At 67.7% G+C, this 56236-nt stretch carries 55 protein-coding genes, 2 tRNA genes and 1 pseudogene (1 of these 58 cut by a window edge); 31 read left to right on the top strand and 27 right to left on the bottom strand.

The features are described from left to right. The 3 genes from ACFYWM_RS33460 to ACFYWM_RS33450 form a co-directional block, all read right to left on the bottom strand. Positions 1–29: the 5' portion of an aldehyde dehydrogenase family protein gene (locus tag ACFYWM_RS33460; protein WP_389922071.1), read on the bottom strand. 1399 nt of this gene lie to the left of the window's left edge; 29 of the gene's 1428 nt are visible here — the first part of the coding sequence; the start codon lies at positions 27–29; its stop codon lies off the left edge, out of view. Positions 30–38: 9 nt separating this feature from the next. Next, positions 39–977: a deoxyribose-phosphate aldolase gene (deoC, locus tag ACFYWM_RS33455; RefSeq protein ID WP_389922067.1), complete on the bottom strand. Its 939-nt coding sequence runs from the start codon at positions 975–977 to the stop codon at positions 39–41. A 159-nt stretch (positions 978–1136) separates the two neighbouring features. Then, the gene (locus ACFYWM_RS33450) at positions 1137–1439 is read right to left on the bottom strand and encodes a hypothetical protein (protein WP_389922065.1); all 303 of its coding nucleotides are present in this window, start codon (positions 1437–1439) and stop codon (positions 1137–1139) included. A 786-nt stretch (positions 1440–2225) separates the two neighbouring features. On the opposite strand from ACFYWM_RS33450, the gene ACFYWM_RS33445 reads away from it, so the two are divergent. The 3 genes from ACFYWM_RS33445 (at position 2226) to ACFYWM_RS33435 (ending at position 6282) form a co-directional block, all read left to right on the top strand. Next, positions 2226–2387 (top strand): hypothetical protein, encoded by a 162-nt coding sequence (locus ACFYWM_RS33445; RefSeq protein WP_389922063.1) that lies wholly within the window; start codon positions 2226–2228, stop codon positions 2385–2387. Positions 2388–2510: 123 nt separating this feature from the next. Beyond that, positions 2511–5459: an AAA family ATPase gene (locus ACFYWM_RS33440; protein ID WP_389922060.1), complete on the top strand. Its 2949-nt coding sequence runs from the start codon at positions 2511–2513 to the stop codon at positions 5457–5459. A 196-nt stretch (positions 5460–5655) separates the two neighbouring features. Continuing rightward, a complete protein-coding gene (locus tag ACFYWM_RS33435) occupies positions 5656–6282 on the top strand; it encodes a hypothetical protein (RefSeq protein ID WP_389922057.1) in 627 nt (208 codons plus the stop codon). Between the two features lie 128 nt (positions 6283–6410). Here ACFYWM_RS33435 and ACFYWM_RS33430 read toward each other — a convergent pair whose 3' ends face one another. From ACFYWM_RS33430 to ACFYWM_RS33395, 8 genes are all read right to left on the bottom strand, one after another. Continuing rightward, positions 6411–6980 (bottom strand): TMEM165/GDT1 family protein, encoded by a 570-nt coding sequence (locus tag ACFYWM_RS33430; RefSeq protein WP_389922054.1) that lies wholly within the window; start codon positions 6978–6980, stop codon positions 6411–6413. 273 nt (positions 6981–7253) lie between these two features. Further along, positions 7254–8300, bottom strand: coding sequence for a UDP-N-acetylmuramate dehydrogenase (locus ACFYWM_RS33425; RefSeq protein ID WP_389922051.1), 1047 nt, complete (start codon positions 8298–8300; stop codon positions 7254–7256). Positions 8301–8340: 40 nt separating this feature from the next. Further along, a complete protein-coding gene (locus tag ACFYWM_RS33420) occupies positions 8341–9618 on the bottom strand; it encodes a hypothetical protein (protein WP_389922048.1) in 1278 nt (425 codons plus the stop codon). 125 nt (positions 9619–9743) lie between these two features. Then, positions 9744–10172 carry a MaoC family dehydratase gene (locus ACFYWM_RS33415; RefSeq protein ID WP_389922319.1) on the bottom strand — a complete coding sequence of 143 codons (429 nt, stop codon included), beginning with the start codon at positions 10170–10172 and terminating at the stop codon, positions 9744–9746. A 1-nt stretch (position 10173) separates the two neighbouring features. Then, positions 10174–10620, bottom strand: coding sequence for a MaoC family dehydratase N-terminal domain-containing protein (locus ACFYWM_RS33410; RefSeq protein WP_389922045.1), 447 nt, complete (start codon positions 10618–10620; stop codon positions 10174–10176). Positions 10621–11022: 402 nt separating this feature from the next. Then, a complete protein-coding gene (rpmG, locus tag ACFYWM_RS33405; protein WP_030921771.1) occupies positions 11023–11187 on the bottom strand; it encodes a 50S ribosomal protein L33 in 165 nt (54 codons plus the stop codon). Between the two features lie 80 nt (positions 11188–11267). Then, a tRNA-Met gene (locus ACFYWM_RS33400) sits at positions 11268–11341 on the bottom strand. Positions 11342–11553: 212 nt separating this feature from the next. Next, positions 11554–11626 (bottom strand) — tRNA-Thr (locus tag ACFYWM_RS33395). Positions 11627–12200: 574 nt separating this feature from the next. On the opposite strand from ACFYWM_RS33395, the gene ACFYWM_RS33390 reads away from it, so the two are divergent. The 5 genes from ACFYWM_RS33390 (at position 12201) to ACFYWM_RS33370 (ending at position 16646) form a co-directional block, all read left to right on the top strand. After that, positions 12201–12512, top strand: coding sequence for a hypothetical protein (locus ACFYWM_RS33390; RefSeq protein ID WP_389922041.1), 312 nt, complete (start codon positions 12201–12203; stop codon positions 12510–12512). A gap of 381 nt (positions 12513–12893) precedes the next feature. Beyond that, the gene (locus ACFYWM_RS33385) at positions 12894–13142 is read left to right on the top strand and encodes a hypothetical protein (protein WP_389922038.1); all 249 of its coding nucleotides are present in this window, start codon (positions 12894–12896) and stop codon (positions 13140–13142) included. A gap of 299 nt (positions 13143–13441) precedes the next feature. Further along, positions 13442–14734, top strand: a complete 1293-nt coding sequence (locus tag ACFYWM_RS33380; protein WP_389922036.1) for a PP2C family protein-serine/threonine phosphatase — start codon at positions 13442–13444, stop codon at positions 14732–14734. A gap of 110 nt (positions 14735–14844) precedes the next feature. Continuing rightward, complete coding sequence (locus ACFYWM_RS33375; protein ID WP_389922033.1) at positions 14845–15249, top strand: YciI family protein; 405 nt, start codon at positions 14845–14847, stop codon at positions 15247–15249. 83 nt (positions 15250–15332) lie between these two features. Continuing rightward, entirely contained in the window at positions 15333–16646 is a 1314-nt protein-coding gene (locus tag ACFYWM_RS33370) for an RNA polymerase sigma factor (protein ID WP_389922031.1), read from the top strand. A gap of 177 nt (positions 16647–16823) precedes the next feature. Here the strand turns inward: ACFYWM_RS33370 and ACFYWM_RS33365 are convergent, their stop codons facing one another. From ACFYWM_RS33365 to ACFYWM_RS33355, 3 genes are all read right to left on the bottom strand, one after another. Continuing rightward, a complete protein-coding gene (locus ACFYWM_RS33365) occupies positions 16824–17879 on the bottom strand; it encodes an LLM class flavin-dependent oxidoreductase (RefSeq protein ID WP_389922028.1) in 1056 nt (351 codons plus the stop codon). Between the two features lie 326 nt (positions 17880–18205). Further along, positions 18206–19315, bottom strand: coding sequence for a hypothetical protein (locus ACFYWM_RS33360; RefSeq protein WP_389922025.1), 1110 nt, complete (start codon positions 19313–19315; stop codon positions 18206–18208). Beyond that, on the bottom strand, positions 19312–19830 hold the full coding sequence (locus ACFYWM_RS33355; RefSeq protein WP_389922023.1) for a SigE family RNA polymerase sigma factor: 519 nt from the start codon (positions 19828–19830) through the stop codon (positions 19312–19314). The genes ACFYWM_RS33360 and ACFYWM_RS33355 overlap by 4 nt, the downstream gene beginning before the upstream one ends. Before the next feature lie 789 nt (positions 19831–20619). Here ACFYWM_RS33355 and ACFYWM_RS33350 point away from each other — a divergent pair. The 5 genes from ACFYWM_RS33350 to ACFYWM_RS33330 are packed head-to-tail and all read left to right on the top strand — an operon-like array spanning position 20620 to position 28790. Then, the gene (locus tag ACFYWM_RS33350; RefSeq protein ID WP_389922019.1) at positions 20620–21882 is read left to right on the top strand and encodes a glycosyltransferase family 2 protein; all 1263 of its coding nucleotides are present in this window, start codon (positions 20620–20622) and stop codon (positions 21880–21882) included. 1 nt (position 21883) lies between these two features. Continuing rightward, positions 21884–24232, top strand: a complete 2349-nt coding sequence (locus ACFYWM_RS33345) for a right-handed parallel beta-helix repeat-containing protein (RefSeq protein WP_389922016.1) — start codon at positions 21884–21886, stop codon at positions 24230–24232. Continuing rightward, a complete protein-coding gene (locus ACFYWM_RS33340; RefSeq protein WP_389922013.1) occupies positions 24229–26214 on the top strand; it encodes a right-handed parallel beta-helix repeat-containing protein in 1986 nt (661 codons plus the stop codon). The genes ACFYWM_RS33345 and ACFYWM_RS33340 overlap by 4 nt, the downstream gene beginning before the upstream one ends. 3 nt (positions 26215–26217) lie before the next feature. After that, complete coding sequence (locus tag ACFYWM_RS33335; RefSeq protein ID WP_389922010.1) at positions 26218–27423, top strand: right-handed parallel beta-helix repeat-containing protein; 1206 nt, start codon at positions 26218–26220, stop codon at positions 27421–27423. Between the two features lie 35 nt (positions 27424–27458). Continuing rightward, positions 27459–28790 carry a UDP-glucose dehydrogenase family protein gene (locus tag ACFYWM_RS33330; protein ID WP_389922007.1) on the top strand — a complete coding sequence of 444 codons (1332 nt, stop codon included), beginning with the start codon at positions 27459–27461 and terminating at the stop codon, positions 28788–28790. Between the two features lie 422 nt (positions 28791–29212). On the opposite strand, the gene ACFYWM_RS33325 is transcribed toward ACFYWM_RS33330, so the two are convergent. Then, the gene (locus ACFYWM_RS33325; RefSeq protein WP_389922004.1) at positions 29213–30472 is read right to left on the bottom strand and encodes an NAD(P)/FAD-dependent oxidoreductase; all 1260 of its coding nucleotides are present in this window, start codon (positions 30470–30472) and stop codon (positions 29213–29215) included. A gap of 255 nt (positions 30473–30727) precedes the next feature. Between ACFYWM_RS33325 and ACFYWM_RS33320 the strand changes: the two genes are divergently transcribed. Continuing rightward, complete coding sequence (locus ACFYWM_RS33320; RefSeq protein ID WP_389922001.1) at positions 30728–31195, top strand: RrF2 family transcriptional regulator; 468 nt, start codon at positions 30728–30730, stop codon at positions 31193–31195. Between the two features lie 219 nt (positions 31196–31414). On the opposite strand, the gene ACFYWM_RS33315 is transcribed toward ACFYWM_RS33320, so the two are convergent. The 3 genes from ACFYWM_RS33315 to ACFYWM_RS33305 all read right to left on the bottom strand — a co-directional run bounded on the left by ACFYWM_RS33315 (position 31415) and on the right by ACFYWM_RS33305 (position 33454). Continuing rightward, the gene (locus ACFYWM_RS33315) at positions 31415–32044 is read right to left on the bottom strand and encodes a pyridoxamine 5'-phosphate oxidase family protein (RefSeq protein ID WP_389921998.1); all 630 of its coding nucleotides are present in this window, start codon (positions 32042–32044) and stop codon (positions 31415–31417) included. A 149-nt stretch (positions 32045–32193) separates the two neighbouring features. After that, the gene (locus ACFYWM_RS33310) at positions 32194–32481 is read right to left on the bottom strand and encodes a hypothetical protein (protein ID WP_389921996.1); all 288 of its coding nucleotides are present in this window, start codon (positions 32479–32481) and stop codon (positions 32194–32196) included. Positions 32482–32557: 76 nt separating this feature from the next. Beyond that, a complete protein-coding gene (locus tag ACFYWM_RS33305; RefSeq protein WP_389921993.1) occupies positions 32558–33454 on the bottom strand; it encodes a hypothetical protein in 897 nt (298 codons plus the stop codon). Between the two features lie 308 nt (positions 33455–33762). Between ACFYWM_RS33305 and ACFYWM_RS33300 the strand changes: the two genes are divergently transcribed. The 4 genes from ACFYWM_RS33300 (at position 33763) to ACFYWM_RS33285 (ending at position 38178) form a co-directional block, all read left to right on the top strand. Continuing rightward, the gene (locus ACFYWM_RS33300; protein WP_389921990.1) at positions 33763–34149 is read left to right on the top strand and encodes a hypothetical protein; all 387 of its coding nucleotides are present in this window, start codon (positions 33763–33765) and stop codon (positions 34147–34149) included. A 147-nt stretch (positions 34150–34296) separates the two neighbouring features. After that, a complete protein-coding gene (locus ACFYWM_RS33295; protein WP_389921987.1) occupies positions 34297–34602 on the top strand; it encodes a hypothetical protein in 306 nt (101 codons plus the stop codon). Between the two features lie 82 nt (positions 34603–34684). Beyond that, positions 34685–37792, top strand: a complete 3108-nt coding sequence (locus tag ACFYWM_RS33290) for a CARDB domain-containing protein (RefSeq protein WP_389921984.1) — start codon at positions 34685–34687, stop codon at positions 37790–37792. 53 nt (positions 37793–37845) lie between these two features. Then, positions 37846–38178 (top strand): transposase, encoded by a 333-nt coding sequence (locus ACFYWM_RS33285; RefSeq protein WP_389921981.1) that lies wholly within the window; start codon positions 37846–37848, stop codon positions 38176–38178. 241 nt (positions 38179–38419) lie between these two features. Here ACFYWM_RS33285 and ACFYWM_RS33280 read toward each other — a convergent pair whose 3' ends face one another. Together ACFYWM_RS33280 and ACFYWM_RS33275 are read right to left on the bottom strand one after the other, a co-directional pair. Further along, positions 38420–38932, bottom strand: a complete 513-nt coding sequence (locus ACFYWM_RS33280) for a DUF4265 domain-containing protein (protein WP_389921979.1) — start codon at positions 38930–38932, stop codon at positions 38420–38422. Between the two features lie 121 nt (positions 38933–39053). Then, positions 39054–39560 (bottom strand): hypothetical protein, encoded by a 507-nt coding sequence (locus ACFYWM_RS33275; protein WP_389921976.1) that lies wholly within the window; start codon positions 39558–39560, stop codon positions 39054–39056. Positions 39561–39710: 150 nt separating this feature from the next. Between ACFYWM_RS33275 and ACFYWM_RS33270 the strand changes: the two genes are divergently transcribed. Continuing rightward, on the top strand, positions 39711–39929 hold the full coding sequence (locus ACFYWM_RS33270) for a hypothetical protein (protein WP_389921974.1): 219 nt from the start codon (positions 39711–39713) through the stop codon (positions 39927–39929). A gap of 233 nt (positions 39930–40162) precedes the next feature. Here ACFYWM_RS33270 and ACFYWM_RS33265 read toward each other — a convergent pair whose 3' ends face one another. Both ACFYWM_RS33265 and ACFYWM_RS33260 read right to left on the bottom strand, forming a co-directional pair. Then, positions 40163–40642, bottom strand: coding sequence for a hypothetical protein (locus tag ACFYWM_RS33265; protein WP_389921971.1), 480 nt, complete (start codon positions 40640–40642; stop codon positions 40163–40165). Positions 40643–40658: 16 nt separating this feature from the next. Then, complete coding sequence (locus ACFYWM_RS33260; protein WP_389921968.1) at positions 40659–41174, bottom strand: hypothetical protein; 516 nt, start codon at positions 41172–41174, stop codon at positions 40659–40661. A 401-nt stretch (positions 41175–41575) separates the two neighbouring features. Here ACFYWM_RS33260 and ACFYWM_RS33255 point away from each other — a divergent pair, with 401 nt between their 5' ends. Next, positions 41576–42625: a Shedu anti-phage system protein SduA domain-containing protein gene (locus ACFYWM_RS33255; RefSeq protein WP_389921965.1), complete on the top strand. Its 1050-nt coding sequence runs from the start codon at positions 41576–41578 to the stop codon at positions 42623–42625. Between the two features lie 85 nt (positions 42626–42710). Here the strand turns inward: ACFYWM_RS33255 and ACFYWM_RS33250 are convergent, their stop codons facing one another. Continuing rightward, complete coding sequence (locus tag ACFYWM_RS33250; RefSeq protein WP_389921963.1) at positions 42711–43844, bottom strand: helix-turn-helix domain-containing protein; 1134 nt, start codon at positions 43842–43844, stop codon at positions 42711–42713. 109 nt (positions 43845–43953) lie between these two features. Continuing rightward, positions 43954–44886 carry a TIGR02391 family protein gene (locus tag ACFYWM_RS33245; protein WP_389921961.1) on the bottom strand — a complete coding sequence of 311 codons (933 nt, stop codon included), beginning with the start codon at positions 44884–44886 and terminating at the stop codon, positions 43954–43956. Positions 44887–45885: 999 nt separating this feature from the next. Here ACFYWM_RS33245 and ACFYWM_RS33240 point away from each other — a divergent pair. Continuing rightward, positions 45886–46446, top strand: a complete 561-nt coding sequence (locus tag ACFYWM_RS33240) for an NUDIX hydrolase (RefSeq protein ID WP_362515015.1) — start codon at positions 45886–45888, stop codon at positions 46444–46446. On the opposite strand, the gene ACFYWM_RS33235 is transcribed toward ACFYWM_RS33240, so the two are convergent. Continuing rightward, positions 46427–47644, bottom strand: coding sequence for an XRE family transcriptional regulator (locus ACFYWM_RS33235; protein ID WP_389921958.1), 1218 nt, complete (start codon positions 47642–47644; stop codon positions 46427–46429). The two genes, ACFYWM_RS33240 and ACFYWM_RS33235, sit on opposite strands and share 20 nt — an antisense overlap. 120 nt (positions 47645–47764) lie before the next feature. On the opposite strand from ACFYWM_RS33235, the gene ACFYWM_RS33230 reads away from it, so the two are divergent. Both ACFYWM_RS33230 and ACFYWM_RS33225 read left to right on the top strand, forming a co-directional pair. Continuing rightward, complete coding sequence (locus ACFYWM_RS33230; RefSeq protein WP_389921956.1) at positions 47765–48172, top strand: hypothetical protein; 408 nt, start codon at positions 47765–47767, stop codon at positions 48170–48172. Positions 48173–48561: 389 nt separating this feature from the next. After that, complete coding sequence (locus ACFYWM_RS33225; RefSeq protein WP_389921954.1) at positions 48562–49278, top strand: GntR family transcriptional regulator; 717 nt, start codon at positions 48562–48564, stop codon at positions 49276–49278. Here the strand turns inward: ACFYWM_RS33225 and ACFYWM_RS33220 are convergent, their stop codons facing one another. Next, complete coding sequence (locus tag ACFYWM_RS33220) at positions 49279–49782, bottom strand: DUF4265 domain-containing protein (protein ID WP_389921951.1); 504 nt, start codon at positions 49780–49782, stop codon at positions 49279–49281. A 196-nt stretch (positions 49783–49978) separates the two neighbouring features. Between ACFYWM_RS33220 and ACFYWM_RS33215 the strand changes: the two genes are divergently transcribed. From ACFYWM_RS33215 to ACFYWM_RS33180, 8 genes are all read left to right on the top strand, one after another. Then, positions 49979–50428, top strand: a complete 450-nt coding sequence (locus ACFYWM_RS33215) for a plasmid replication, integration and excision activator (RefSeq protein WP_389921949.1) — start codon at positions 49979–49981, stop codon at positions 50426–50428. After that, positions 50425–50751 (top strand): hypothetical protein, encoded by a 327-nt coding sequence (locus ACFYWM_RS33210; protein WP_389921946.1) that lies wholly within the window; start codon positions 50425–50427, stop codon positions 50749–50751. Before ACFYWM_RS33215 ends, ACFYWM_RS33210 begins: the two co-directional genes overlap by 4 nt. 87 nt (positions 50752–50838) lie before the next feature. Then, positions 50839–52251: an FtsK/SpoIIIE domain-containing protein gene (locus ACFYWM_RS33205; RefSeq protein ID WP_389921944.1), complete on the top strand. Its 1413-nt coding sequence runs from the start codon at positions 50839–50841 to the stop codon at positions 52249–52251. Then, positions 52248–52451: a hypothetical protein gene (locus ACFYWM_RS33200; protein WP_389921941.1), complete on the top strand. Its 204-nt coding sequence runs from the start codon at positions 52248–52250 to the stop codon at positions 52449–52451. Before ACFYWM_RS33205 ends, ACFYWM_RS33200 begins: the two co-directional genes overlap by 4 nt. Then, positions 52444–52596 carry a hypothetical protein gene (locus ACFYWM_RS33195; protein WP_389921938.1) on the top strand — a complete coding sequence of 51 codons (153 nt, stop codon included), beginning with the start codon at positions 52444–52446 and terminating at the stop codon, positions 52594–52596. Before ACFYWM_RS33200 ends, ACFYWM_RS33195 begins: the two co-directional genes overlap by 8 nt. After that, positions 52593–54248: a replication initiator gene (locus ACFYWM_RS33190; protein WP_389921936.1), complete on the top strand. Its 1656-nt coding sequence runs from the start codon at positions 52593–52595 to the stop codon at positions 54246–54248. The genes ACFYWM_RS33195 and ACFYWM_RS33190 overlap by 4 nt, the downstream gene beginning before the upstream one ends. Then, positions 54245–54445, top strand: coding sequence for a helix-turn-helix transcriptional regulator (locus tag ACFYWM_RS33185; protein ID WP_389921933.1), 201 nt, complete (start codon positions 54245–54247; stop codon positions 54443–54445). Before ACFYWM_RS33190 ends, ACFYWM_RS33185 begins: the two co-directional genes overlap by 4 nt. Continuing rightward, positions 54442–55806: a tyrosine-type recombinase/integrase gene (locus ACFYWM_RS33180; RefSeq protein WP_389921930.1), complete on the top strand. Its 1365-nt coding sequence runs from the start codon at positions 54442–54444 to the stop codon at positions 55804–55806. The genes ACFYWM_RS33185 and ACFYWM_RS33180 overlap by 4 nt, the downstream gene beginning before the upstream one ends. A 67-nt stretch (positions 55807–55873) precedes the next feature. Here the strand turns inward: ACFYWM_RS33180 and ACFYWM_RS33175 are convergent. Beyond that, positions 55874–56131: pseudogene (locus tag ACFYWM_RS33175) on the bottom strand (GNAT family N-acetyltransferase); the annotation flags it as partial. Positions 56132–56236 lie beyond the last annotated feature (105 nt).

Genomic DNA, 56236 nt, shown 5'->3' with positions numbered 1-56236 from the left:
GACTCGGGCGCCGGTGCGTACTCAAACATGTGAACGCCTTAGTCGAGGGTGAAGTAGTCGGGACCCGCGTACCTGCCGGTGGCCATCTTCTGGCGCTGCATCAGCAGGTCGTTGAGGACGCTGGAGGCGCCGAGCCGGAACCAGTCGGGGTCGAGCCAGCCGTCTCCGACGGTCTCGTTGACCAGGACGAGCATCTTGATCGCGTCCTTGGTGGTCTTGATGCCGCCCGCGGGCTTCACGCCGACCTTGCGGCCGGTAGCGGCGAGGAAGTCGCGGACCGCCTCCAGCATGACCAGCGTCACCGGGAGGGTCGCGGCGGGCTGCACCTTCCCTGTGGAGGTCTTGATGAAGTCGCCCCCGGCCAGCATCGCCAGCCAGGACGCGCGGCGCACGTTGTCGTACGTGGCCAGCTCGCCGGTCTCCAGGATCACCTTCAGGTGGGCGTCCCCGCACGCGGCCTTGATCGCGACGATCTCCTCGTAGACCTTGAGGTAGTCGCCCGAGAGGAACGCGCCCCGGTCGATGACCATGTCGATCTCGTCGGCCCCGGCCGCCACCGCGAAGGTGGTGTCGGCGATCTTGACGTCGAGCGAGGAGCGCCCGCTGGGGAAGGCGGTGGCGACGCTGGCCACCTTGACGCCGGAACCCTTCAGGGCCGCCACGGCCCCGGCGACCATGTCGGGGTAGACGCACACCGCGGCCACCTTGGGCACGGAGGGGTCGGCCGGGTCGGGGTGGACGGCCTTGGCGCACATCGCGCGGACCTTGCCCGGGGTGTCGGCCCCTTCGAGGGTCGTCAGGTCCACCATGCCGATGGCGAGGTCGATGGCCCGGGCCTTGGCGGTCGTCTTGATGGATCGGGTGCCGAGCATCGCGGCGCGCTGGTCGGCGCCGACGCGGTCGACACCTGGCAGGCCGTGCAGGAAGCTTCGCAGCGTGACGTTGGACGTTGCCACGTCGGTGAGCGAGGTCGTCATAGTTGACACCTCTCCAGCATGCCTACTGGTGTGATTACTTCCAAACTGGACCCTGCACAGCAGCCTTGCCGGTTTTCGTCAACATCCGCCGACTTCTCCGCACCGGACCCTCGTGTCACACGAGGACCCGGTGGCAACGGCGTCAACACGAAGGCATCGTCAGACGAGACAGCCGAGAATCCGGGTCACCGGCACACCGGTGAGGGTGGCGATGAGGTTCAGGGCCGTGCTGAGGGGCATCAGCTCCGCTCCCACCAGGGAGAGGAGCGGTCCGGCGATGGTCTTGACGGTCTGACACAGGTCGGGCGGCTGGACTGCCGGAGCGGGAGCCGCGGCAGCGCTGGAGACGGCCGGGGTGGGAGCCGCGACGGCGGCGTCGGAGACGGCCGGAGTGCCGAGCACGGCCAGGCCGAGAGCGGCACCCGCGGCGGTACGGGCGGCGACTTTCCGAAGACGCGTCATGAGAGTTCCCTTTCAACGAGCTTTCAACGAGGCGGGCACCTTTGGGCGTCCGCACTGGTTGCGCTCATCACGTTGCCGAGGAAACGAGCCCGAAGCAATGAATTGGAGTTATTTTATCCGGACGCTCCAATATTTCGGGCCAAACATATAGATGTCGACCTGGCCCACAAGACCTCCGCGACACTAAAACGCGCCCGATATCTGGCCGCAGGGCACCTTTCACACAGAAACCTGCAGCTCAGAGCCATGATTCTAGAGACGGACAGGGGCAGGACAACATCAATCCCACACGCCAGACCAAGGAAAAAGCGAACAACGAAATTCCGAGGGGACCCCTTGATCCGCCACGTCAACCCGGACTGCCATGTCACGAAATAACCGTCACGTGAATACGCGGTCGGCGATTATCGAAAATCAACGAAAGCAATCCCGCCGAAGCCCTGCGCCTTTCGGTTTTCCGCCCGGATGAGCCGTTCTCCGCCGCCCGGGAAAACACGCCCTCGAAGCCGCCGGAGGACCCGCCCAGGTAGAGGCGCGCCCGGAGCAGGGACGTGACCGGGACAGAGGCACGGCCGGGGCGGAGCCCCTCGCGGAACCCGGCCCGGCCGGGGCGGGTCGGCGCCGTCTAGGTAGTGCCGGGACGCCCTAGGCGTGATCTAGGTAATGCCCGGCCGAGAAGTGTCCGGGAGATAGGACATCCTCCCGATGTGGGACCGGGGGCCTTAGGACGAATCTTGAGTGTGTAAGGAAAGCGCACCGCGAGGTGCCACACCAGGGAGGAACCCCATGGGTCCCGAGCTTCACCTTCAGATGATCGCCCATCGCACCTCCGAGCTCCGCCAGGAGGCCGACAGCTACCGGCGCGCCCTCGAGGCGCAGGAGGACAGGAAGGTCCACTCGCCCGAGAAGCGCCGCCGCGGCCTCTTCAGCAAGATCATCCCGGCATGACCCCGCCCCGAGAGCCCGGCCGCTCCCACAGGCCCGGCCGGGCCTCCCTACCCCCCTGAACCACCGGCTCCACCGAGCGAAAATAAGGGGATCACACCTTTAAGGCATGACATGCTGGCAGACATGGTGGGTCGGGCGGTAAGCCCCGTCTTCGTGGGGCGGGAGAGGGAGCTCGCGGACCTGACCGAGGCGTTCGAGCAGGCCCGGAAGGACACGGCGGTGACCGTGCTGCTCGGCGGCGAGGCGGGCGTCGGCAAGTCGCGCCTGATCGGGTGCTTCGCGGAGCGGGCCACGGCCGACGGCGCCCACGTGCTCAACGGGGGCTGCGTGGAGCTGTCGACCGAGGGGCTCGCCTACGCGCCGTTCACCGCGGCGATCCGCCAGCTCGTACGCGAGTGCGGAGCCGAGGAGGTCGCGGCCCTGCTCCCCGAGGGAGGGGCCCGTGACCTGGCCCGGCTGCTCCCCGAGTTCGGCGAGCCGAGCGGCGACACGGAGAGCGACACCGCCCGCGCCCGGCTCTTCGAGCAGATCCTCACCCTGCTGGAACGGCTCGCGGAGCGCCACCCGGTGATCCTCCTCATCGAGGACGTCCACTGGGCCGACAGCTCCAGCCGCGATCTGATCGCCTTCCTCAGCCGGAACCTCCGCACCGCTCCCGTGCTGATGGTCCTCACCTACCGCTCCGACGAGCTCCACCGCCAGCACCCGCTACGGCCGGTGCTCGCCGAGCTCGGCCGGCTGGACGGGGTCCTGCGGATGGACCTGCCCCGGCTCACCCAGTCCGAGGTGGCGGCCCAGATGGCCGGCATCCTCGGCACCACGCCCGAGTTCGCCCGGGTCGACAGGGTCTTCCGGCGCAGCGAGGGCATCCCGCTGTTCGTCGAGGCGCTGATGGAGTGCGGCGGCGAGTGCTCCTTCCCCGATTCCCTTCACGACCTGATCATCGGCTCCGTGGAACGGCTCCCCGAGGAGACGCAACGGGTGCTGCGCATCGCCGCGGCCGGCGGCATCCGGGTGAGCCACGCCCTGCTCGTCGCGGTCAGCGAGCTGTCGGACGTCGAGCTCGACGACGCGCTGCGCACCGCGATCGCGGCCAACGTGCTGCAGGTCGCCGACGGCCGCGCCTACGTCTTCCGGCACGCGCTGATCCGCGAGGCCGTGCACGACGAGCTCCTGCCCGGCGAGCACGCACGGCTGCACGCCCGCTTCGCCGAGGAGATCGGCAGGGACCGCACGCTGGTGCCTCCCGGCCGGGCCGCCATCGAGATCGCCCACCACTGGCACTCCGCCCGCGACGACCTGTGGGCCCTCGTCTCCGCCTGGGAGGCGGCGGGCAAGGCCGCCAAAACCTTCGCCCACCGGGAGATGATGCAGCTGCTGGAGCGGGTGCTCACACTGTGGAGCAAGGTCCCCGACGCCGCCGAACGCATCGGCGTGGACCACACCACCGTCCTGGAGCAGGCCGCCGAGGCCGCGAGCGCGTGCGGGGAGGTCGACCGGGGCAGCAAGTTCGTCAAGGCCGCGCTGCACGAGCTCGACGAACGGACCGAGCCCGCCCGGGTGGCGAACCTGCTCGTGTGGAGATCGCAGTTCAAGAAGGCCAAGCGGCGGCCGGGGGTCCTCGACGATCTCCGCTACGCCGAGCGTCTGGTCCCCGAACCAGGGCTGGAGCGCGCCGCGGTGCTGTCCAAACTGGGCTCGTACCTGATATTCAGCGGCGAGCTGGCGGAGGGGACGGCGCACACCGAGGAGGCACTGCGGATCGCGCGCGAGCACGGCGAGGAGACCCTGGAGGCGGAGCTGCTGCTCAACCTCGCGCTGGGCCACTCGATCGCGGGACGCATCGAGACCACGATCGAGCTCAACGAGACCGCGCAGGCGATCGGCGAGCGGGTCGAGTCGGGCCGCAGCGTCCTGCGCGCCATCGCCAACAACGTGGACGCGCTGAACAACATGGGCCGCTCCACCGAGGCGATCGAGCTCGCGCTCGAAGGGGAGCGGCGGGCGAGGCAGTACGGCCGCTACCGGGACCAGGGCACGTTCATCGCCAACAACCGGGCCGAGGCGCTGGAGGCGCTGGGCAGGTTCGACGAGGCGGCCCGGCTGGTCGAGCACATCCTCGCCACGGACCCCACCGTGCGCACCCGCCATCACCTGCGGCGGATCCGCGGGGACGTGGCGGTCGCCCGCGGCGAGACGGACGTGCTCAGATCCGTCCTGGACGAGGTGACCGCGTTCGGCACCGTCCCCGAGGAGTTCATGCAGGAGCTGACCACCGACGCCCGGCTCGTGATCGGCCTGCACATGCTCGGCGGGGAGCCGCTGGCCGCGCTGGAGGTCGCCGAGCGGGTCGCCCTGGAGGCGCAGATCACGAGCAAGCCCATGCTGGGCTGGCGGACGCTCGGCCTGCTCGGCGGCATCTGCGAGACGGTCGAGGAGCTCGCGCCCGAACGGGTGGCGGCGCTGCGCGCCCACGTCGGGAAGGCAGCGGCGGCGATGACCGTCGACAGCCCCGTCGCCGAGGCATACCGGCTCGATCTCACCCGCGACCACGACGCCGCGGCCGCCGCCTGGGAGCGGCTGGGCCGCCCCTTCCCCCAGGCGAAGTCGCTGCTGCACGGGGGACGGACAGCGGCCGGCGCAGGCGACCGCGACGGTGCCGCGCCCCGGCTGCGCGCGGCCCACCCGATCGCCGTGGCGCTCCGCGCCCGGCCGCTGGCCACCGAGATCGAGGCACTCGCCCGCCGGATCGGGATCTCCCTCACCGAACGGGCCGGAACCACCGGACGGACCGGAGCCGCCAGGCAGGCCGGGACCGCCGGACGGGCCGGGACCACCGGGCAGGCGGGAGCCACCGGGCAGGCCGGGGGCGGGGAGTCGCCGCTGACCCCGCGCGAGCTGGAGGTGCTGCGGCTGGTCGCCCAGGGACGCTCCAACCGCGAGGTCGCCGCCGAGCTGTTCATCTCGGCCAAGACCGTGAGCGTCCACGTCTCCAACATCCTCGGCAAGCTGGGCGTCTCCACCCGGGGCGAGGCGGCCGCCGCCGCCCGCCGCCTCGCCCTGATCGGCTGACCCTCGTTCCCCCTCCCCGGAGCGATCACCGGCCGGCGGACGGCGCGGCGGAACGGATCCGGTGGCCTTTTCGATCCTGTCGTCAGGATCCTGTCTTCAAAACAGATAAAAAGCCTTATAAGCCATTATAAGCATACAAAAACACTCGTATCTCGATATATACGCACAGAATTGGGTGGTTGCGTATCTTGACCCCATGGACTTCTTCACCGCGCCACCGGCCCGTGACCGGGAACCGGAAGAGGAGAAGGCACATCCTCCCTGGATGGGCCCCCCGGACGCCGTGCTCGGCCGCACCGTCGACATCGGCCGGACGCTGTTCCGCAGTGAGGCGCTGGTCGTCGTGCTCACCAGTGCCGTCGCCTTTCCCGAGGGAGCGAAACTCCACCTCCGGATAGCGGCCCGTCCCGTCGAGGGCATGAACAAGGACACGTGGTGGGAGCGGCGTGACCTGATGTTCGAAAGGAGCCACTCCAGATTCCGTCCGGGAAAGGCGCTGGAAGACGAGATCCTCCGCTTCGGCGTCCGCTTCTCCGACGGCGGCAAGGCCACGACCGTCGACGGCAGGCCACACCATGACGGCGAGTGGCCCCCGCCGCCTCCCGACGGCCCGGTCCTCCAGCAGCACGGTGGAGGAGGTGGAAGCGGTAGTGACCGTCTCATCTCCCTCAGCTGGAACCTGTGGCTGTGGCCGCTGCCTCCCGCGGAGCCGTTCGAGGTCGCGGTCGAGTGGCCCGCCTTCGACGTGCCGCTGACGTTCACCGAGATCGACGGCGCGGCGATCGCCGCCGCCGCCGAGCACGCGCGGCCGTACTGGCCCTGAGCCGTACCGGCCCTACCCCATACCGGCCCTACCCCATACCGGCCCTGCGCCGTGTCGGCCCTAACCCATACCTGCCATGACCTGCACCGGCCATGACCTGCACCAGCCCCGACCCGTACCGGCTCTGATCAGACGAACAGCGGTTCGAGCAGCAGGATCACGCCGAAGACGGCGAAGGCCGCGGCGGCGCCGTAGCGGATGACCTTCTCCGGAAGGTGCTTGCCGAGCATCCGTCCGACCGCGATGGCCAGGGCGTCGGCGGCGACCATGCCCACCGTCGAGCCGATCCAGGTGCCGAACCAGCCGTACTGGGTGGCGAGCGTGATGGTCGCGAGCATCGTCTTGTCACCCAGTTCGGCGAGGAAGAAGGCGACGGTCACGGCGATGATCGCCGAACGGGTGGTGCGCTGCGCCTTCCGCGACTCCTCCTCGGTCAGCTCGTCCCCGCGCAGCGTCCACAGCGCGAAGCCCAGGAAGGCGATGCCGGCGATGATCGTGATCGCCGTGGTGGGGAGGAAGTCACCGACCAGCCCGCCCAGTCCGACGCTGAACAGGTGGACCACCGCGGTGGCCAGGGTGATCCCGGCGAGGACCGGCCACGGCTTGAACCGGGTGGCGAACGTCATCGCCATGAGCTGGCTCTTGTCGCCGAGCTCGGCGACGAAGATCACGACGAGACTGATCCAGAACGCTTCCAACGAAGGTGCCCTTCCGCGCGCGCAGCCGGGCGGAAGGTGGATACCCGGGGAGTCTCGGGCACGTCTTCGGCCCGGCGGCATCCATCAATGCCTGCCAGGCCGAAGGTCTCGTCCGCCACGGAACCGGGCGGAAACGGCCGGATCCGGGGCCCGCGCGACCGGGCGCCTCGGGCGCCAGCATGTCGATCACGCGATTGGGACTACTCCCCTTCGGGTTTTGCTATCAGACCATAGCAGTAGAAAACGGATGGCCATTACCCACCCCCGGGCACCTCAGAGGCGGGTGCCGACCATCACGGGCTCGTTGACGAGGGTGACGCCGAACTTCTCCAGGACGCCGTCCCTGACCTCGCGGGCGAGGTCGAGGAGCTCCTCCGTCGACGCCGCCAGCTCCGGATTCGTCATGGCGAGGGTGTGCTTGGTGGAGATGCGGGCCGGTCCACGCCGGTAGCCCTTCGGGAACCCGGCGTTCTCGATCAGCCACGCCGCCGGGACCTTGACGGCCCCCTCCGGCATGTCCCAGCGGGGGAACCCCGGCGCCCGCAGCTCCAGCTCGGCGGCCCGCCCGGCGGTGAGGACCGGGTTGGTGAAGAACGACCCCGCGCTGCGGGTGTCGGGGTCGGCCGCGTCCAGGACCATGCCCTTGCCCGCGCGCAGCTCCAGCACCGCCGCCCGGGCGTCCGCGAGCGGCACCCGGTCTCCCAGCGCGACGCCCAGCCGGGAGGCCAGCTCGCGGTAGGCGACCGGGCCGGACAGCGCGACGCCCAGCCGGGAGGCCAGCTCGTAGGTGACCGCGAGCACGACGTACCGCCCCAGGTCGTCCTTGAACGCGCTGTGCCGGTAGGCGAACCCGCACTCCCGCGCGTCGAGATCCCGCACCTCGCCGGTCCGGCGGTCGTAGGCCCGGACGGCGGTGATCGTCTGGGAGACGTCCTGCCCGTATGCGCCGACGTTCTGGATCGGCGTGGACCCGACCAGCCCGGGGATGCCGGACAGGCACTCCACGCCCGACCGGCCCTCGTCCACCGCGCGCTCGACCAGGGCGTCCCAGTCCTCGCCCGCCTGCGCGGTGACCAGATCCCCCGCGATCTCGACGCCCCGGGAGGCGACGCGCACGACCAGGCCGTCGAAACCCTCGTCGGAGACGACCAGGTTGCTGCCGCCGCCCAGCACGAGCACCGGCTCGCCCGCCCGGTCGGCCGCCGCCACCAGCTCGACGATCTCCTCGGACGACCCCGCCTCCACGAACGCCGCGGCCGGTCCTCCCAGCCCCAGCGTCGTGTACGGCGCCAGCCGCACCCCCGCCACCCGCTCCGTCATGCGCTTCCCCACCCGCCACCGGCCGAAATCCGCGACCAGCCTACGGGGAGCGCAGCAGCTTCAGCACCCGGTCGTGGTTTCGCCGGGACTCCTCGTCGCGGTATCCGGGGTCCACGCCGTCGTCGCGGCGCCGCCGTTCCTGGCGGACCGGGAGATCCTTGCCCAGTGCGACGAGCGTGCCGGGCAGCCCTAGCGAGAACTCCAGGTCGGCGTTGCGGTAGTAGCCGGCCTCGGCGGGGAAGCCGCCCGCGGCGAGCGCGACGTCGCGCCTGACCGCGAACAGGTGGCCGAGCAGCGCCCGGACCTCGCCCGGCTCGGCCTCCAGCCACCCCTGCCCGCCCTCGCGGGGGTCGACGCCCTTCCACCCGGCCGCGGTCACGTCGTCGTCCAGCGCCTTGACCAGCGGGGTGACGGCGTCGCCGTCCAGGATCACCGAGGTGTCCATGACGACGTGCACGTCCGAGGTGTCGAGGCGCAGCAGCTTGTCGCGACTCTCGCCCCACCCCGCCGAACCACCCCTCCAGTGCGGCGTCTCGGCCACGTGCCAGGCCTCCACCCGGCGGGGGAACTCCTCCGCCAGCTCCTGCAGCACCGCTCCCGCGCCGTCCACGTCTCCCAGGTCGAGGGCGAGGACCCTGGCCTCCGTACGGGCGACCAGGGCGCGTACGCACTCGCGTAGCTCGTCGGGGTGGCCGTCGACCAGGAGCGCGACGGTCACCGTCGGCCGCGCGGCCGTCGGCTCCTCGGCCCCGGCCGGGGGGACGATGGTCTCGTCGAGCCGGGAGACCGACAGGCTGGCGTCCCACAGCAGCTGGGAGGAGACCATCCGCTCGGGATGGCCGTCGAGATCGTCGGACCGGCCGACCAGCTCCGAGCCCTCGGGCGTCTGCTGGGGGGCCGCCTCGGTCTCGGCGACCCGCTCCGCGTCCAGATCTCCGAGCCGCCCCGGGTGACGTCCCGGATCGGCGGCCTCGGCGACCCGCTCAGGGTCGGCCGAGTCGTCCCTTCCGGTGGACACGTCCCCGGCGTCCCCGCCCGCCGGGCCCACCCGCCCGGGGGCCGTTGAGGCGCCCGGCTCACCGCCCGCCCCCTCGCGCCCCGCCTCCGGGGAACCGCCCTCGGGCAGGGAACTCACCGTGGGCCACACGTGGAAGGAGGGAGAGGGGATGAGCTCGAAACCGTCCGCGGTGTCCCGGACGAGCCAACCCTCGGTTCTGATCTCGTCACGGAGCGCGTCGGCGGCGGCATGATCGTGCTCGTCTCGCGCCTTGGCCCGCCGCTCGGCCAGGCCGGTCACGTTAGGAGGTACTTCGCTCATGCTGGGGAGCTACCCCTGGACGGGGAGATGATTCGACCCCGTTCCACGAGCGTGCCGCGAACCACACTCAGGCCGACAAACCACCCCCGAACCGACTCAACCGGACAGGCGGGCCGGTTGGGCGCCTACGCCAGCTGGACCACCGCGCGGGCCTTGGACAGGACCCGGGAGTCGTTGGACCTGGCGGTCAGCGCGACCACCACGCGATTGTCCTCGAGCTTCTCCTCGACGATCCCGCTCACGGTGATGACGGCGCCCTGGTCGTCGTCGGGGACGACGACCATGGAGGAGAACCGCACCCCGTAGTCGACGACCGCGCCGGGGTCGCCCACCCAGTCGGTGACGAACCGGCCACCCTGCGCCATGGTGAACATGCCGTGCGCGATGACGTCGGGAAGCCCGACGGTCTTGGCGAAGCGCTCGTTCCAGTGGATGGGGTTGAAGTCACCCGAGGCCCCGGCGTACATCACCAGGTTGGCGCGGCGCACGGTGTATTCGGCGGGCGGGATCTCCTGGCCCGTCTCGACCTCGTCGTACTTGACCGTCGCGGCCATCTCAGCCCGCCCCTCCACGCTCGACGATGGTGTTGTAGGTCGTGCACACGAACTCGCCGTCGACGGTGCTGACGTCGCTCTTGACGGTGATCAGCTCGTTGCGGCCGACGCTGCGGATGTCGGTCACGGTGGAGACGCTGACCAGCTCGTCCCCCGCGTGGATCGGCCGGCGGTACTCGAAGCGCTGCTCGCCGTGGACCACCATGGCGAGGTTCAGGCCGAGCTCTGGGTCGGTCAGGATCGACCCTCCGGCCAGGCTGAACACGATGGGGAAGGTCGGCGGCGCGATCACGTCGGGATGCCCCGCGGCCCGGGCGGCCTCCCTGTCCCGGTAGATCGGGTTGTTGTCGCCGATCGCCGTCGCGAACTCTTTGATCTTCACGCGACTGACCTCGTACGGCGAGGAGGGCGCGGACGCCCGCCCGACGAAGTCACGGTTCAGAGCCATCGTGCTCCTTTGCGGATATCGAACCGGTGAGGCCGACACCGGCGGATCGGACGAGACATTAACAGAACAAGATTCCAGCAGGCGCCCTCGGGTGGGCAACCGGGGAACGAACCACCGGAAAGCGATTCACCCGCCGGAGGGACTCCCTTGGCCGGTGGACCCAGTAGACCCGGTGGACGCCACCGGGGGACGAACCGCCGGAAAGCAGTTCATCGACCGGCGAACCCCTGGAAAACCGTAACCCGGTCCGCTCCCGCGCCGGCTCTCTTCCGCGCTCAACGCTCGTGCGAAAAAACTGTATGGATACGACAAACCGGCGCCTCGTCTGAGGACGCCGGTTTCCGTGGAGTATGTGCGTGCCGAAGCACTCATCTCCCGCCGCGGCGGAAGGCTTCGCGCAGACTAGCGAGTCTCGCGGTGCGCCTGGTGCGTCTTGCAGTTGGGGCAGTACTTCTTCAGCTCAAGCCGATCCGGGTCATTGCGCCGGTTCTTCCGCGTGATGTAGTTGCGGTGCTTGCACTCCTGGCAGGCCAGCGTGATCTTCGGCCTAACGTCGGTGGCAGCCACTTGGGAGTGCCTTTCTACGTTCGGGACAGTGGACAACCCACGACAGGACTTCCCCGATGAGAGAAGCCCCTGGTGGGTAGTAGCGGAGGCCGGACTTGAACCGGCGACACAACGATTATGAGCCGTTTGCTCTGCCTGGCTGAGCTACTCCGCCTTGAGGCCGACGAAATCGACCGACCCCGCAAGGATACCCGACCCGCAGAGTGCCTGCGTACTTGTGCAGGTCAGGGCGATCTCTTCTGGGTTGCCCCAGTATGCCCGCTCACGCGTCAGGAACCTTGAGTATTTTCTGGCCTGCCTTTACCTGCCTTCAAGGCCAACCAAGCCGAAAGCCCCAACCGGGAGGTTGGGGCCTTTAGGCTGTTGAGCCCCTTTACGGAATCGAACCGTAGACCTTCTCCTTACCATGGAGACGCTCTGCCGACTGAGCTAAAGGGGCCTGTCCGTGTCGCTCTCGCTTGCGGACAGGTGTAACCATACACGGCTCCGCAGCAGGATGCGAAATCAATTGAGGTCCCCCCGGATCACCACACGTCCCCCCTCGGAGCACCCACCCCGTCCTCCCGAGGAACCCCTTCCGGGGCCCGGCCCGCCCCCTCGGCTCCCGCCCGGGAACCCCGGAGGACACCGGCGCTACAGGCACCGGCCCCGGCCCGGCGGGCGGGGGTGGCGGGCCCGGCCCGGCGGCGGGGACGGTGAGCCCGCGTCCACTCCGGAGCCGAGCACCCGCCACCGGTCGGAGGCGTGGCCCCGGACGGCGGTCGCCCACGTCGCCGGTCATCGATGAAACGATCGGGGACGACCGCGGGCCCGCCCGCCGGGGCCCGCCGCCGGGAGGCGCCCGGGTTCGCCGTACGACCGTTGATCTTCAGCTAGGACGGACCACACAACAAAAGCGCGGTATGCCCACTTGGGCGCCTTTTGCTGAATATCTAGCCTTTCGGGAAACATCAGGCCGGACGGACACCCGGCCCGGTGAACGCCCGGCCTTTCGCGGAACATCGAGGAGCACGATGCTGCAGGACCGTCGCAGGGAAACGATCCGGGCGCTCGACGAGAGCGACCGGCCGCACCTGTACTGGCACGGGGTCGACGGCGACGGCCACGTGTGGCTGTTCGAGACCGTCATCGACAGCGGCGGGGAGTACTGGCCCGTGCGGCACGCCGAACTGGGTTCCGACGGCGTCGCCCGCACGTACTCCTGGCGCCACATCGAGGACGAGCACGGCTTCCTCGCCGAGGGCCCGATCTATCCCGGCGACTTCGGCCTGAACGCCCTGACCTCCGAGGAGTTCGACACCCTGTGGGCCGCGCTCGGCGGGTGACGGCACCCCTCGGACGCCTCCCGAGCACCCCTCGGACGCCTCCCGGCCACTCCGCGGACGCCTCCCGGCCACCCCCCGGACGCCTCCACCGGCATCGCTCGGATTCCTCCGCCCTCCACCCTCCCGGCCCGCGAACCTCCAGGCGCGATCTCGGGCGGCACCACGGCCTCACGGCCCCGTGCCGGACCGGCCCCGAACGGGGACGTCCGTCGATCACACGTGGGTCCGGCGGGTGGCGAATGGCATTCACCACCCCTTTCCATCGATTTTCGACTGTTTTCGACCACCGGTCGGCCGCCGTTCCGGCCGCGCCATAAGTTCGCTGAATCGGCATGACAAAGTGGGTTATTTCGCATATATGCATGGGGGTAAGTTGCTCGCATGAGCGGAACGCCCGGCCTGAGGATGGCAGCTTCGGACATGACCGCGCTGAGCCTGTGGACCGCCGACGCGGTGGTGCTGTTCGACTGGCTCCTGAGCGTGGATCTCGACCAGCTTCCCGTCCGGCACCTGGCACAGAAACAGGCCCTGATGGATCTTCTCCAGCAGCTTGACCGGAGCATCCCCGGCTACACCTCCGAGGACATCGAACAGGCGCACCTGCTGCTGACCCAGGAGATGGGCCTCTAGCCACGCCCCCCCCGCGCGGGACCGTACGATCCGTGCCGCGACCGTGAGGGGCCGTACCGTGACCGCGTGTCCCGGCCCGTGACGGGATCGCGTGGCTCGGGGCAGGAGGAGCATCGCCGTCCCGGGAACCCTGGCCTAGAGTTTGGTCCGTAGGGGTTCGTTCCGCTCTCCGTGAGACCCGGTGAGGCCCGGCCGCCTGCCCTCGGGCCGGCTCCGGAGGTTTCCGGCGTGAGCGGCGCGGTCGTGGATGACGTACCCGGAGGCGTGAACGACGTACCCGGAAGAAGGCAGTCGCGTACATGGGCGTTGAGATCCCGGCGGCGGTGTTCGATCCCAAGCGCCTGTCGGCGGTGCGGGCCACCGGCCTGCTCGACAGCGAGCCCGAGCCGTCGTTCGACGATCTCGCACGCCTGGCCGCGCGGGTGACCGGGACGCGACGGGCGTTCGTGACCCTGGTCGACGATCGGCGGGCGTTCTGGAAGAGCGCGATCGGGATGGGCGAGCTCTCCGCGTCCGAGCGGCAGAACGCGGTGTCCGACAGCCCCTGCCACATCCTGGTCGCGACGAACGAGCCGCTGCTCGTGGACGACGCCGCCACCGACCCGCGCGTACGCGACCTGCCGGCGGTGGAGCTGCTGGGGATCGGCGCGTGGGCCGGGTATCCCATCCACGGCCCGGACGGCGAGGTCCTGGGCGGGTTCTGCGTGGTGGACTCGGTATCGCGCGCCTGGTCCGACACCGACGCGCAGACACTGGCCATCCTGGCGCGCGCCGTGTCGAGCGAGATCCGGCTCCGGGACGCGCTGACCCGCTCCGAACGGCACGTGACGGAGCTGGAGGCCGCGGGCAAGGTGTCGGCGAGGCTGGCCAGGACCCTCCAGGACAGCCTGCTGCCGCCGATGATGCCGACGGTCCCCGGCCTGCAGGCCGCCGCCACCTACATCCCGGCCGCGGGCGAGGTGAACGTGACCGGCGACTTCTACGACCTGTTCCTGGCGAGCGGTTCGCGCTGGTGCGCCGTCCTGGGTGACGTGTGCGGGCACGGCGTGGAGGCCGCGCAGATCACCGCCCTGGCCCGATACACCCTGCGGGCCGACGCGCCCCGCCACATCTCGCCCAGCAGGGTGCTGGAACAGCTGAACCGGGCCCTGCTGGCGCAGCGGGTCAGGGACGGGCGGTTCCTGACCGTGGTGTGCGCGATCTTCCGCCCGGACGGCGACGGTTTCACCGGGATGCTGTCCACGGCCGGCCACCCTTCCGCCCTGCTGCGACGGGCCGACGGGAGCGTGGAGTCCCTGAGGACGCCCGGCGTCGTGCTGGGCATCATGGAGGAGACGAGGCTGGGGAACATCCGTTTCGACCTGCGGCCCGGTGACACGCTGGTGCTGTACAGCGACGGCGTCACCGAGGCCCACCCGCCGGGACGACAGGACCTGTTCGGCGACGAGCGCCTGGTCGCCCTGCTGGCGGAGTGCCGGGATCTCGACGCGGACGACATCGTGCGGCGGATCGGGGACGCCGCGCTCGACCACAGCCAGGGGCAGATGACCGACGACATGGCCATCCTGACCCTTCGCGTTCCCGACCAGTGACCGGAAATTTCTTTCGCCGGATGTTCGGCAGGATGTCGAGAACGCGCTCGCCTGCTTCTACCTGTGAGTGAGAGCGCCGGAGAAGGCTCTCGAACGCGAGGAGCGAAGACATGAAGTACATGATGTTGATGCAGTTCGGCGGGCAGACGGACGACTTTCCGCCGATCCACACCTGGCCCGTCGAGGACGTCCAGGCCCACATCCAGTTCATGCACGACACGAACCGGAAACTCGTCGACGCCGGGGAGTTCGTGGACGCGCAGGGGCTGGCGGCCCCGGACCAGGCCAAGATCGTACGGGCCGGTGAGGGCGGTGCCGCCGTCGTGACGGACGGCCCGTTCCCCGAGACGAAGGAGTTCCTGGTCGGCTACTGGATCATCGACTGCGACGGCCCCGAGCGGGCGGTCGACCTCGCCGCGCACGTCTCGGCGGCCCCCGGCCCCGGCGGCAGGCCGCTGAACATGCCGATCGAGCTGCGCCAGGTGATGTCGGCCGCCCAGTCGGAGGAGCCGTGACCGCCGGACACACCGGTCTCGCCCTGCCGAAGGAGCCGTGACCGCTGGACACCCCTGCCGCCGACGACCTGCTGCGCCAGCTGGTGCCGCAGGTCGTCGGCGTGCTCACCCGGCGCTTCGGGGACTTCGCCGCCGCCGAGGACGCCGTCCAGGAGGCGCTGATCGACGCCGCCGCCCAGTGGCCGGAGGAGGGCGTCCCCGCCAACCCGCGGGGATGGCTCATCCAGGTCGCGTACCGCAGGATGACCGAGCAGCTCCGCAACGAGCAGGCGCGGCGCCGCCGGGAGGAGCTGGTGGCCACCCGGACGCCCCCCGACCGGCGGACGGCTCCGCCCGCGGACGACGCCTACGAGACGGACCGGGACGACACGCTCACCACGCTGTTCCTGTGCTGCCACCCCGCGCTGACCCCGGCGTCGGCGATCGCCCTCACCCTGCGGTCCGTGGGCGGCCTGACCACGGCCGAGATCGCCAGGGCCTTCCTGGTGCCCGAGCCGACCATGGCGCAGCGGATCAGCCGGGCCAAGCAGCGCATCAAGGCGTCGGGGGTCCCGTTCCGCATGCCCGCTCCCCCGGAACGGGCGCGACGGCTCGGCTCGGTGCTGCACGTGCTCTATCTCATCTTCAACGAGGGGTACGCCAGCAGCGCCGGCCCCGATCTGCAGCGGGTGGAGCTGTCCCGGGAGGCGATCCGGCTGGCCAGGATGGCGCACGGCCTGCTCCCCGACGACTGCGAGGTGGCCGGACTCCTCGCCCTGATGCTGCTCACCGACGCCCGGCGCCCCGCACGTACCGGCCCCGGCGGCATCCCGATCCCGCTGGCCGATCAGGACAGGAGCCTCTGGGACGGCGAGGCCGTCGCCGAGGGGATCGCGCTCGTCACCGGCACCCTGGCCAGGGGCGCGGTCGGCCCCTACCAGCTCCAGGCGGCGATAGCCGCGCTCCACGACGAGGCGGCGACGGCCGAGGAGACCGACTGGCCGCAGATCCTGGCGCTGTACGGCCTGCTGGAACGCATGTCCGACAACCCCATGGTCTCGCTCAACCGCGCCGTCGCCGCCGCCATGGCGCACGGCCCCTCGACCGGTCTCGACATGCTCGGGCAACTCGGCGCCGACGGCCGTCTGGCGGGGCACCACCGCTTCTACACGGCCCGCGCCCACCTCCTGGAGATGGCCGGTGACCGGCGGGCGGCCGTCGACGACTACCGCGCGGCGGCGAGCCGCACGACGAGCACCCCGGAACGCGACTACCTCACCACCCGCGCCGCCCGCCTCGCCACACCGGACCAACCGGAGCGACCCACCCCCACCGGCCACCCCGAGCCGTCCCCCGACCAACCGGAGCGCCCCACCTCCACCGGCCACCCCGAGCCATCTCCCAGCCAACCGGGGTGAACCACCCCACCGGCCGACACAAACCGTCCCCGACCAACCGGAGCGACCCACCCTGGCCGACCAGCCCGAGCGGACCGCCACCGGCCGGTCGACCGGCTTGACCGCGATCCGTCCCACTTACCGGTACGCCTCGGAGGCGCGGGCCCGTGGCCGTCGGGCCCGCCCGGGTCATCCGGTCTACGTCGCGGCCGGGGCCGAGGCCGGGGCCAGCAGCCGCCGCACCCTCGGCACCACTTCCTCCCCGTAGAGGCGGATCGTGTTCATCAGGTTCTCGTGCGCGAGCGTCCCCGAGCTGTACTTGAGCTCGAAGCGTTCGACACCGAGCGCGCTCACCGTCTTCGCGATCTTCGCGGCCACCGTCTCGGGGGATCCCACGTAGAGCGAGCCCTCGTCGGCCTCCGCCTCGAAGCGGTCGCGGTTCGTCGGACCCCAGCCGCGCTCGCGCCCGATGCGGTCGTGCATCGCCCGGTAGTGCGGCCAGAGCTCGTCGCGGGCCTGCCGGTCGGTCTCGGCGATGTGACCCGGCGAGTGCACGCCTACCGGCAGCCGCTGGACCTCCAGCTGGTCGAGCGCGCGGTGGTACAGGTCGACGTACGGCGCGAACCGCTCCGGCGGGCCGCCGATGATCGCGAGCATGAGCGGCATCCGGTAGCGCGCAGCGCGCACCACGGACTCGGGGCTGCCACCGACGCCGATCCAGGTCCGCAGCCGGCCCGACTCCGTCTTCGGATACACGTGCTGGTCCTTCAGACCGGCACGCAGCCGCCCCTGCCAGGTGACCGGCCCCTCCTCCAGGAGATGGGAGAGCAGGTCGAGTTTCTCCTCGAACAGCTCCTCGTACTGCGCCAGGTCGAAACCGAACAGCGGGAACGACTCCGTGAACGAGCCACGGCCGAGGATGATCTCCGCACGGCCCCGGGACACCGCGTCCAGGGTGGCGAACCTCTCGAACACGCGCACCGGGTCGTCCGAGCTGAGCACGGTCACCGCGGTGCCGAGCCGGATGCGTTCGGTACGGCCGGCGATCGCCGCCAGCACGATCTCCGGCGCCGTGACGGCGAAGTCGTCCCGGTGGTGCTCCCCGATGCCGATCGCGTCGATCCCCACGCTGTCGGCGAGCACGGCCTCCTCGACGACGTTACGGATCACCTGCGCGTACGGCAGCCGGTGCCCGTCCGCGTCGACCGTGACGTCCCCGAAGGTGTCGATCGCGAACTCAAGCGGTACGGACATCATCCCCTCTTTCCCAATGACTTCCCGAGACTTCCCGAGACCCCGAGACCCGAGACCTCCAGGGCTCCCGGCCGTCTCAGCCGTCTCCCGGCCGCTTGTCAACGGCGTGGACATAGGCGAAACCACGCCACCACGGTGAGAATTCCGGCAGGTGACCGCGACCACGCCCGCCGGCGCGAAGCCGGGGACGCGGGGAGAACACCGGTGCGAGGCGTACGGCGGCGAGGCCCGCCACCTCGCGGCCGGATGGACGTGACCGGCGGGTGGAGCGGTGGCGGGCGGGGTGCGCGACGTTCCGGGGCGAGGGAACCCGGGCTCCGGTGCCGTCAGAGACCCGCCCTTCCGGGCAGGGTCAGGGAGATGTGCGCGAACAGGCCCGGGTAGCGGGCCACCAGCCGGGCCTGTCCGGTGTCGATGTTGACCGCGTAGGTGCTGGTCTCCGTTTTCTCGTGGATGACCGTGAGCTCCGACGCCCCGCGCCAGAAAGAGGTCCCGCAGTCACCGTGACCCTTCGGCACGCCCTGGACGGCGACCCTCCGCAGGATCCGCCCGGTCTTGGCGTCGAGGAGGGTGAGCACGCACTTCATGTGGCCCTCCTGCCTGAAGTCGAAGGCGGCCACCGTGCGGCCGTCCGGGGCGAGTTCGCTGAACCCGATGAACACGCCGTCGAAGCGCACCGGCGCGCCTCCGCCGGTGACGGGCATCAGCCACAGGTCGGTCTTGACGTACCGGACCAGCGCGGCGACACCGTTCCTGATGCTGATCGCCTCGAACTTGCCGGGCACCGACACCGTCCTGCCGGTCCGCATGTCGATCAGCAGCCCGGGATCCTTGCTCCCCTCCCGCGGATCGAAGATCACGTGGCGGCCGTCGTCGGAGAGCACGAGCATGGAGCCCGCGCCGATCCGCTCCTCCTTCACTTTCACGGGGGAGGTCATCTCGGAGCCGCTCACCAGGTCGCGGACCACGTGGGCCTGGGCCTGGCGACTGTAGTAGGCGATCATGCGCCCGTCCCGGCTGATCGCTGTGGGTGCGTACCACTCCTTGGTGGTGCGGGCGAGTGCCTGCGGCATCCGGTAGGTCGTGCCGGCGCGGGTGACCACCCGCCACTCGACGACGCTGCAGTCGGGAGGTTGCCGCCGATCGGACCCGATCTTGCATGGCGTCCGGTACGCGTGGCTGAGCGGCCCCACCTTGCCGCCGGGCAGGTCGGTAACCGGCTTCTCCGCACCGCGCGGCGTGGCCGTGCTGTCCCCGCGCGACCACGGCAGCGCCACGGCCGCCGTCGCCGCGCCGAGCACCGCGACCGCCGCGACGGCGGCCAGCGCCAGGGTGGCGCGCCGCCTGCGCCGGTGGCCGGCGATGGCCAGGTCGGCCAGGTTCACCAGGGGGGCCTCGTCGGCGATACCGTCCAGCACCTCGTACAGCCTCGTCATCGGGCCACCTCCCTGAGCTCGGGATCGGACAGCAGGTGCGCCAGCTCGGGCGCGAGGGCGCGCAGGCGGGCCAGCGCGTGATGGACCTGGCTCTTGACGGTGCCCACCGAGCAGCCGAGGACCTCGGCCGCCTGCGTCTCGGTGAGGTCCTCCCAGAAGCGCAGCACGATCACCGCGCGCTGCTTGGGCGTCAGCTTGGCCAGCGCCTGGCGCAGCACGATCCGGTCGAGCGCGGCCTCGTCGTAGGACGCCCCGCGTTCCGGCGGGTCGGCGCTCGGTAACTCGGGACGCGGCCGGCGCCACCAGGAGATGTACTGGTTGATCAGGGCCTTGCGCACGTACGCCTCCGGATTGCCGTCCCTGGACAGCTTGGGCCACTGCCCCACCACCTTGATGAGGACGCTCTGCAGCAGGTCCTCGGCGAGGTGGGCGTCTCCCGTGAGCAGGTAGGCGGCCCGCATCAGCGCCTGCTGGCGGGCGAGCACGAACTCGCGGAAGCCGTCGTGATGATTCAATGTGATCTCCTCCCGCCCGTTCCCAACGCACCCCGCGGCCCGAATGGTTGTAGCCCTTTCCCGGTTCCCCTCGCCGCCCGCCTTCTTCGCACCGCCCGCTTCCGCACGGATTCTTCGCGCCGCCCGCCTTCTTCACGGACTTCTCGCGGACTCATCGCGGGCTCTTCACGGGCTCATCGCGGGCTCATCGCGAACTCATCGCGGGCTCATCGCGGGCTCATCGCGGGCTCATCGCGGGCTCATCGCGGGCTCATCGCGAGCTCACCGCGGCGGGACCGCCCCGCCGCTCCTCGGTGACCACCGTGCGGCACGGGTCGACGGGGTCGCCGGGGTCGGCGCGAGGCCTATGAGCGACGCGCTCCGGGGCCGGCGCGGGACTCGCGAGCGACGCGCTCCGGGTTCGTTCGAGGGAGGCCCGGCAATGCCAGGCCGTCCAGCCTCCCGCGCCCTTTCCGCGGGCGCGGCCGGAAGTTCGGTTACCGGCCCGTAACCCCGGCTGGAGTCTCAGCCTGTGGACTCACCCCAGGCGATCTCTCAGAACCATCCCCAAAAGCGCACAAAAGCTGATATATCTGACATTCCGCTGGTGACGTAAGGAGTCCGTGGGGTCCGTGATGCTCTCGAGGTCACCTCATCGACCACGGGCGCACCATGTGCAAACTCCCTCAGTCTTGTAACGGTTGTACCGTTCCAAGATACTTGGCCACGGTTGGCCCAGTAATGTCCTGACCCATCAGCTAAGGGGTCTTTCCCCATGGGCATGTTCGGACGATTCGCCCAGGAGGATCAGTGGCGTCAGTTTTCGAGTGGTTTGATGCTGCCTATGAATGGATCGTCCGCTCCAGCGCCAACGGATCCTGGCGGGACCTGATCCCCCTGGGTCTGGCCGGCCTGCTCGTCTGGGGCCTGTGGGTCTACCGGGTGGTGCTGTCCCGGCTGGCCAAGCCGATCGTGAACGGTTACCGGACCACGGTCTCCGTGGTCGTCCCCTCCTACCGGGAGGACGCCGAGATCCTGGTGCGCTGCCTGGAGAGCTGGCTGGCCCAGGATCCGCAGGAAGTCATCATCGTGGTGGACGTCGCGGACACCGAGTGCCACGCCAAGCTCAGCGAGGTGACGGACCCCCGGCTGCGCGTCCTGATCTTCGAGCACTCGGGCAAGCGCTCCGCGCTCGGGGTGGGCATCCGGGCGGCCGAGGGCGAGGTCGTGGTCTTCGCCGACTCCGACACCTGGTGGCAGCCCGGCCTGCTGGACGCCGTGCAGATGCCCTTCGAGGACCCCGCGGTCGGCGGCGTGGGCACCCAGCAGAACGTGTTCCAGCGGACCAGCAGCGTCTGGCGGCGCATCGCGGACTGGCTGGTCAACCTGCGCTACTACGACTACGTACCGGCGATGGGCAGCAGGGGCGGGGTGGCCTGCCTGTCCGGCCGGACCGCCGCCTACCGGCGTGAGGCCATCCTCCCGGTCCTCCCCCACCTGGAGAACGAGTTCTTCCTCGGCCGCCGGTGCATCGCCGGCGACGACGGCCGGCTCACCTGGCTGGTCCTCGCCTCCGGGTACAAGACCGTGCACCAGTCCTCGGCCCGCGCCATCTCGATGTTCCCCGACTCCTTCCGCGCCTTCGTCAAGCAGCGCGTCCGGTGGAGCCGCAACTCCTACCGCTGCTACCTGACCGCGCTGTGGAAGGGGTGGTTGTGGAAGACCCCGCTGGTCACCAAGGTGACCGTGCTGCAGATCCTGCTCACCCCGGTGACCATGGGCGTCACGCTCGCCTACCTGTTCTTCAGCAGGCTTGAGCTCACCCCGATGGGCATCGGGCTCGCCGTCGGCTGGCTGCTCCTCGGCCGGGGCGTCCGCGGCTGGTCCCACCTGCGCCGCCACCCCTCGGAGATCCTGCTGCTCCCGCTGCTCTGCCTGGTGGTCATCATGATCGCGCTGCCGATCAAGCTGTACGCGTTCCTGACGATGAACAAGCAGGGCTGGCTCACCCGTACCTCCGACCAGGTGGGCGGAGCGGGGCAGAGCGCCGCCACGCTCAAGGGGCTGGTCTGAGATGGCGCGCTCCGCCCCCGTCCTGCTGGGCGCCGCGATGCTGGCGCTCGGGCTGGCGGCCGGTCCGGCGGCCGCCCTCTCGTCCCCCCAGCCGCCGAACGACTCCGAGGTCGTCTCGAATCCCAACCCGTCCCCGACGGGCAGCGGTGCTCCGGACGACAACCCGTTCCTGAACACCCCGGAGCCCGAGGAGGAGGAAGAGGAGGAGCCCCCCGCCGAGGAGGAGCAGCCTCCGCCGAGGAACACCCCTCCCCCGAAACCCAGCCGGACGCCGACCGCCAAGCCGACCTCGACGGCCGCCCCGACCCGGACGGCCAGGCCGGTCACGAGAGACGGTTCGCAACCGACCACCGGCCCGGCCCCGACGGCGAGCCCGACCACGGAGGAGTCCCCGGCCCTGATCGAAGACGCGATCATGGCGAACGACGCGATCCTGAAGGCCGGCACCCTCACGGCGGGCGACGCCGAGGCGCAGGCGACCCTGGTGGACGTCGAGGACCAGCGGATCATCCAGACCCGCGCCGCGCTCACGGCCATGTTGCAGACCGGCGGCATCGCGGCCGCCCAGCGCAAGCAGCCCCAGGTCTTCGTGTCGGCGCACGGCAGGACGCTGGTGCTGCCCGCGCGCAACACCGAGGCCCCGTACACCCTCAAGGACCTCGCGGCCGTCGAGAAGGGCCGGTACCTGCGGCGGCTGAAGGACGGCTCCTACCTGCTCGGCGTCCAGATCTTCGTGGCCGACGGGGCGCGCCTGCAGTTGCGCGGCCCGCTGACGCTGCGGATGGGCAGCCTGCCCGGTTCGTTCAGCTCGATCATCGCGTTCGGCGGCGACATCGAGATCAAGGGCACCGCCAAGAGGCCGGTGCGGATCACCAGCTGGGACGTACGCACCCAGAAGCCGGACCTGACCACGACCGACGGCCGCGCCTACATCCGGGCGGTCGGCGGCGAGTTCGAGATGACCTACGCACAGGTCTCCCACCTGGGATTCTGGAGCGGCCGCACCGGGGGCATCGCGCTCACCGGCACCGAGCGCCCGGCCAGCGTCTACCGGCACCGGACGAAGGACCAGCGCCACCAGGACAAGCAGGAACGGCTGGCGAACACCAGGCGGGGCGACCGGGGCGGGAGCAACTTCGGCGACGTGGAGACCATCCCGATCGGCCCCGGCACCGCCTCGCACGTGCTCGCCGACGAGCTGGTGTCCGGATCGATCAAGAACAGCGTCATCACCGGCGACGCCTACGGGGTCTTCGTCTCCGGCTCGAACCAGACGCAGATCATCAACAACAAGATCAGAAACAGCCTGGTGCACGGCGTGTTCATGCACCGGTTCGCCAAGAACGCGACGATCGAGGCGACCGAGGTGACCGGCAGCGGCGGCGACGGCTTCGTGCTGTCACGGGCGACCGAGAAGGTGAAGGTCGTCGACTGCCTGGCCGCGCGGAACAAGCGCAACGGCTTCACGCTCAACGGGCGGGCGCTCGCGAGCGGCCCGTCCGCGAGCGGCGAGTCGCTCGCCGTCTACGGCGACAGCTCGGTCAGCAACAGCACCGCCCGCGACAACGGGAGGTACGGCGTCGAGGTGCTCGGCGGCAGCCGGCTGGCCGTGCAGACCAGCGAGATCATCGGCGGTGACATGGGCATCGTGGTACGCGAGGGCGCCAGCGGCGTCCAGATCTCCGGCAACAGGCTGACCGACCAGCGCCGCCAGGCGATCGCGCTGCGCGACGGGGCGACCGGCGCCCACGTGGCGGGCAACACGATCACCGGGACCGTGACCGGGATCTACCTGCGCAACTCCGCCGGAATGGTCGTCGGAAACAAGATCACGACCAAGTCGAACCCCAAGGCCCACGGGATCACCGTGGTCGGCGACGCCACCGGCTCCGAGATCACCCGCAACACCGTCGTCGGCTCGGGGACGAGCGCGATCAGCGTCGCGCGGGCCGCCGACACGGTGAACAAGCACAACAACGACGAGGACCGGTGGAACGACACGTCGTCGTTCTGGGTCAAGGCCAAGCGCTACGTCAAGCCCATGAACGTGATCTGGGCCGGGGTCATCCTCCTGGTGGTCGTGTCGGCGATCCGCTCCCGCGGCGTCACCGACCGGCGGCAGGGCCGCGGCGAGATCCGTAACCCCTACGAGCAGCAGCGCCTGCTCGCCGAGGGGCGGTTCGTGCGGCTGCGCCACGCCGCCCCGCCCCCGCCGGATCCCTTCGAGTCCGTCGCCGCCGTACATCCCTCGTGGCAACTGCAGCCGGCGCCCGCCGACGAGGATCCCTCGCGGCGAGTGCGTCCGGCGGCGTCGCACGCCGACTCGGCCCCCGTGGGAGGCAGGGGATGAGCCAGTCGCCCAAGCGAAGAGGCCGCACCCTCCTCATGGTCCTGGTCCTGGTCCTGTCCGCGACCGGCACCTGGGCGTACCTCTCCTACTTCGATCGCTCCGTCCCGGTCCCGGGCGTCAACGAGGTGGCCCCGGCGGAGGCCCAGCAGCAGTCGACCCTGGCCGACCAGGAAGACCTGCGGATCATGCAGACCCGCGCGACGCTGTCCTCGGCGCTGGCCCGGGGCGGGCCCGCCGCCGCGCGGTCCCGCGTGCCGCACATCTCCAGCTCGGCCAACGGCCAGACGCTCGTGCTGCCGCAGCGCCGCGACCCGTACCGGATCGCCGACCTGGAGCGCCTCGGCCAGGAGTACTTCCAGAAGCAGTCGGACGGCTCCTACGTGCTCGGCATCAACCTGTTCGCCGGTCCGGGGGCCAAGGTGGTGCTCCAGAACGCGACCGGCCCGCTGGTGATCCGGATGCGCAGCGACCCCGGCGCCTTCGTCTCGATCGTGAGCTTCGGCGCGAACATCCGGATCAACGGCTCGGCGCGCAACCCGGTGCGGATAACGAGCTGGGACGCGCACGCGAGGACGGCCGACACCAAGGTCTCCGACGGGCGCGCCTACCTGCGCGTGGTCGGCGGGGAGCTCAAGATGAGCCACGCGCTGGTGGAGCACCTCGGATTCTGGAGCGGCCCGACCGGCGGGCTGGCGCTCACCGGCAGCGACCGGCCGATCCGGACCGCGGACCTGGTGACCACCCCTGCCACCTCCACCACCACCGGCACCGCCACCGGCACCACCCCCGGCGTCCCGCGGCCGTCGCTCACCCCGAAACCGAAGCCGAAGCCGACCGGCTCCCAGCAGCGGGCGCTCCTGCCCAACGGCCTCCTCGTGCCGAGCAGGGGCGGCAACAACGAGATCGAGATCACCAACGGGGCGGGCCGGGGCAGGGTCGCCTACCGGCTGCCCGAGGCCAACCTGGTCACCGGCGACATCACCGACACCAAGATCAACGGTAACGCGTACGGGATCTTCATCACCGCCTCCAACGAGACCCGGATCATCGACGTCTCGGTCACCGGGAGCCTGGTCCACGGGGTGTTGCTGCACCGGTTCGCGCGCAACGCCACCATCGAGAACACCACCGTGACCGGCAGCAGGGGTGACGGTTTCGTCCTGTCCAGGGGCACGCAGAACGTCACGATCAACGGCTCGGAGGCCACGCGCAACGAGGGCAACGGCTTCACCATCAGCGGCCTGCCGCTGGCCCGGGGGCCGTCGGCGTCCGGGGAGTCGCTGCGCAGCTTCGGCGGCAGCTCGGTGACCAGCAGCACGGCGCGGGACAACGGCCGCTACGGCGTGGAGATCCAGGGTGGCGACAAGCTCGTCGTACAGACCACCGAGGTGATCGGCGGGGAGATGGGCATCGTGGTGAGCCAGGACGCCACCGGGGTCCAGCTCTCCGGCAACCGTCTCACCGGCCAGCGCAGCCAGGGAATCGCGCTCCGCGACGGGGTGCGGGGGGCCAGGATCAGCGGCAACATCGTCCGGGACACCCAGACCGCGATCTACCTCCGCAACTCCGAGGCCACCGTCTCCGCCAACACCGTCGAGTCCGCCTCGCTGCACGCGATCTCACTCCTCGGCACGGCCCAGGGCACCAAGGTCACCGAGAACACCCTGGGCGGCGCGGGCCGCAGCGCGCTCGACACGGGCCGGGCGAAGGGAACCACGACCGTCACGCAGAACGACACCACCGGCTGGCAGGACACCGCCGGCTTCTGGACGACGGTCAAGCGGATCGCCAAGCCGATGAACCTGATCTGGCTGGGCGTGATCTCCCTGATCGTCGTCTCGGCGCTCCGGGCGCTGCGCGGCGACGGCCCGCGGGTCGGCAACCGGTTCGTTCATCCGTACGAGAAGCAGACACTGATGGAAGAGCGACCGGCCCGGCTCCTGAAGCCCGCCACCGCCCAGCCACCAGCGGAGAGGAGCTGAGCGATGCGCGTGACCATCGACATCGACAGGAAGACCGTGGTCGGGATGGTGGCCGGGGCGGTCATCACGGTGATCGTCGTGGTGCTGCTGCGCGGACTGTTCGGCGGCGGGGAGGAGTCGGCCACCCCGATCGAGGACATCCGGCCGAAGAGCGCCGACGCGCCGGCCTCACGGTCGCTGGAGGAGTCACCGGAGCAGTCGTCGGAGCAGTCGTCGGGGTCGCAGGACGACACCTCACGAGTGGAGGATGAGGAAGACGTGGAGGAGTTCGTCGCGACGCAGGATCCGCCCGACATCGCCGTCCCCCTCGGGAAAGGGGTGATCGACTGCCCCGAGGCCACGGTGACCGTCGCGGACGCCGCCGGGCTCGCCGAGGCCCTGGAGTCGGCCGAGCCGGGCGCGGTGATCAAACTGGAGCCCGGCGTCTACAACGGCCGGTTCGTCGCGGCGGTCTCGGGGACGAAGGAAGAGCCGATCTTCATCTGCGGCCCGCCCGAGGCGATCATCGACGGCGGCGGGATCAAGAAGGGCTACGCCTTCCACCTCAACGAGGTCAGCCACGTGCGGCTGATCGGCTTCACCGTCCGCAACAGCCAGAAGGGGGTGATGGCCGACCGCACCACCAACACGATCATCCAGCAGCTGACCGTCCACCACATCGGGGACGAGGCGATCCATCTGCGCAACTTCAGCACCGACAACACCGTCCAGTACTGCATGATCTACGCGACCGGCATGCGCCGGGAGAAGTTCGGCGAGGGCGTCTACCTCGGCACCGCGGAGAGCAACTGGGCGTCCTACTCCGGCGGGAAGATGGACCGCAGCGATCGCAACACCGTACGCGGCAACGTCATCCGGGCCACCGCCGAGGCGATCGACATCAAGGAAGGCACCTCCGGCGGGCACATCGTCGGCAACATCTTCGACGGTTCCAACCTCGGCGGCTCCAAGCACAACGACTCCTGGGTCGACGTCAAGGGCAACGGCTACCTCATCGAAGGCAACACCGGCAGCAAGACCAACGCGGACGGCTTCCAGACCCACAAGATCGTGAACGGCTGGGGCACCGGCAACGTGTTCCGGGCGAACATCATCGATCTTGGTAATTCAGGTGGATTCGGCATCAACGACACGGCCGGCGGAAACAAGATCGCCTGTGACAACAAGGTCACCGGCGGCAGCCTCTCCAAGGCCGATGGCTGCTCCTGAACGCGAGCCCTGGACAAGTAGATAGGAAGACGGATATGGGCGAAGCCGAGCTCCCCCGATTGACAGTGATCGGAACCGGCTATCTCGGGGCGACACACGCGGTTTGCATGGCGTCACTGGGCTACGACGTGGTCGGCCTCGACGTGGACAGCAGAAAGATCGAAAGGCTGCAGGCCGGGGAGGTGCCGTTCTTCGAGCCCGGCCTGCCCGAGCTGCTGAGCAAGGCCCTGGAGTCGGGCAAGCTCCGGTTCACCACCTCCTACGAGGAGGCCGCCGAGCACGGCGACATCCACTTCGTCTGCGTCGGCACCCCCCAGCAGCCGGGCTCGGACGCCTGCGACCTGACCTACGTCGACGCCGCCATCAGCAACCTGGCGCCCCACCTGACCCGGCGCTGCCTGGTCGTCGGCAAGTCGACCGTCCCGGTGAACACCGCCGCCCGCCTGACCGGACTGCTGCACGAGCTGGCCCCGGCGGGAGAGGAGGTGGAGCTGGCCTGGAACCCGGAGTTCCTGCGGGAGGGCTTCGCGGTCGATGACACGCTCAAGCCCGACCGGCTCGTGTTCGGCGTCGGCTCGGAGTGGGCGCGCGAGCGGCTGTCCGCGGCGTTCCGGCCGATCCTCGACCTCGGCACCCCGGTGGTGGTCACCGACCTGGCCACCGCGGAGCTGGTCAAGGTGGCCGCCAACTCGTTCCTGGCCACCAAGATCTCCTACATCAACGCGATGGCCGAGGTCTGCGAGGCCACCGGCGCCGACGTCCGCGACCTGGCCAAGGCCCTCGCCTACGACGACCGCATCGGCGGCCGTTTCCTCCAGCCGGGCCTGGGCTTCGGCGGCGGCTGCCTGCCCAAGGACATCCGCGCCTTCGCGCACCGGGCGGAGGAGATCGGCGTCGGCCAGGCCGTGTCCTTCCTCCGTGAGGTCGACGCGATCAACCGGCGCCGCCGTTCCCGGACCATCGACCTGGTCAGGGAACTGCTCGGCGGCCAGCTCGACGGCAAGCGGATCGCCTGCCTGGGCGCGGCCTTCAAGCCCAACTCCGACGACATCAGGGACGCCCCGGCACTGGACGTGGCCCGGACCATGCACGGGCTGGGCGCCAACGTCCGGGTGTACGACCCGGCCGCGCTGGACAACGCGCGCCGTACCTATCCGGAACTCAGGTACGGCACGAGCGCGCTGGACGTGGCCCAGGACGCGGACGTGGTCGTCCTGCTCACCGAGTGGGCCGAGTTCCGGGAGATCGAGCCCTCGGCGCTGGCGCAGGTGGTCAAGCACACCAGGATCGTGGACGGCCGGCACGCGCTCGACGCGGACACCTGGCGCGCGGCGGGCTGGGAGTACCGCGCGCTGGGCAGTCCCTGACCCGTCACCTGCGAACGCGGCCGTACGACCGGGCCACCGAGCAGCTCCGGGTGACCGGGCGGCCGGCCTGCGCGGATCCGTCCGCACACCACGAAAGACCCCGCCGAGGCGACGCCGGGCGGGGTCTTTCGTGGTCGTGAACGGCTTCGAGTCACCGTGGAAGGCAGTGGGAAACGCGCCGGACGGAGAGCCGGCTCCCAACGCCCGGACCATGACGGGCGGAACGGCGAGGTGAAGCCGGCTCCCAACACCCGGACCATGACAGGTGGCCCACCGGCCCAGGGGCAGTCGGCGAATCCGGCACCGGACAGAACGGTGAGATGAAGCCGGCTCCCAACACCCGGACCGTGACGGGCGTCCCACCGGCCCGCGGCCAGTCGGCGAATCCGGCACCGGACGAAACAACGTGGTGAAACCGGCCCTCAACGCCCGGACCGTGACGGCAGGCCCTGCCTCGCGACGACGGCCGCCACGTGCTCGCTGTTGAGGAGGCGGCCCGCCTGGGCGAAAATCTGCTCGGGGTCGTCGACCGAGGGATAGATCCACATCGTGTTGACGTTCTGCTTCATGACCTTGGCCTCCGGGCCGGTCGCCACGACCGTGCGCTCCCACCCCTCGGTGAGAACGGCACCGGCGGACCCCAGGTCCAGGGCGTTGCTGTAGGGATCGAAGGCGAAGGGCAGGAGAGCGGTCCCGAGCAGCCCGGCCGCCACGTTGTGCCCGGCGCACTTCCCCATCGGCTGGGCGTGCTGGCAGCTCTGGATCGTGTGGTGCCCGTCCTCCACGGCGGCCACCGCGGTGTCGCCGGCCGCGTACACATCGGGCACCCCGATCACCCGCATGTACGCGTCGACGCTCAGCCGTCCCAGCCGGTCACGCTCCCCCGGGATCTGTGCGGTGAGGGGGCTCGCGGTCATGCCGGCCGTCCATATGACGGTCGCCGCGGGGATGGTCTCGCCGTCCGAGAGCACGACCTCCCTGGGGGTGGCCGACGACACTGTACGTCCCAGACGTCGTTCGATCCCCAGCTCGTCGATCGCGCCGTCGATGTGCGGGCGCGGCCCGGGGCCGAGCTCCGGGCCGAGGACCTCGGCGCGGTCGACAAGCACGATCCGTACCGCCTCACCGGCGTCCCGCGTGCCGGCGATGGCCCGTAGCCGCTCACCCAGGACGGTGGCGATCTCCAGCCCGGTGAAGCCCGCGCCCACGACGACGGCCGTGTACCGGCCCTCGGAGGGCTTCCGCCGGGGCAGCCGCCGCAGGTGGTCGTCGAGCGCGACCGCCGCGGGCAGGGTGTCGATGTCGAAGACGTTCTCCGCGCCGGGGAAGGCGGGGCGTACCAGCCGGCTGCCGGCCGCCAGCACGAGCCTGTCGTAGGACAGGGTCAGCTCGGTGCCGTCCCGCTCGACGGCACGGACGGTGTGGGCCTCGGTGTCGACACCGGTCACGGTCGCCGTGAGGCGGCGCACGCCGATCGGGCCGAGGACGCGATCCAGGGGCACTCGCATGGTCTCCGGCGCCTCTTCGTACAGGCGTGGGCGGATGACCATGTCGTCGCCGCCGCTGACCAGGGTCACCCGCAGCTCCTCGCCGGCGCTTCCGGCCTCACGCGCGACGCGAGCGGCTCCCGCCGCGCTCCACACGCCGGCGAAGCCACCACCGATGACCAGGATGTCCTTCACGGTTCCTCCTTCTTGAACGGTGAGCTCGAACGGTGAGCGCGAAGGTCGCCGCCGGGCGTCGGGGCGGGATCCGCCACGGCCGCCGGGACAGGTTCCCGGCTCGTGGACCGTGACCCGCGCCGTTCAACCCGGACATTACATATCCTGGATATTCAGTGTCAAGATTTGCTCGTACGATGCCCACGGCCGGGTGAGCAGGGGAAACGGCCTCGGCCCACTCCCCGAACCCAGTCCAGGACATGTAATGTCCACATCATGAGAATGGCCAAGGGCGTCGAGTGGGCCCTGCACACGCTCCTCAACCTGGACATGATCGGTGGAGGCCCCGTGGGCAGCGGCCAGCTCGCCGAGGCCCACGGACTGCCGGCCCCCTACCTGATCAAGCAGTTGCAGCAGCTCTCCAGGGCGGGGCTCCTGACCTCCGTTCCCGGTCCCCGCGGAGGCTTCCGCCTTGCCAGGCCCCTCGGCGAGATCACACTCCTCGACGTGGTCGAGGCCATCGAGGGCGACACGCGCCTCTTTCACTGCGAGGAGATCCGCTGCTGCGGCAAGATCGGCGAGCTCTCACCGCCCCCCGAGGACCCGTGCCCCGTCAAGATGGCCATGCGCCGCGCGGAACAGGCGCTGCACCAGGCCCTGGCCGCCCAGACCCTCGCGGACATCCGCGCGGAGCTGGACCAGACCCCCGCCATCGGGCGCGTCATACGGTCCGCCTTCAACTGACCGCACGGTGCCGGGCGTCCAGTCACGAAAGGCTCCGTACGCGGGAGACTCCTTCGTACACGGGAGACTCCTTCGTACACGGGAGGCTTCGTACACGGGAGCGACGCCACAGATCGCGTCCACGAAGGCCGGCGCGCCGATTTTCCGGGCGGCAAACCCCGGGCGACGAGCGTGACGCCGCGAGACGAGAGGCCGTCCTCCCCCCTCAGACCCGCCCGCTCAGCGGTACATCCCCTCCGCGTAGGAGGGCCCGTAGTAGCGCTCCAGCTCCTCGATCGAGTCCTCCGGCCGCTCCAGCGCCTGGGCGATGCGCGCCCGCGAGGGCAGAGCCCCCGGGTTCCAGCTCTCCGGGCGCCACAGTTCCGAGCGGAGGAACGCCTTGGCGCAGTGGTGGAAGATCTGCTCGATCTCGACCACGATCGCGAACCGCGGCCGGTGCCCCTTGACCACCATCCGGTCGAAGAAGGGGGCCTCGCGCACCAGGCGCGCCCTGCCGTTGACGCGCAGCGTGTCGCCGCGGCCGGGGACGAAGTAGATCAGCCCGACGTGCGGGTTGCGCAGGATGTTGTGGAACCCGTCCGCCCTGCGGTTGCCCGGCCGTTCGGGAATCGCGATCGTGGAGTCGTCCAGGACCAGCGTGAATCCGGGCGGGTCGCCCTTGGGTGAGACGTCACAGCTGCCGTCGGCGCCCGAGGTCGCGACGAGACAGAACGGCGAGGCGGCCAGCCAGGCCCGGTCCAGCTCGTGCAGGGTCTTCCGTTCCTTCGCGATCACCGCCGGCGTGGGGGTGCCGAGCAGCTCTCGCAACTCGTCGGCGGAGTCGATCGATTCCCAGTCCTCGGCCCCCATGTTCCCCCTTGATCAAGAAAGCACGGAAGGCCTATTTTATCGCTTCTGCCCATATTTTTAAGAGCGGCTGACCCGCACGGCGACGCCCCGGGCGCGGGAGCAGGACGAGCGCCGCGGCGGTGATTCCGGCGATCGACGCGCCCGTACGGTCACTCCCCGGCCGGTGGGACCGAGGTCTCCCCCCGGTCGAAAGTGATCACGATGTACCTGCCGTTGGCGTAGCTGACCACGGGCCGCTGGAGCGCGTCCCCCACGCCACGGGCGACCCTCTGCCACAACTCCACCATCTCCGGGGTGTCGGCGGTTATCCGGAACCGCCCGTCGGCGAGGAGACTCCGGGCGACCAGCGGGACGAAGTTCGCCTCGGCCCGCGCCTTCTCCTCCGCGTCGAGAGGGGTACGCCGGGGCGCGAGCCGCGCGTCGAGAGGGTGGGTCATCGCTGATCTCCTTACGATCGCCGGCCTCCCAGCATGCCATCGGCGCCGTCCGCGAACCACACGCGGAGCCACGAGGTCAGTCCGGCCAGGTCCCCTCGGAGCAGAGCACCCGGGCGGCCTCGTGGGGTTCGGCGTCGCGGACGCGGTGGTGCCCGTGATCCGTGCCGAGCACCGTCACGATGCCCGAGGCGAGGACACGGCGGCCGTGGGCGTCGCGGACGTGCACGATCCTGCCCGTCAGAAGGTTGCCGTCCTCCGGTTCGCCGTCGGCGGTCTCCCGCTCCCAGCGCCACATCCGGCAGGTGCCGCCCGTCTCCTTGGCCCGGAGGTCAAGCTTCTCGTCGGGGATGAGGAAGGTCGGCGCGTGATCGGGGTTCAACGCCCCGGAGACCGGGTCCTCACCGAACGACTCCGGTTGGCGAAGCGCGTCGTACAGTCCCGCCGCGATCGGCTTGGCCACCCACCGCGCGCTCCCTCCCGAGGGCCGGAACCTGTCCGGCCGCATGGCCGCCCACTGCCCGGCCGTCGTGACGGGAACGGGCACCTCGCGAGGCTCCATTGGCTGCGCGAGTCCGGCCGGTTCCCTCGGCTTCATGTGGACGAGCGGGTCGAAGACATCGCGGATCGGCCAGAACCGGAACAACCACCGGGTGACGTCCGGGTCGTTGACGTGCACGGCCAGGCCGTACTCGAAGAGGGGAGGACCGACCAGGAATTCACGGCCGCTGTCATCCATCACCCCCATCTGGACCACTCCGGTCTCGGCCGTGAAGTCCGACCGCTCGATCGGCCTCCAGGAGGACCCCGGATCCGGCGGTTCGGCGTCCCACGCCTCAAGGCGGAGGGTCGCGGTGTAGTAGCGAGCCTCCGACTCGTCGTCGCGAAACTCCGGGCAGTCGGTGCCACCGTAGAGACAGATCCGGCCGTACTGCACGTAGAGCTCGTCGTCGAGGTGGCGGAGCAGACGGGCCACTGGTCTCCTTCGCGTCGTCGGGATGTCCGGAGGCAGCATGCCCCACGGCACTGACAGAGCTCCGTCCACGCGGGCGACCCCAGCCGTCAACCCGGTGATCACCTCCGGTCGTGGCACCAGACGTGTCGGAGGGCTTCCGCGACCTTCTCGGTCCCCTCCTCCGACGGTCCGGGCGTGGTGCCGGGTGATCATACCCGCGTTCGACCGACCGGGACGAGGGACCGCCGCCATGACACCACCGAGTTCCGGAAACCTGGGCACGTGTTCGGCACGATCCCCCGTGGACGCCCGATGAGTACCCTGCCTCTGTGTGCACATACGCGATGGTCATCTACAAGGTTCACTACGTGTGCATCGCGTGCCGCCAGAGCCACAAGCTGCCCTGGGACGGCGCGGAGCACCTCTGCACGCGCTGCCGGGCACCGATGCTCCTCGCCGGCCATGACTTCGCCGCACCGCGCAAGACCAGAGATCGCCACTGGACGGCAGTCGAGGCCGTCCTGAGGGCGGGCCTCCACTACGAGGGGTTCGAGGCCTGCGGCTGCGCCCGGAACCCGCAGTACCGCCCCCGTACGGGCGCGCAGGTCCGGGTACGACGCAGAGCCGCGGCACGCGAAGGACTGACCGAAGCCGAAGCACTCGCGCTATGTGACCCCGCCGATGCGCGACGCGCCCCGCGGATGGTCAGCCTCTGATCGTCGGACTGAGAGCGGAGCGGCAGTCGGTGACTCCGTAATGCGGTGGCCCGCGGCTACGGGTCGTGGCACGGTGAGCGGGATGAAGATCATTCCATGTACGTTCCGCGGCGGTCGCGCCCACAGGCCGCCGGACGTAACCGGCACGTGAAGTACGTCGATCTCAACACGTCGATGACGACACCCGGTGGTGCCGTCCACGGTGTCGTCAGTCCGCTCGCATACCTGGAGCGGCTTACCGAGTTCGCCGACGCGCTGCCGCCGGGCGCTCGTGCTTTCGCGGCAGATCCTCTGCACCACGACTTCCACGGCCCCCTATGCGTGAAGGACCTCAACCTGGGCGAATTCAAGGCGCCCGGCGACCCGGCCGGCACGCAGAAGGCCACGATCGTCTTCGACATCGACACCAAGCGCTTCTGGGACCTCTACGTGGAAACCATACGCAACCAGTGAAATTTGGGTACGGGGGTACTCAGGCGCCGGACCAGCCCACGACGAACGATGCTCTTCTGGCAGCACTCCAGGGGAGGGCATCATGGGCTTGAGAACGAAGGCTGGTCTGTCATTCGCGGCGATGCTGGCGCTTTTCCTGGCCTCCATACCGCTCATCGCCACTCCCGCGGCGGCGGCGCCCCCCGGCATTAAGATCATCTTTGAGATCGAGTACCTCTTCCAGGTCGAGGACCCGGACAGCGGAGGGGTGGGCGACGGCGACTACTTCCCCAGGGTGAAGATCGCCGATGGCCCGCTGGTGACGGGTCCCCGCATCGAGGACGACGAGTTCGAGCCCCGCGGCCTGCCCGAGGCGCCCGGCGGCTGGACCTTCACCTACGAGAACTGGCCCGGCGACAAGCCCACCGTGGACATCACGGTCGCGGTGTGGGATTACGACAGCGATTTCAACACCAACTCCGACCGGATGGACATCAGCCCCAACAACGAGGACTGGGAGCTGAACCTCACCTACGACCTGCGTTCGGGCACACTCTCGGGCGACCAGCTCGTCTTCGGCACCCCGTGCGTCCGGTCCGACGGCCAGACGGCCAAGGGCAGGTCCTGCATCCAGGGCGACGGCGACCATGGCATTCCCCGCAACAACGACGGCCGGATCACCAGGATCGGTATCACCGCCGGCGCCGAGATGCCGGACACCGACCTCGACGGCATCCCGGACCTCATCGAGCTGTCCGGCATCAGGAACGCGGCCGGTGACGTGCTCGTCGATCTGCCCGCGCTCGGCGCCGATCCGTGCCGCAAGACGGTCATCCTGCAACTCGACTACATGGAGGACGCCGCCCCCGCCACCAGGCACTCGCACGAGCCCAAGGCGGGCGCGATCACCCTGGTCAAGAACGCCCTGGAGGACGCGCCCATCGCGGCCACGAGTCCCTGCCCCTACCCGGGGACGCGTCAGGACGGCATCGACTTCATCTACCGGGAGGGCGCGCAACTGGCCGAACAGGCCCAGCTGGGCCTGAACACCAATGACTTCCGCAACGCGCGCACCGCCAACTTCCCGGCCGAGCTCGCCCCCTACGCGCACTACGGGATCTTCGCGCACCGCCTGCTGAACGCCGTCGGAACCTCCGGCCAGTGCTGCGAACCCGTCCGTGACAACAACAAGGACTTCATCGTCACTCTCGGCGACTGGCGGACCATGTGCGTGGCCGACTTCACCGCCGACTACGGCGGCGACGGCATGCTGCAGACGACCGCGGCCGGAGACGACGTCACCACCGGAACCCAGATCCACGTCGGCGACAACCGCAGGTGCGACACCACCAGCGCCCACACGACGGACGTGCAGGTGCTCACCCAGGGCACGGGCGATGTCGACGCCAACGTCGGCACCGACCAGGACCAGGCCGGCACCATCCTGCACGAGCTCTTCCACGCCATGGCCCTGCGGCACGGCGGCGACGAGAACGTCAACAACAAGCCCAACTACCTCAGCGTCATGAACTACTTCTTCCAGACGGGCATCCCCAACAGCGCGCCGCCGCTGCTGGTCGACGAGTTCCGCGACTGGAGGGTGGGCGCAGTGCGGCTGGACCTGTCCGACGGCGGGCTGCCCCAGCTGGTCGAAGGCGGGCTGAACGAGACAGCGGGCATCAGCGACGGCACGGACTGGACGTTCTGGTGGGCCCCCAACGTCGCCAACCCGGGCGGCGACCCCGTGATCCGAGCCGGCGCCGGCAACGGGCCGCTCAACTGGAACGACAACCGCACGGTCGGCACCAACGTCCCGATCATCGACACGACGAACCAGCCGGTGAACATCAATGACGCGGGCGGCTTGACCACGCTCACGGACCACAACGACTGGCCCGCGATCAGGTTCAGGGCACAGTCCCCCGACCGCGTCGGCTGGGCCTGCAGCGCCTGGCCCGCGGGCGCGCCCACCTGCGGAGGCGCCGGGGGCGACATGGAGCCGGAACTGACCTTCGACACCGCGATCCGGCAGGAGATGTCCTTCTTCAACCTCTACAACCCCGACCTGGCCATCGAGAAGACCGTCGACAAGGCCGACGCCGAGCCCGGCGAGACCCTCACCTATCAGGTCAGGCTGGACAACATCGGCACAGGCGCAGCGACCCAGACAAGCGTGAAGGACACCCCGCCGACCGGCGACGTCCAGACGCGTCAGGTCGGACAGCTCGGCGCGGGCGGCACGAAGACCGAGGCGTTCACCTATGAGATCCCCTGCGACACCGAGGACGCGAAGGTCCTGACCAACAAGGCCGAGGTGACCGCGAAGGACCTCGCCGGTGGAGCCGAGGCCAACACGGCGAACAACTCCGCGACCGCCTCGACCAAGGTCCACGCGCCCAAGCTCACCCTGGACAAGCGCGCGACCGCCACGGTCAACGCGGGCCAGGCGATCACGGTCGACCTGAAGGTCGCCAACGCCGGCAGCGGCAAGGCCACCGGCGTCGTCCTGACCGACACGCTCCCCAAGGAGGTCTACTACAGCCAGGCCCTCGACCAGGGCACGGGCCCCAGGCCGACCGGGGTCACCCGCAACGCCGACGGGACGACGACGCTGACGTGGTCGCTGGGCGAGCTGGCCGCGAGCGGCGACCGGTCGGTGCAGTTCACGGCCAGGCCCAGCCTGCTGTTCGTCGCCGGGGACAAGCTGACCGACCACGCCTCCGTGGCGTACGGCAACGCCAACGGCTGCACCTACGAGCCGGTGGCCGCGTCGGCCACCACGACGATCGCCGAGGTCACGCCGACCCGTAACCCGCGCTCGCACGGCTACTGGAAGACCCACCCCGAGGCCCGCACAGCCGAGTTGCTGGCCCGGGTCCAGGCCACCTACCAGCAGTTCGACAGCTCCGCGAACGGGGCGCTCGAAAACACCGAGGCCGCCGCGGTGCTCTCGGCCGGCGGTCCACAACCTGGTCCCGCCAGGTTCCAGCTGCTGGCGACTCTGTTCGACCTGGCCGCGCGACAGATCAACGCCTCGACGAAGATCGACAGCAAGCTCACCCGCGCACTCGGGACGACCACGGTCGGACAGGCCGTCCGGTACGGCTTCGCCACGCTGAACCTGCCGGTCAACAGCTCGACGGCCCAGCGCTACGCCGACACCACCGCCCTGCTCGACGAGATCGTCAACAACAAGAGCGAGGTCTACTAGGCCTGTTTCAGAAGTGGATCATATGAATGATCCACTTCTGAAACGATCTACGGGTGAGCCGCAGGGATCTGACCGCCGCACAGTGGGCGGCCCTGGAGCCGTTGCTGCCGGTCGGCGAGAAGCCGGGCAGGCCACCTGGGATCCGGTGGCGCACGCACACCGGTGCCCCGTGGCGGGAGGTGCCCGCCCGTTATGGCGAGTGGGAGACGGTGTACGGGTTGTTCCGACGCTGGCAGCGGGACGGCACCTGGACGCGGATCTTGAAGGACCTACGGGCCGGAGCGGACGCCGAGGGTCTGATCACCTGGGACGTGAGCGTGGATTCCACGATCACCCGCGCGCACCGGCACGCCGCCGGTGCGCGTAAAAGGGGGATCTGCAGGTAGAGCCACCCGGTGGCGTCGCTGTCGAACCCGCCGATCACGGGCTGGGCCGCTCCCGGGGCGTGCTGACCACCAAGCTGCACCTGGCGTCGAGCAGGGCCAGAAGCTGTTGTCGCTGATCATCGCCGCTGGTCAACGTGAAGACTTTCCGCAGTTCCAGCAAGCGCGCCGTCCGGTACGAGGCTACCGTGACCATCGCCGCCATCAACGAGTGGCTGTGATCAACTTACGAAACAGGCCCTAGCTAGGCGTCGCGCCAAGCATCTGTGACGCAGGAAGCCTCGAAGTGCCACCAACCGTCTTCCTCGCCACGTGTCAGTAGCGTCTTTATCCGGCCGAGTTCTGCGCGGGCCGGCACGTTGAAGGCGACCAGCGGCAGTTCCTCGCTGAAGACCTCTCCCCCCAGGCCGAACGGCGCCAACCGTTCGTGCACGGCCTCGGCACTTGCTCCCAGTGGACCACTGGGAGCAGGCAGGACCCGGACGGTGCAGTTTCCCGACGCTTCCACGCGCTCCGTGGCCCAGTGAAGACCGTCGGCATTGGTAAGGAACCGCACGACATCTCCCTCGGCCACCCCCTCCTGCAGGAAGGGGATGTTCTCCACACGTGCGGTGTCCTCGCTGATCCGCGTGGCCCAGATCCCCTCGGTGCTGTAGGGAAGCCAGCCTTCTCGCGGCACGAACCGGAACCAGACCTTGATCCGGTTGTTCTCGGCGCTGTCGTGCTCCGGCGAAGTCATGGAGGCCATGACCGACATGATCGCGCACTTTCCTTGAGCACCGAGCACTGCTAAACCGCCCGAGAGAGTAGGCCGGATGCTCAGCCATGCCCGCGAAAGGCAACTTCATGTGCCGGCCGGCTCTGACCTCGCTCAGCGATCAGGAAGCCCAGAGATGTCGGTGGGTTCGAGCGCCACTGTGGGGCTTGCGAACAGCTGAGGAGGTCGCTATGCGCGGCTGATGATTTGTGGCCACGTCCATACGACTGCCGAGCAGAGGAGGCTGGAAGTCCTCTACGTGCCTGTATGGCTTCCACATGACCAGCAGCGCGAAGGCCAGGAGGAGCGCGAGACTCTGGATCAGCACGATTTCCTTACGGCGATGCTTCCAGGCGACCGCGGCGGTGAGCGCCAGAATCACGACCACGGCTGCCAGCAGCGGGTACGCGACAGTGTTGCGAACCTGCATCTCCGCCAACCACTCCGCATAGGTCGGGTCTCCTCCGGCACAAAAGACGCTGTCCCCATCGCAGAGAACTCCGCGGTACCGGACACGCTCCAAGATCCAATCAACCGCGACAAAAAGCACCCCGTCTCCCAGCAAGACGGCAACAGTGATCATGGCCCGTCTGAACATCGGGCTCGTCTCCACCTGCTGGTCGGTCATTCGTAGATCGTATGAGTTATCTGTCGAGAAGTGCCCTGTTAATCGATTCTCCAGTGGCGTCTGCACACATCGGTACCAATTTCAGCCTGTCACCCGCACCGTGGCTTCCGGGCTGCGCGCCGGTGCCAAGCGGCCCCGGACGGTCGTCGCATGACCACCCCGCCCATCGACACGAGAGCCGAACCCATGAACCAGATCGAACCCGTCAGCCACGGCGCGATGTTGCTTGACGCGCTGTTGGCCGCCCTGACCCGCTACGTGATCCTGCCCACCCCGCAGGCCGCGGATGCGGTGGCGTTGTGGATCGCCGCCAGCCACGCCCAACCCGCCTGGGCACACGCCCCCCGCCTGGTGATCCGCGCCCCGTAGACGCCCGTTGACGACCATGGACAGCCGGACATACGAGAACAGCCCCCGCACCGCGTTTTCGCTGGTGAGAGGGCTGTTTCTGCTGGTGTGGCAGGTGCAGGACTTGAACCTGCGTAGGCTGAGCCGACGGTTTTACAGGACGTGACCGTTGCTTACGCTTCATGGCCACTGACCTGCGATGACGCTTCCTTCCGCAGTGGCGACCACCTTGATCATTGCACGCATATTGCACGTCAAGGCAAACGCTTCCTGAGATCCATCCAGCGTCCGATCTGTGTCCGCGCCGGTCCCGTCGTCAACCGATCGGCGACCAACTCCATGGGCTTGATCAGGTTCTTGCAGGTACGCAGAGCGTGCATCTCATGCCGCGGTCGCGCGGTCCAGTCCGTCGCCCACTCATGTGCCTGCTCCAGGCTCAACGGCAGAGCCTCCAGAACGTCTGCGGCCAGCCGATCCGCACTCCACAACGGATCACCGTTGGGCCCGAGGTCGGCGATGAGCAACGCCCGGAGGTTGAAGCGCCGCGCGTTCACGTCCTGCGTGGGGCAGCCGGACCGTTCGAGCCCGTCGAGTGCGGCGAAGGCGACCCGCGCCCAGATCCGTCGCTCTTCTCCTCGATCGCGCTCCTGCGCGTAGAACAGGTTGGCCTGATACACGCTCAGCCACTGGTTGACACGGTCCTCGGCGAACTCGGCACCACCACCGCTCCCCATGCCGTCATCTCCTGCTCTACTGTCCGGCCTCCGGCAGGGGAGGTGGCGCGTAGTACCCCGGGCCGGCGACCAGGACGTTGTCGAAACAGGTGTAGCGCTCGCGCTCTTCCTCGTCGGCGTCCTGGTCCGGAACGAGGGGGCGTCCCAGGCCGATCGACAATTCCGGGACGGTACAGCTGTAGCCGTCCTCCTCGATCTCGAAGCGCTCCCGCAAGACATCCACCACCCGCTCGGCCGGCACGGAGAACACGTCCATGCCCAGCAAGAGCACCTGAGCCCTGGGCAGGGTGTCGAAATCACGGAAAATCTCCACGGTCTGAACGACTCCGGTGGAACCGCAGTGGACGACGGCGTCGATGCCGGCCTCTCCGCCGCTGATCCTCCAGTCAAGCGGCAGCGCCCCCGGATACGGCGCGTACTTCACGGGCTCACCCCAGGCACGCAACGCCTCCCCGGCTTCCACCCGAGGGGAGCCAAGCAGAACCGGCCCGACCGATCCCAACGGGGTGATCTGAATCACCAACGGCCTCACGTCCAAGCCTCCTCAGGTCACACAACACATAGAGCGATCCTCTCTCGCCGGGGAAGAGGTGGCCACAAGGGTGCACAGCTCCACTAGCGGTTTTCAAGAGGGCTGCGTTCCGAGTGGCGACATGCCTTCCCACCAGGACGAAAGCACCTCATGTGCCTTTGAGCACCAAAGATCATCCCGCACCTATCCCACGAGCACCCTAACTGCTCTGGCCTGTTCAACTCAGTTCGTGGTTACCTGCCCAGACGGCTCTCAAGGTGGTTTCCAGCTACCCGATGGATCGTCTAGTCACCAGAAAGCTCACCGAATCCCTTGTCTCTCTGGCAAGCTAAGGATCTAATTGGAGCACTAATGTGCCCAACCTAGATGGGCTATACATTAATAGATCGAGAGTGATCCATATGGAGAACCCGCCCCGGCTATACAATCATTCAGCCAGCGAATTGGACATACTAGAGACATATGGCAGCTACGAGGCTGCCGCAGAGGCTACCTTCGCCAACATAGTAGACACCGATTCGCCGAGCAGCGATATCTCTGGAGGCGAATTCTACGAGGGCGAAGAGCGGAGAAATTCAGATCGCCCTAAATCAATCCCATGGGAAATATACGAGGAATGGCTATCCAAGGAATGGCATAAACTTCTGCGATCAAGTCCACCCGAGAGTCTTGTTCAAGAATTTCTTGAGCAACACCCCTCACTGCTCCCTGGCGCCGCCGATGATGTCGGACGTGGACATCATGGCTCATGCTGGGATGCCGTCATCACCCAACCTCGCCTTAAAGGACTAGGGAGAGATCGCATTCCAGACTTTATGTGGGTCCGGAGTGATACAGCAACAGTTTATGTGTTATGCATCGAGATTGAGGCTCCAGGAAAACCTTGGTTCACTTCTGGCGGTCAATCTTCCGCAGAGCTAACTCAAGCTCTCGATCAACTCCTCGAATGGAAAGTCTGGTTTTCGAGTGCCGAGAACATGCTGGCATTCCGTCATGCATACATACCGGCCGAACTTGGCTATCGGCGAATCGAGACGCAATTCCTGCTCATATACGGACGTGACTCGGAGTTCCGGCCGGGAACTAGCAGACATGAACGACCGGACTATCTTCGGAGGAAGCGGGACTTCATACCGCGGGACTCAGAGTTCTTTTACACCTTTGATCAGCTACGCCCTGAACGGGATGCGCAGCATTGCTCGACCATATCCGGCATGCAATCCGAATTCACAATGGTCCACATGCCTCCAACCATACAAACAGGAAGGTCAACTAAGACCCTAGCATCAGAGATAGTTGAAATAGGACCCGCCCTAGAATCCATCCCTCTAATTAGCGAAGATCGAAAAAAATACCTAATAGAGCGATGGGGCTATTGGCGCAATCAAGCTCTAAGAGGCGAGTCTACGAGCTCCGGGTTCGTTTGGGCTGGAGGGTTCTTCTCTGAGTAGGGAAGGCTGGTGAACTCCAGCCCTGTTCAGCTATCACCCACTCACAGGCGACCGTGAGATTTATATCGGATGATTTTTATTAGTCTCACAGTAGACGCCCTTTAGTCATCATTGCATGTATCTCCGCAATATCAGTTGGGATACTGTCTTCACCCCGCCTGCGAACGATGCCTATAAATGCTCCTTCGACTTTACCCTCTACGATTGCACCTTTCACCAGGAAAGGCTTGAGATGCTCAGGCTGGGGGGGTACATCGACAACAACGATGTACCCATCACCGTGTTTGTCCTGATACGGGAAATTTGCGACACGCAGGCCATCTATTCTCGGATAGACAACTTTGTCTAGAATTTTTCTACGCTGATCTTCTGGAATAACCTTTGCAATAGGGTGAATTTTTCCAATCTTTGCGCCTTTGCCGTCTTTCTTCTCACCTACACCTAGAACGAGCAGGCCGCCTTCTTCTGAGTTGGCAAACCTTGCTACATCCTGCCCAAATTCAATTTCTCCCCTCGAACCACTCATATAGTCTCTACTCTTTACATCTATCCACAGGCTCTCATATTGGTGCAGCTTAGCCAAATTCCCTGTAATTAGAGCCGCGATCGTAAGTTCTGCATCTAGATGCCTTAGTTCGAGTCGCCGTGTGGCAGAGAAAAAATCTTTGCCATGCTGCCAGAGCTGCTTGATAGTCAACCCTCGCAATGAGGGCGCGTCCAGTTCGGCAACCCATGCATCGTCAAGCAACTCGTCGCGGCCGAGCGCTGTCAATCTCATCCCTCGACGCTCCGCCCACGACTTCAAGGTCACCAAGAAATCGCGATTCGTTAGACCGTCTGGACAAATAACTTGGCCCAATAGGACATGTATTTGAATACTTCCATTCCGCATCAGGCGAATGCGAACGGGGTCTCTTGGCACAAATTCGCAGTCTGGATCCCAACTATCTTCTGGCCAATCTGTAAAGACTATCGTTTCAAGGGCTGGATACAGAATTTTTTTCGCTGCATCCCATCCTCGCTTTACCGGAGAGGTGCTGCGATCGCAGCCTTCGGGTTCGATTAATGCTCGATGCAGTCGGAGAAGCTCCGATCGAAGAGAAGAAGCTGACGCTTCGGCAATGACTGGAAAGTATGCCAGGAAGTTAGTTTTCCCCTCACGAGGGACACTGCCAACATTTCCGACCTTAAGTCGAGAAATCTTTCTTTGATATCTCACTCGTTCAGGCATATAGAAGCCCGCCTAACTAGAATATGAATTCCGCTCCCTTGGCTGTACAACCAAGGGGTCGGTATGATTCCTGTGCTTAGCCAGTGAACCAGGCTGGCTACGAAAAATTGGTGGAGACTGGGTGCACTCTATCGAGAGCTCGATGTATGGAACTAGCTACCGACAACCATTCGATTACTTCATCGAGCATAAAGTTCGGGTCGGCTGGCTTGTGTGCTCGTGGGTTACGTGCGGCCCGAAAGAGCGCCATCCCTAGATGCATGTAGCCATCCTGCTCGCTTATTTCTGACTTGGTGATGCCTGCGTTAAGAGCGATTATCCTCTTCTTTCCCAGGGTCTCTGCCACAAGGGAGGCTCCATCATCGTCAAGGCCGCTCAGTTGACGCAGGCGGGCTCCAACGCTCTTGCAAGCTTCTTCTACAGCATCGTCACCATGACCGCTCTTGAGACGCGCTAGAGCATTAGCTTTGATCGCAGGATGGAGATGCGAAAGACGCCCTTCAATGTCCCCCTGCATGAATGAAGCACCAGGAGTTCGCGGGTATGAGATAGCTTGAAGGATAAACTCCTGCAGCTTGCGAACTAGGTCTTCACAAGCTCGCTTTGAGGGTCCGGCGGCGTATACCCACGACGTTGATTTAGGACTTTTGGCCAAAGTTATCGCGAGATATATACCATCATCGTCGTCCGGGTCTTCCGCTTCCGATCGAGCTATATCGACCTTCGCTACATCTCGATGGTCATCACCCAAGCCGATTTTCGCATCGATTAACGACCCGTAGCGGCCATAGAGATTCCGTGGGCCTTCAACGGTTATTTGTATTTCCGAACTTGGCCAATGGCTAGTGACCCTCTCAACCTCTTTAATGATTTCCTGAATTAGTGACCAGTTTTGGTTATGCCCGTGAGGAAGAAGTGCGCTGGCGGTGTAATCTGATCTTGCCATAATATTCTTCACTACTCCAAGAGTTACTGTCAGAAATTTGATTCCTGAAGGGCTATTGTTGCAGTACTTCGGATGACTTGTCATGGTATTGAGGGATCACAAGGTGTTCATGCGCCCTGGCGACATACGCCCTGGCTCGCTAGGGACCGTAACCACATTGTTCGGTGAGCCGTGCTGAGGAACGAAGCGCGGATCGTCGATCGCCCCCGGCCATCTATGGCGGCCAGCCCTGCTGTGGCGATCGTAAGGGCTGTATCTGTGCGGCGGCGCGGCAACCCGGTCAGAGCGTTCGGTTCGTGCGGCGGGACCGGTGTACGGCGCCCGGCCCGGTATCCCGCCGCCGTCCGGGACCGGCCCCCAGGCCGCACGCCCGGACGGCGGGCGGGCGGAGGGCCGGAGGTACGGCGGCGCGCCGCGCCGCCGCTTGATACCTCACAAGAACAATTCGGCAACTCGACGACGTGCGGTCGAGCACCTGACTCACCAGCGCCGGCAACAGGGTCCTGACTCGACTGCCCATAGACGCGGGTCGACAGGGTTGCCTATATGAAGACATGGCCAAACAACCCCACCTCAGTGACAAGGCGTCGGCTTCACGGCTTCAGTCAGCCGCCGACCGTAGTGGCGACCCAGATCTGAAGGCAGCTTCTCAACGCATGCAGTCGGTCGCTGATAAACGAGCGCACCATCAGCGCCAGCAACGCAGCCGGTGATCCCTGGTCAACGCCAAAGAGGTTCGTGTCGACAAGGCCCTCTTAGCCTGATTGTCGGGTTTCTATCGTTTTTTCTGCTTCTTCTGCCAGGCCCACGGAGCGGGCCTGCTTCCTTGTGGTGCTTCAGGGTGAACGAACTCCTCGCCCCTGGTGTCCAAGCCACATGAGAGACAAGACCCGGCCCCTTCGTTGCCGGGCACCAAATCATCCGAACTGCAGGACGCACACACGATCTCCGTCATGCCTCCCAATAGAGGCACCCTCGTCGGATCTTGTCCATACGAAGCATCCAGCTTCACAGAGCAACGTGGACGATCTCTGTCCGCTTCTACCCGTGTACGACAGGGGTCTTGGCCGGTAACTTCGCTGTGTGGCTACCAACGAAGAGCGGTCGCGGTGGATCGTGCACGGGGAACGGCTCATCTATGACAACCGGTGGATCCGGCTGGGGCTCGTTGACGTGGCGATCCCGGACGGGGAACGGTTCGAGCACCACGCGGTGCATCTGGATCGGGCGGCGATCGCCGTGGTGGTCGACGAGCAGAACAGAGTACTGATGATGTGGCGGCACCGGTTCCTATTCGACCGATGGGGCTGGGAGTTGCCCGGCGGCCTGGTCGACGCCGGCGAGGACGCGATCACGACGGCTGCTCGTGAGGTGGAAGAGGAGACGGGGTATCGGCCTAAGGAGATCGAGCCTTTGATCACCTACCAGCCGATGGCGGGCATGGTCGACTCTGAGCACAGCCTGTTCCTGGTGCGGGGTGCTGATCTGGTCGGGAGTCCGACCGGGGAGATCGAGGCGGATCTCATCGAGTGGGTGCCGATGGCGGAGATCCCGGCGATGATCGCCCGCGGTGACATCTGGACGTCGGGGACGTTGATCGGTCTGTTCGCGGCGCGGGATCGGCTCAGCGCAACGAGCGGCTGACGGCTCGGGCGAGTTCCTCGACGCGTCGGCGTTGCCGGCTGGATCCGGTCATGGTCGCGAGGTGCTGGGCGCGTTGGATGTGGGGTTGGGCGGCGTCAGGCTCTCCGCGGGCGAGAAGGGCGTGACCCAGGTCGCAGCGGACGCCGGATTCGGCGCGGTTGTAGGTGCCGTCCATCCCGGCCAGCGCTGAGCGCAAATCTTCGACGGTTCCCGGATCGCCGAAGCGCACCAGGCAACTCCCCCGCCAGCGGGCCAGGTGGTGGGCGTTGACTGACAGGTAAGGCATGTCGGGGTCGGCGTCACCCTCGGGTAGAAGTGCGGCGGCCTGTTCCAAAGCGGTGCGGCAGGTCGTCTCGTCGCCGAGAATCGCGGCGCCTTCGGCTTCGGCCGCGGACATCCAGGTGCGTAGTCGGGCGGGGATGCGGTCGCGGTAGGTGGCGTGGATGTACTGGAGGAGTTCGGTGCCTTCGGCTGGGCGGCCGAGTTCCATCAGGACGTATGCCTGCTCACCGGAGACGTAGGCGATGAGGGCGGGATCGTCGGCTTCGCGGGCGGCGGCTTTGGCATGCTCGTAGTGGTTCCAGGCGTCGTTGAGCGCTCCGGTGTGAATCGCCTGCCATCCGGCCAGTGAAGCGGTCTCGGCCAGGACGTGGGCGAGTTGGGCGCGGATGCCGGGGCGTACGGCGTGGCGGTGGGCGTGTTCAACGTGGGAGATCTGGGCGCGCATCTTGTCGGCGATGGCGATGCCGCCGAGTCGGCGGTCCATGAGGCGCAGGTTGTTGGTGTCGGTGGTGAGGATCATGACCATGGTGGGGTCGATGGCGGCGGCTGCTTCGATCCGGGCGGTCAGTTCCTCGCTCTGCTCCTGGTGGTGGTCGCCGTAGTTCCCAGTTGGGGATGCGGTGTCGAGGGGGGCCAGGCCGAAGAGCATGCGGGCGTGGTCGGGCAGGCCGAGGCCGGTGGCGATGCGCTCGTAGACGTCCAGTTCGGTGATGTGGGACTGGTTGTGGCTGATCCGGCTGACGCGTCCCTGGGACAGGCCGGTTGCCGCACCGATGTCCACTTGGCTGGCGCCTGCGTACTTCGCGGCGAGTTTGAAAAGTCCTGCTACGTCGCGATTTTTGAGGATTTCTCTGCTGTCTTCGCGGTCCCATACTTCTGCTGAGATCTTGATCGGTTCGAAAGCGCTCCCGTGCATTCCGCCCTCCGGCTGTCGGTTCCCGAGGTGGTGCGTCGCTACATGTCGAGACCCTATATGCCTTGGTGGAATATACGCGTGGGATAGGGCTGAGAAGTTCTTCCATCGATCCTTTCCGGTATGACAACACCGGTTAAGTGCGATGAATGCGATGGGCGCGGCTGGAAGATCGTCACGCGGCGGGGACATGTCGCGACCTCGTTTCTGGGAGGTGCGGTTTCCTCGCAGGAGGACTGCCTGTACTGCGACGGCCCCGAGCCCATTGTCGAGATGTTCGAGTGGGAGGTCTTCACCTCCGAGGGCGTCGACCGGCTCGGGCCGTGCGGCACCAGCTCGGGGCAGGCGACCTCGATGGACGAGCTGCGCAAGGCGCTGCGCAGGATGGATCCGCAACCGGCGCTGTGGGGGCGGATCACACGGCGGGTCTATGACTTCGGCATGGCGCCGGGTGACTGGTCACGCCAGGTGATCTTTCACGCCACCGTGGACCTGGCTGGTTCGGTGCGTTTCGAGCGGCGGGAATCGTGAGCGAGGAGTTTTCTCGACGGGGAGCGTCATGTCTGTCCGAGCATCTCGTTCCGGCCGCTCCGGGTTGCATGCCTTTGGCCTGGCATAGGTCGCGGCGTTTCGGGCGGGTTCGGGTGGTGGCCTGGACCTGTCATGAGCATCGGGTGACGTTTTACGAATTGTGCGATGCGGGCGGGTTGTCGTTCATTCGTAAGACGGTTCAGGACAAAGGAAAGGTGACCGTGTTTCACAGTGACGCGTGGTCGCCTGCTCAGGCGCGGGTGGTGTGGATCAGAGTTCTGGCAGGGTTGGCCCGATAGCTGTTTCCTACTGTCGCGGGTCCTGACAGGACTGCTCTTAGCCGGTACTGTACTTGTGCAGACAAGTGGAAGAGTGATCGGGCGGTTAAGATGAGCAAGGACTTCGCTCCTCCGAAGTACGCCCAGGTGATGGGCACGATTCAGGAGCGCATCGAGGCAGGGCAATACGCGGCTGGTGACATGCTGCCCTCGGAGACGCAGCTCGTCAGAGAGTTCGGCGTAGGTCGCACGACGGTGGTTCGGGCGCTTCAGACGCTGGCCATGCAAGGCTGGATCGAGCGTGAGCACGGCCGCGGTTCGTTCGTGAAGGGCCGCCCTGAGAGTGCCGTCGATCGCATTCGGCCGGGGCTGGCGGTGGCCGAGCAGGCCGAGAACGGTGACATGGTCACCGACGTCGCCCGTGTTCCGGCTCCTCGCCACATCGCCCGCCTTCTCGGTGTTGAAGACAAGACCCCAGTTATCTCGCGTCGACGAGTGGCCAAACAGGGTAGTCGGCTGTCTGCGGTGGAAACCCTGTGGTTCCCGTTGGAGATTGCATTGGGCACCGACGTCGACAAGCCCGAACCGCTCGCGCGCGGGGTGCGCCATCACCTCCAGGCGGTAAAGCATCTGCGCTTCGATCACGTCACCGAGCGGCTGACCGCGCGCAACCCCACCAAGGAAGAGGCCGAGCTGCTCGGCTCTTCAAAGCCCGTCATGGGTGTACTGGCCAGCGTGCATGATGCTGCCGGGGCCGTGCTACTGGTGATGAGCGTGGCGCTCCCCGGTGACCTTCACGAACTCCAGGACGTCTACCCGGTGAGCTAGTTAGGCGTCGTGCCAGGTATCTGTGACGCAGGAAGCCTCGAAGTGCCACCAACCGTCTTCCTCGCCACGCGTCAGCAGCGCCTTTATCCGGCTGAGTTCTGCGGCAGCCGGCACGTTGAAGGCAACCAGCGGCAGCTCCTTACTGAAGACCTCTCCCGTCAGGCCGAACGGTGCCAACCGCTTGTGCACGGCCTCGGCGCTTGCCCCAAGTGGACCGCTGGGAACGGGCAGGACCCGAACGGTGCAGTTTCCCGACGCCTCCACGCGATCCGTGGACCAGTGGAGACCATCGGCATTGGTAAGAAACCGCACGACATCTCCCTCGGCCACCCCCTCCTGCAGGAAGGGGACGTTCTCCAGGCGCGCGGTGTCCTCGCTGATCCGCGTGGCCCAGAGCCCCTCGGTGTCGTAGGGAAGCCAACCTTCTCGCGGCACGAACCGGAACCAGACCTTGATCCGGTTGTTCTCGGCGGTGTTGTGCTCCGGCGAAGTCATGGAGGCCATGACCGAATGATCGCGCATTCTCCTTGAGCACCGAGCACCGTTAGGACGCCCGAGGGGCAGGCCAGCACGCCTGGCCATCCTCTTTCCGCCGATCTACTCATTCACTTGTGCGGACGAGTTGCTGTAGGCTACTCTCAACTCAATCGGACAAGTGGACGACCGAACATGGATCGTCCAAGTGAAAGGAACACCCGACATGGCCATCCAAGGCCCCATCCCCGTCCACTTCGGACAGGTCTTCCCGCACGGCTGCTTCATCGTCGGCGAGGTCGAGCAGGTCAAGGACTTCGACGCCTCGTCCAAGGGCCGCACCGTCTACGCCAAGGACAAGAACACCGGAGAGCTGGTCTGGCAGGTCGCGGTCATGGACGCCGACCCCACCGTGAAGGCCGGCCAGAAGACGGTCTCGGTCAAGATTCTCTCCCCCACCCAGCCGACCGTTCCGGCCGCGCTGCCGGGCCTGCCGTTCGTGCCGGTGGAGTTCGACGGCATGACCGCCACCGCCTACGTCAACCAGAACACCGGACGCCTGGCCTGGTCCATCCGGGCAACCACGATGCGTCCTTCCCGCACCGCTGCGGCTCCCACTCGGCAGAGTGCTCCGGCGCCGGTCAAGGAGACAGCCGGTAAGGACGTGGCGGCGTGAGCGAGCACAAGCCCTACACCTACGTCACCGCGTCGATTCACGAGGGCGTCACCCGATTCGATGTCTCGTTCTGCACCTCGGAGATGTCGGCCAAGGCGTTCGGGGGCGACGGTGAGCGACCGTTCCTGACCCTGTCCAGCACCGAGGCACACATGACGGTCACCACCACGGGCGGCGGGCCGGTCACCGAGCAGGACGTGACCCTCGCGCGGGAGATCTTCACCGCTTCCGCGCGCTACCTGGCCGACTGCGAGCGCCGCCACCTCGACCAGTCGACCGGTCTCACCGACAAGACCACCCCGCCCGACGAAGTCGCGGCCTGACACGTAAGCGGGGCCGCCAGAAGCGCCAACTTCCGGCGGCCCCTCGGTTCTCCCTCTCACGCGAATTCAAGGAAGGCCCCCAGCCTAATGTTCAAGAAACTGCCCGGCGACGAGGCACAGAACCTCGTCTCCACTACCCCCGATACCGCCGTCGTCTTCCGCCCGGCCGTTCTTCGCACCCCAGCGATCGTCACCATTGTGATCTTCGCATGGCGATTGCTGGCCGGTGCCCTGCGGCTGCTGTGGCGCCACCCCATCGCCTCGGCCGTCGTGCTCACCCCCGGAGTGGTCACCTACGCCTGTGGCTGGCGTTGGGGTCTTGGCCTCGTCACCGTGACCCCTCTCAGCCTCACCGCCTGGTTCTTCCTCGCTCGTCCCTCGTTCCTTCGCCTGCTGGGCTGGCGTCTGTTGGCCTGGTGGCGGCTGGTGTGGGTCTACCGGCGGCACTGGCAACCGGTAATGATCATCTCCGGGCTCGGACGACACTTACGCGGCCGGGACTACCTGCCTCGCGTCGTCCGCGTCACCTGCACCTCGTGGGCCGACGTGGTCACGGTGCGGATGCTCACCGGACAGGCGGTCAAGGACTGGGCCGACCGCACCGAGCACCTCGCCCACGGGTTCGGTGCCCGCTCCTGCCGGGTCTCCATCGCGCGCTCGGGTCGGTTGCTGCTCGTCTTCCCTCGCCGTGATCCCCTCGCCACTCCGCTCCCGGCCATACCGGTCCCGGATGAGGCATCGGTAGGGCCGGTGGAGGTCGGCAAGTGTGAGGACGGCAATCCCTGGCTCCTGAAGGTCCACGGGACTCACGTCCTGGTCGCCGGAGCCACCGGGGCGGGCAAGGGCTCGGTCATCTGGTCGGCGATCCGCGGCCTACTACCCGCCACGCATGCGGGCCTGGCACAGGTCTGGGCGCTGGATCCCAAACGGATGGAGCTGTCCTACGGGCGCGACCTGTTCGGCGAACGCTACGCCGCAAGCCCGGCCGACTGCGCCGATCTCCTCGAAGCAGCGGTGAAGATCATGCAGGAACGGGCCGACCGCTACGCCGGACTCCAGCGCTCCCACACCCCCACCGTCGATGACCCGTTCGTCCTGGTGGTGGTCGACGAAGTGGCGTTCCTGACCGCCTACCAATCCGACAAGGGCCTCAAGCTCCGCATCTCCGCCGCCCTGGCCACCCTCACCACCCAGGGGCGCGCGGTCGGCTTCGGTGTCCTGGCCGCTCTCCAGGACCCGCGCAAAGAGGTCATGAACATCCGCAACCTGTTCCCCGACAAGATCGCCCTCCGCCTCGACGAGTCCGAACAGGTCGACATGGTCCTCGGCGACGGCGCACGCGACAGGGGAGCGCTGGCCGATCACATCTCCCCGATCCCCCAGCAGGGCGCCGGTATCGGCTACGTCCGGCTGGAGACCTCACCCGATCCGATCCGGGTCCGCGCCGCCTACGTCTCCGACAGCGACATCCGCGCGATGGCCATGGAGGTGACCGCGTGAGAGTCAGCTTCTACGGCACCGACGAGGAGATCAGCCGCCTCTGCGAGCGCCCCATCCTCGCCGCTCTGGGACCGCGCCACGCTCAGCCCGTCCTGGCCTTCGAGCTGTTCAACATCCGCGTCACCGCCGACCCGTACCAGACCATGTTCCGACTGGTGGCCGACCTGTCCGAAGTTCAGGAGAGGGGCGAGCGTGACTGAGCTGGCCTACATCCTCGACGGCCTGCGCTGCGCGGCCTGCCACGCGGTCAACACGCTGTGGCTGGACCTGATTCGCGGCCTGGTCGAGTGCCGCGAATGCGGACAGGGCGCACTCCTCGACCACGAGCAGGAGGCGGACGCGTGAGCAACCCCAACGACCGCAGCATGGCGCGCGCCGAGCGTCAAAGGATGCCGCTCGCGCTGGATGTGGCGGTGGAGATCGCCAAGCACAACGGGGTGTGCATTCGGCCGGTGGTCCTGCGTCGGCTGGACACGCGCACCGGGCTCACCGAGGACGTCAACGTGCCCTGCGGGTCCACCATGGACACCAAGTGCTCGTCGTGCGCCCGGCGCAACCGCTACCTGCGGATGGCCCAGTGCCGGGAGGGCTGGCACCTGGAGGCCGAACCTTCGATCACCCCGGATGAGCCCAACGAGGAACAGCTCTGGCTGGTGGAGTTCCGCGCGGACATGCAGGCCCAGCGCGATGCCGCGGAAAAGGCCGGCGACGACACCACCGACCTGGACGCGATCCTCGCCGGGCTGGATGCCGAGATCACCGCGGCCGGGATGCGCGGCACTCTGCTCGGCCGTACCACCGCCAAGCGCAACCGCTCGACCCGGCGACGCCAGGACGCCCCCGACCTGCCCAGGAAAGTTCGACAGAACACCACCCTGGGACGGACGTTCACCAGTTCTGACGGGATGGTCTACCGGCCGTCGCTGTTCGTCACGCTCACGCTTCCCTCCTACGGCAAGGTGCGCAACGGCGTGCCCGTCGATCCGGACGGCTACGACTACCGGCGGGCGGTCCGGGACGCGCTGCACTTCTCCAAGCTCGTCGACCGCTTCGTGCAGAACCTGCGCCGGGTTGCGGGCTATGACCTGCAGTACTTCTCTTCGGTCGAACCACAGAAGCGACTCGCGCCGCACCTGCACATGGCCATCCGGGGCACCATGCCGCGCGCCGAGGTCAAAGCGATCGCGGCGGCCACCTACCACCAGGTGTGGTGGCCCTCGGTCGACGAGATGCGCTTCGAGGGCGATCACCTGCCGGTGTGGGCCGAGCGTCCCGCGCGGGAAGACGGCACTCCCTACCTGGACGGACAGGACGGCGACTACCTCGATCCGGTCACCGGGGAAGTGCTGCCCACCTGGCGCGAAGCACTCGACCGGCTCGACGCCGACGAGGAGGCCGAACCGCTGCACGTGGTCCGCTTCGGTGACCAGGTCGACGTTCAGGGCGTCCTCGGTGGCACTCCGGATGCCGACCAGTGCATCCGCTACCTGAGCAAATACCTGACCAAGAGCCTCGGCGATACCCTCGACGCCGACAACCCGGCCCAACGTGACCACGCGGCCCGCATGGTCGAGGCGCTCCGCTACGAACCCTGCTCCCCGGCCTGCCCGAACTGGCTGCGCTACGGAGTCCAGCCCAAGAGTCCCAAGGCGGGCATGACGCCGGGCCGGTGCCGAAGCAAGGCACACAAGCCCGAGCACCTCGGCTACGCGGGCCGTCGCGTTCTGGTCTCGCGCAAGTGGTCCAACAAGACCCTGTCCGAGCACAAGCGCGACCGGCGCACCTGGGTCATGGAAGCGCTCGGCCTGGCCGACGAGCCCGTCGACCCGCACCGCTACGTCTGGAAGCCCGTCCCGGCCGGCGACGGCGACATCCCCTCCCTGGCCCTGCGACTGCTGCGCATGGTCGCCGAACGCCAGCGCTGGCGAGCAACCTTGCTGACCCTGCAAGCGGAAGCGACCGGACGAGATCTTTCGGCAACGAGGGAGGCGGCATGAAGAAGAAGAAGGACGACGACGAGCTCATGACCGTTCCGGAGATCCTCGACAAACTCGGCGGGGTCTCTGTCCGGACCCTTTACCGCTGGCGCGAGATCGGCAAGTTCCCCCGCGGCCTGCGACTCCCCAACGACGAGATCCGCCTCCACCGCAGCGAGTTCGAGGCGTGGCTCGAAACCCTCCGGGAGGCGGCGTGAACACCTCGTACGACGTCAAGTTCTTCGAGATCAGCCGGAACAAGTCGAGCAAGACGCCTTCGTACGTAGTGCGCTGGGCGGTCGCCCGGAAGCGCTCCTCGAAGACCTATCGCACCAAGGCACTCGCCGAGAGCTTCCTGTCGGACCTGCGGCAGGCGGCCAAGCAGGGCGAGGCGTTCGACATCGAGAGCGGTCTCCCTCTGTCGATGATCAAGGCCAAGGAAGCCCGGACCGTCCTTGAATTCGTCGTAGCCTTCATCCAGATGAAGTGGCCCCACGCGGCTGCCAAGAGCCGGGACAGCATGTCAGACGCGCTCGCCACGGTCCTCCCTTCGCTGACCAAGGACCGTCCTGGCCGTCCCGATGCCGAGATCATGCGGACGGCTCTCCGGAAACACCTCCTCCTCCCGGAGAGCAAGAGGGCCGAGATTTCCCCGGGGATGGCACAGGCGGCCCGCTGGCTTCAGTCTGCGTCGCTCGACCTGACCGCCCTGAACGACGCCAAGACGGTACGGCTAGCACTCGACGCGCTCGCCCTCCGCCTCGATGGCAAGGCGGCGGCTCCGAACACGATCGCCCGTAAGCGAGCCGTCTTCCATGCCGTACTGGAGTACGCGGTGGAGTTGGAGGAGCTGGACGCCAACCCGCTGCACAAGGTCACGTGGAAGCCGCCTAAGGTCACCGAGACTGTTGATCCCCGTGTGGCGGTCAACCCCCGGCAGGCTCAAGAGCTGCTCACGATGGTGACCTACGTGGGCGGGCGTGGTCGTGGCCGACGGCTTATGGCACTGTTCGCCTGCATGTACTACGCGGCGCTACGCCCGGCTGAGGCGGTCGGCCTGCGACTCCAGGACTGCCACCTTCCACTCAAAGGCTGGGGGCGGCTGACGGTCGACATCTCCCGGCCCGAGGTCAACACGCACTGGACGGACAGCGGAAACGCCCATGAGGAACGAGGGCTCAAGCACCGGGGCCGGGCCGACGTGCGTCCGGTGCCGATCCCGCCGGAGCTGGTCGCGATTCTTCGTCGGCACATCGAGGAGTACGGGACCGGCGCGGACGGGCGGATCTTCCGTAGCGAGCGTGGCGGCGTGATCGCGTCGACGGCCTATACCAAGGTATGGCAGGAGGCTCGGAAGCTGGCTTTCACCCCGGCTCAGGTGGCCTCTCCCCTGGCCCGCAGACCGTACGACCTGAGGCACGCGGCGGTCTCTCTCTGGCTCAACGCAGGTGTCTCGGCTCCCGATGTGGCGGAGCGGGCCGGGCACAGCGTGGACGTCCTGTTGCGGGTCTACGCCAAGTGCCTCGACGGCCACAAGGATCTGGCGAACAAGCGGATCGGTGACGCGCTCACCGCATGACATGCCTGCGCACGACCAGGACCTCGGAGACTCTCCGGGGTCCTTCTGCGTTTCGGGAAACCGGTTCTCAGCGCTGTGCCAGCCTGGCAGCCCGAACGGCAGCGGGAACCTCCTGGAGGTAGAGCCGGAATCCTTCCGCTTCGGGCTCGAAGCCCAGCGAGGTGTAGAGGCGGTGGGCGCCATCGACGGCATGGCGCTTGTGGGACAGGAGCTGGACCTTGTTGCACCCCGCGGATCGAGCGTCACTGAGAAGTCGCCGCATGATCGCGGTGGCCACGCCCGTACGGCGATGACCGGCGGCGACCACGACCGCTTCGACGAACGCGGTAGGGGCACGGGGCTTCCCCCATAAACGTGGACACCGATTTCAGGCGGCAGACTTCAGGCTATCTATCGTCTTCTCGTAGTCGATCGGGCTGAGCTGGCCGAG

It is taken from the genome of Streptosporangium sp. NPDC002721, assembly GCF_042888905.1.
Classification (GTDB): Bacteria; Actinomycetota; Actinomycetes; order Streptosporangiales; family Streptosporangiaceae; genus Streptosporangium.
The sequence above is the reverse complement of the archived record's forward strand: the minus strand, read 5'-3'. Positions and strand labels throughout refer to the sequence as shown.

What these genes read in the sequence shown, in the direction of transcription:
- ACFYWM_RS33225 (WP_389921954.1), top strand. Translation starts at nt 48,562, where the DNA reads ATGAGCAAGGACTTCGCTCCTCCGAAGTACGCCCAGGTGATGGGCACG.
- ACFYWM_RS33235 (WP_389921958.1), bottom strand. Translation starts at nt 47,644, where the DNA reads ATGCACGGGAGCGCTTTCGAACCGATCAAGATCTCAGCAGAAGTATGG.
- ACFYWM_RS33255 (WP_389921965.1), top strand. Translation starts at nt 41,576, where the DNA reads ATGGAGAACCCGCCCCGGCTATACAATCATTCAGCCAGCGAATTGGAC.
- ACFYWM_RS33380 (WP_389922036.1), top strand. Translation starts at nt 13,442, where the DNA reads ATGGGCGTTGAGATCCCGGCGGCGGTGTTCGATCCCAAGCGCCTGTCG.
- ACFYWM_RS33415 (WP_389922319.1), bottom strand. Translation starts at nt 10,172, where the DNA reads ATGGCCGCGACGGTCAAGTACGACGAGGTCGAGACGGGCCAGGAGATC.
- ACFYWM_RS33265 (WP_389921971.1), bottom strand. Translation starts at nt 40,642, where the DNA reads ATGGGGAGCGGTGGTGGTGCCGAGTTCGCCGAGGACCGTGTCAACCAG.
- ACFYWM_RS33425 (WP_389922051.1), bottom strand. Translation starts at nt 8,300, where the DNA reads ATGACGGAGCGGGTGGCGGGGGTGCGGCTGGCGCCGTACACGACGCTG.
- ACFYWM_RS33290 (WP_389921984.1), top strand. Translation starts at nt 34,685, where the DNA reads ATGGGCTTGAGAACGAAGGCTGGTCTGTCATTCGCGGCGATGCTGGCG.
- ACFYWM_RS33385 (WP_389922038.1), top strand. Translation starts at nt 12,894, where the DNA reads ATGAGCGGAACGCCCGGCCTGAGGATGGCAGCTTCGGACATGACCGCG.
- ACFYWM_RS33315 (WP_389921998.1), bottom strand. Translation starts at nt 32,044, where the DNA reads ATGGGGGCCGAGGACTGGGAATCGATCGACTCCGCCGACGAGTTGCGA.
- ACFYWM_RS33330 (WP_389922007.1), top strand. Translation starts at nt 27,459, where the DNA reads ATGGGCGAAGCCGAGCTCCCCCGATTGACAGTGATCGGAACCGGCTAT.
- ACFYWM_RS33365 (WP_389922028.1), bottom strand. Translation starts at nt 17,879, where the DNA reads ATGTCCGTACCGCTTGAGTTCGCGATCGACACCTTCGGGGACGTCACG.
- ACFYWM_RS33340 (WP_389922013.1), top strand. Translation starts at nt 24,229, where the DNA reads ATGAGCCAGTCGCCCAAGCGAAGAGGCCGCACCCTCCTCATGGTCCTG.
- ACFYWM_RS33215 (WP_389921949.1), top strand. Translation starts at nt 49,979, where the DNA reads ATGGCCATCCAAGGCCCCATCCCCGTCCACTTCGGACAGGTCTTCCCG.
- ACFYWM_RS33280 (WP_389921979.1), bottom strand. Translation starts at nt 38,932, where the DNA reads ATGTCGGTCATGGCCTCCATGACTTCGCCGGAGCACGACAGCGCCGAG.
- ACFYWM_RS33310 (WP_389921996.1), bottom strand. Translation starts at nt 32,481, where the DNA reads ATGACCCACCCTCTCGACGCGCGGCTCGCGCCCCGGCGTACCCCTCTC.
- ACFYWM_RS33220 (WP_389921951.1), bottom strand. Translation starts at nt 49,782, where the DNA reads ATGGCCTCCATGACTTCGCCGGAGCACAACACCGCCGAGAACAACCGG.
- ACFYWM_RS33435 (WP_389922057.1), top strand. Translation starts at nt 5,656, where the DNA reads ATGGACTTCTTCACCGCGCCACCGGCCCGTGACCGGGAACCGGAAGAG.
- ACFYWM_RS33345 (WP_389922016.1), top strand. Translation starts at nt 21,884, where the DNA reads ATGGCGCGCTCCGCCCCCGTCCTGCTGGGCGCCGCGATGCTGGCGCTC.
- ACFYWM_RS33440 (WP_389922060.1), top strand. Translation starts at nt 2,511, where the DNA reads ATGGTGGGTCGGGCGGTAAGCCCCGTCTTCGTGGGGCGGGAGAGGGAG.
- ACFYWM_RS33275 (WP_389921976.1), bottom strand. Translation starts at nt 39,560, where the DNA reads ATGACCGACCAGCAGGTGGAGACGAGCCCGATGTTCAGACGGGCCATG.
- ACFYWM_RS33360 (WP_389922025.1), bottom strand. Translation starts at nt 19,315, where the DNA reads ATGACGAGGCTGTACGAGGTGCTGGACGGTATCGCCGACGAGGCCCCC.
- ACFYWM_RS33450 (WP_389922065.1), bottom strand. Translation starts at nt 1,439, where the DNA reads ATGACGCGTCTTCGGAAAGTCGCCGCCCGTACCGCCGCGGGTGCCGCT.
- ACFYWM_RS33320 (WP_389922001.1), top strand. Translation starts at nt 30,728, where the DNA reads ATGAGAATGGCCAAGGGCGTCGAGTGGGCCCTGCACACGCTCCTCAAC.
- ACFYWM_RS33410 (WP_389922045.1), bottom strand. Translation starts at nt 10,620, where the DNA reads ATGGCTCTGAACCGTGACTTCGTCGGGCGGGCGTCCGCGCCCTCCTCG.
- ACFYWM_RS33245 (WP_389921961.1), bottom strand. Translation starts at nt 44,886, where the DNA reads ATGACAAGTCATCCGAAGTACTGCAACAATAGCCCTTCAGGAATCAAA.
- deoC (WP_389922067.1), bottom strand. Translation starts at nt 977, where the DNA reads ATGACGACCTCGCTCACCGACGTGGCAACGTCCAACGTCACGCTGCGA.
- ACFYWM_RS33270 (WP_389921974.1), top strand. Translation starts at nt 39,711, where the DNA reads ATGACCACCCCGCCCATCGACACGAGAGCCGAACCCATGAACCAGATC.
- ACFYWM_RS33335 (WP_389922010.1), top strand. Translation starts at nt 26,218, where the DNA reads ATGCGCGTGACCATCGACATCGACAGGAAGACCGTGGTCGGGATGGTG.
- ACFYWM_RS33420 (WP_389922048.1), bottom strand. Translation starts at nt 9,618, where the DNA reads ATGAGCGAAGTACCTCCTAACGTGACCGGCCTGGCCGAGCGGCGGGCC.
- ACFYWM_RS33375 (WP_389922033.1), top strand. Translation starts at nt 14,845, where the DNA reads ATGAAGTACATGATGTTGATGCAGTTCGGCGGGCAGACGGACGACTTT.
- ACFYWM_RS33230 (WP_389921956.1), top strand. Translation starts at nt 47,765, where the DNA reads ATGACAACACCGGTTAAGTGCGATGAATGCGATGGGCGCGGCTGGAAG.
- ACFYWM_RS33445 (WP_389922063.1), top strand. Translation starts at nt 2,226, where the DNA reads ATGGGTCCCGAGCTTCACCTTCAGATGATCGCCCATCGCACCTCCGAG.
- ACFYWM_RS33390 (WP_389922041.1), top strand. Translation starts at nt 12,201, where the DNA reads ATGCTGCAGGACCGTCGCAGGGAAACGATCCGGGCGCTCGACGAGAGC.
- ACFYWM_RS33205 (WP_389921944.1), top strand. Translation starts at nt 50,839, where the DNA reads ATGTTCAAGAAACTGCCCGGCGACGAGGCACAGAACCTCGTCTCCACT.
- ACFYWM_RS33185 (WP_389921933.1), top strand. Translation starts at nt 54,245, where the DNA reads ATGAAGAAGAAGAAGGACGACGACGAGCTCATGACCGTTCCGGAGATC.